58 protein-coding genes and 1 pseudogene are annotated in these 52,231 nt (G+C 69.2%); 31 read left to right on the forward strand and 28 right to left on the reverse strand.

What is annotated here, in order from left to right:
* Window positions 1–97 precede the first annotated feature (97 nt).
* The 4 genes from F6X51_RS24135 to F6X51_RS24150 all read right to left on the reverse strand — a co-directional run bounded on the left by F6X51_RS24135 (window position 98) and on the right by F6X51_RS24150 (window position 3,310).
* Entirely contained in the window at window positions 98–865 is a 768-nt protein-coding gene (locus tag F6X51_RS24135) for a ParB/RepB/Spo0J family partition protein (protein ID WP_150966282.1), read from the reverse strand.
* A complete protein-coding gene (locus tag F6X51_RS24140) occupies window positions 865–1,455 on the reverse strand; it encodes a ribonuclease H family protein (RefSeq protein ID WP_150966284.1) in 591 nt (196 codons plus the stop codon). Before F6X51_RS24140 ends, F6X51_RS24135 begins: the two co-directional genes overlap by 1 nt.
* Before the next feature lie 322 nt (window positions 1,456–1,777).
* Window positions 1,778–2,656, reverse strand: coding sequence for a DUF3800 domain-containing protein (locus tag F6X51_RS24145; RefSeq protein WP_191970244.1), 879 nt, complete (start codon window positions 2,654–2,656; stop codon window positions 1,778–1,780).
* 18 nt (window positions 2,657–2,674) lie between these two features.
* A complete protein-coding gene (locus F6X51_RS24150) occupies window positions 2,675–3,310 on the reverse strand; it encodes a recombinase family protein (protein ID WP_150966287.1) in 636 nt (211 codons plus the stop codon).
* 480 nt (window positions 3,311–3,790) lie between these two features.
* On the opposite strand from F6X51_RS24150, the gene F6X51_RS24155 reads away from it, so the two are divergent.
* The 8 genes from F6X51_RS24155 (at window position 3,791) to F6X51_RS24190 (ending at window position 12,183) form a co-directional block, all read left to right on the forward strand.
* Window positions 3,791–5,008, forward strand: a complete 1,218-nt coding sequence (locus F6X51_RS24155) for a hypothetical protein (protein ID WP_150966289.1) — start codon at window positions 3,791–3,793, stop codon at window positions 5,006–5,008.
* 267 nt (window positions 5,009–5,275) lie between these two features.
* Entirely contained in the window at window positions 5,276–6,364 is a 1,089-nt protein-coding gene (locus tag F6X51_RS24160) for a DNA cytosine methyltransferase (RefSeq protein WP_246696987.1), read from the forward strand.
* A 4-nt stretch (window positions 6,365–6,368) separates the two neighbouring features.
* The gene (locus tag F6X51_RS24165; protein WP_150966291.1) at window positions 6,369–8,522 is read left to right on the forward strand and encodes an ATP-binding protein; all 2,154 of its coding nucleotides are present in this window, start codon (window positions 6,369–6,371) and stop codon (window positions 8,520–8,522) included.
* Window positions 8,507–9,715 carry a hypothetical protein gene (locus F6X51_RS24170; RefSeq protein WP_150966293.1) on the forward strand — a complete coding sequence of 403 codons (1,209 nt, stop codon included), beginning with the start codon at window positions 8,507–8,509 and terminating at the stop codon, window positions 9,713–9,715. The genes F6X51_RS24165 and F6X51_RS24170 overlap by 16 nt, the downstream gene beginning before the upstream one ends.
* Window positions 9,715–10,371, forward strand: a complete 657-nt coding sequence (locus F6X51_RS24175) for a hypothetical protein (protein WP_150966295.1) — start codon at window positions 9,715–9,717, stop codon at window positions 10,369–10,371. The genes F6X51_RS24170 and F6X51_RS24175 overlap by 1 nt, the downstream gene beginning before the upstream one ends.
* Window positions 10,353–10,844: a very short patch repair endonuclease gene (locus F6X51_RS24180; protein ID WP_407658674.1), complete on the forward strand. Its 492-nt coding sequence runs from the start codon at window positions 10,353–10,355 to the stop codon at window positions 10,842–10,844. The genes F6X51_RS24175 and F6X51_RS24180 overlap by 19 nt, the downstream gene beginning before the upstream one ends.
* A 793-nt stretch (window positions 10,845–11,637) precedes the next feature.
* Window positions 11,638–11,871 (forward strand): helix-turn-helix domain-containing protein, encoded by a 234-nt coding sequence (locus F6X51_RS24185; RefSeq protein ID WP_150966297.1) that lies wholly within the window; start codon window positions 11,638–11,640, stop codon window positions 11,869–11,871.
* A gap of 120 nt (window positions 11,872–11,991) precedes the next feature.
* Window positions 11,992–12,183 carry a hypothetical protein gene (locus tag F6X51_RS24190; RefSeq protein ID WP_150966299.1) on the forward strand — a complete coding sequence of 64 codons (192 nt, stop codon included), beginning with the start codon at window positions 11,992–11,994 and terminating at the stop codon, window positions 12,181–12,183.
* A gap of 182 nt (window positions 12,184–12,365) precedes the next feature.
* On the opposite strand, the gene F6X51_RS24195 is transcribed toward F6X51_RS24190, so the two are convergent.
* Window positions 12,366–12,548 (reverse strand): hypothetical protein, encoded by a 183-nt coding sequence (locus F6X51_RS24195; protein WP_150966301.1) that lies wholly within the window; start codon window positions 12,546–12,548, stop codon window positions 12,366–12,368.
* Window positions 12,549–12,793: 245 nt separating this feature from the next.
* Window positions 12,794–13,456, reverse strand: coding sequence for a PAS domain-containing protein (locus tag F6X51_RS24200; protein WP_246696988.1), 663 nt, complete (start codon window positions 13,454–13,456; stop codon window positions 12,794–12,796).
* Between the two features lie 191 nt (window positions 13,457–13,647).
* Between F6X51_RS24200 and F6X51_RS24205 the strand changes: the two genes are divergently transcribed.
* The 3 genes from F6X51_RS24205 to F6X51_RS24215 all read left to right on the forward strand — a co-directional run bounded on the left by F6X51_RS24205 (window position 13,648) and on the right by F6X51_RS24215 (window position 15,665).
* On the forward strand, window positions 13,648–13,884 hold the full coding sequence (locus F6X51_RS24205; protein WP_150966303.1) for a hypothetical protein: 237 nt from the start codon (window positions 13,648–13,650) through the stop codon (window positions 13,882–13,884).
* Window positions 13,885–13,965: 81 nt separating this feature from the next.
* Window positions 13,966–14,400, forward strand: coding sequence for a CHRD domain-containing protein (locus tag F6X51_RS24210; protein WP_150966305.1), 435 nt, complete (start codon window positions 13,966–13,968; stop codon window positions 14,398–14,400).
* Window positions 14,401–14,762: 362 nt separating this feature from the next.
* Entirely contained in the window at window positions 14,763–15,665 is a 903-nt protein-coding gene (locus F6X51_RS24215) for a helix-turn-helix transcriptional regulator (RefSeq protein ID WP_150966307.1), read from the forward strand.
* Between the two features lie 178 nt (window positions 15,666–15,843).
* Here the strand turns inward: F6X51_RS24215 and F6X51_RS24220 are convergent, their stop codons facing one another.
* Window positions 15,844–16,314: a response regulator gene (locus tag F6X51_RS24220; RefSeq protein ID WP_150966310.1), complete on the reverse strand. Its 471-nt coding sequence runs from the start codon at window positions 16,312–16,314 to the stop codon at window positions 15,844–15,846.
* Window positions 16,315–16,579: 265 nt separating this feature from the next.
* Between F6X51_RS24220 and F6X51_RS24225 the strand changes: the two genes are divergently transcribed.
* Window positions 16,580–16,786 (forward strand): hypothetical protein, encoded by a 207-nt coding sequence (locus tag F6X51_RS24225; protein WP_150966312.1) that lies wholly within the window; start codon window positions 16,580–16,582, stop codon window positions 16,784–16,786.
* An 811-nt stretch (window positions 16,787–17,597) separates the two neighbouring features.
* Here the strand turns inward: F6X51_RS24225 and paoC are convergent.
* From paoC to paoA, 3 genes are read right to left on the reverse strand one after another with little or no spacing between them, the layout of a single operon-like run.
* Window positions 17,598–19,817, reverse strand: coding sequence for an aldehyde oxidoreductase molybdenum-binding subunit PaoC (gene paoC / locus F6X51_RS24235; RefSeq protein ID WP_150966314.1), 2,220 nt, complete (start codon window positions 19,815–19,817; stop codon window positions 17,598–17,600).
* Window positions 19,818–19,820: 3 nt separating this feature from the next.
* Window positions 19,821–20,771 carry an FAD binding domain-containing protein gene (locus F6X51_RS24240; RefSeq protein WP_150966316.1) on the reverse strand — a complete coding sequence of 317 codons (951 nt, stop codon included), beginning with the start codon at window positions 20,769–20,771 and terminating at the stop codon, window positions 19,821–19,823.
* Window positions 20,768–21,379, reverse strand: a complete 612-nt coding sequence (gene paoA / locus F6X51_RS24245; protein WP_407658675.1) for an aldehyde dehydrogenase iron-sulfur subunit PaoA — start codon at window positions 21,377–21,379, stop codon at window positions 20,768–20,770. Before paoA ends, F6X51_RS24240 begins: the two co-directional genes overlap by 4 nt.
* A 626-nt stretch (window positions 21,380–22,005) precedes the next feature.
* Between paoA and F6X51_RS24250 the strand changes: the two genes are divergently transcribed.
* The 3 genes from F6X51_RS24250 (at window position 22,006) to F6X51_RS24260 (ending at window position 23,765) form a co-directional block, all read left to right on the forward strand.
* Entirely contained in the window at window positions 22,006–23,070 is a 1,065-nt protein-coding gene (locus F6X51_RS24250) for a ketopantoate reductase family protein (protein WP_150966320.1), read from the forward strand.
* Between the two features lie 154 nt (window positions 23,071–23,224).
* Complete coding sequence (locus F6X51_RS24255; RefSeq protein ID WP_150966322.1) at window positions 23,225–23,473, forward strand: hypothetical protein; 249 nt, start codon at window positions 23,225–23,227, stop codon at window positions 23,471–23,473.
* 109 nt (window positions 23,474–23,582) lie between these two features.
* The gene (locus F6X51_RS24260) at window positions 23,583–23,765 is read left to right on the forward strand and encodes a hypothetical protein (RefSeq protein ID WP_150966324.1); all 183 of its coding nucleotides are present in this window, start codon (window positions 23,583–23,585) and stop codon (window positions 23,763–23,765) included.
* Window positions 23,766–23,817: 52 nt separating this feature from the next.
* On the opposite strand, the gene F6X51_RS24265 is transcribed toward F6X51_RS24260, so the two are convergent.
* On the reverse strand, window positions 23,818–24,195 hold the full coding sequence (locus F6X51_RS24265; protein WP_150966326.1) for a DUF4440 domain-containing protein: 378 nt from the start codon (window positions 24,193–24,195) through the stop codon (window positions 23,818–23,820).
* Between the two features lie 1,182 nt (window positions 24,196–25,377).
* Here F6X51_RS24265 and F6X51_RS24270 point away from each other — a divergent pair.
* Together F6X51_RS24270 and F6X51_RS24275 are read left to right on the forward strand one after the other, a co-directional pair.
* Window positions 25,378–25,857, forward strand: a pseudogene (locus tag F6X51_RS24270) (DUF3280 domain-containing protein); the annotation flags it as partial.
* 626 nt (window positions 25,858–26,483) lie between these two features.
* On the forward strand, window positions 26,484–26,759 hold the full coding sequence (locus F6X51_RS24275) for a hypothetical protein (RefSeq protein WP_150966328.1): 276 nt from the start codon (window positions 26,484–26,486) through the stop codon (window positions 26,757–26,759).
* Window positions 26,760–26,817: 58 nt separating this feature from the next.
* Here F6X51_RS24275 and F6X51_RS24280 read toward each other — a convergent pair whose 3' ends face one another.
* Window positions 26,818–27,810, reverse strand: a complete 993-nt coding sequence (locus F6X51_RS24280) for a catalase family peroxidase (RefSeq protein WP_150966330.1) — start codon at window positions 27,808–27,810, stop codon at window positions 26,818–26,820.
* 349 nt (window positions 27,811–28,159) lie between these two features.
* Window positions 28,160–28,429, reverse strand: a complete 270-nt coding sequence (locus tag F6X51_RS24285; RefSeq protein ID WP_150966332.1) for a hypothetical protein — start codon at window positions 28,427–28,429, stop codon at window positions 28,160–28,162.
* 568 nt (window positions 28,430–28,997) lie between these two features.
* Here F6X51_RS24285 and F6X51_RS24290 point away from each other — a divergent pair.
* Window positions 28,998–29,249, forward strand: coding sequence for a hypothetical protein (locus F6X51_RS24290; RefSeq protein WP_150966334.1), 252 nt, complete (start codon window positions 28,998–29,000; stop codon window positions 29,247–29,249).
* Window positions 29,250–29,394: 145 nt separating this feature from the next.
* On the opposite strand, the gene F6X51_RS24295 is transcribed toward F6X51_RS24290, so the two are convergent.
* From F6X51_RS24295 to F6X51_RS24315, 5 genes are all read right to left on the reverse strand, one after another.
* On the reverse strand, window positions 29,395–30,342 hold the full coding sequence (locus F6X51_RS24295) for an efflux RND transporter periplasmic adaptor subunit (protein ID WP_150966336.1): 948 nt from the start codon (window positions 30,340–30,342) through the stop codon (window positions 29,395–29,397).
* A gap of 124 nt (window positions 30,343–30,466) precedes the next feature.
* Window positions 30,467–30,676 carry a DUF1656 domain-containing protein gene (locus F6X51_RS24300; protein WP_150966338.1) on the reverse strand — a complete coding sequence of 70 codons (210 nt, stop codon included), beginning with the start codon at window positions 30,674–30,676 and terminating at the stop codon, window positions 30,467–30,469.
* A gap of 10 nt (window positions 30,677–30,686) precedes the next feature.
* Window positions 30,687–32,729, reverse strand: coding sequence for an FUSC family protein (locus F6X51_RS24305; protein ID WP_150966339.1), 2,043 nt, complete (start codon window positions 32,727–32,729; stop codon window positions 30,687–30,689).
* Window positions 32,726–33,220 (reverse strand): MarR family winged helix-turn-helix transcriptional regulator, encoded by a 495-nt coding sequence (locus F6X51_RS24310; protein ID WP_150966341.1) that lies wholly within the window; start codon window positions 33,218–33,220, stop codon window positions 32,726–32,728. Before F6X51_RS24310 ends, F6X51_RS24305 begins: the two co-directional genes overlap by 4 nt.
* A 265-nt stretch (window positions 33,221–33,485) precedes the next feature.
* Window positions 33,486–33,719 carry a response regulator gene (locus F6X51_RS24315; RefSeq protein ID WP_191970245.1) on the reverse strand — a complete coding sequence of 78 codons (234 nt, stop codon included), beginning with the start codon at window positions 33,717–33,719 and terminating at the stop codon, window positions 33,486–33,488.
* A gap of 136 nt (window positions 33,720–33,855) precedes the next feature.
* Between F6X51_RS24315 and F6X51_RS24320 the strand changes: the two genes are divergently transcribed.
* Window positions 33,856–34,155: a hypothetical protein gene (locus F6X51_RS24320; protein WP_150966343.1), complete on the forward strand. Its 300-nt coding sequence runs from the start codon at window positions 33,856–33,858 to the stop codon at window positions 34,153–34,155.
* Between the two features lie 48 nt (window positions 34,156–34,203).
* Here the strand turns inward: F6X51_RS24320 and F6X51_RS24325 are convergent, their stop codons facing one another.
* The 3 genes from F6X51_RS24325 to F6X51_RS24335 all read right to left on the reverse strand — a co-directional run bounded on the left by F6X51_RS24325 (window position 34,204) and on the right by F6X51_RS24335 (window position 35,115).
* Window positions 34,204–34,461 (reverse strand): hypothetical protein, encoded by a 258-nt coding sequence (locus F6X51_RS24325; protein ID WP_150966345.1) that lies wholly within the window; start codon window positions 34,459–34,461, stop codon window positions 34,204–34,206.
* A 103-nt stretch (window positions 34,462–34,564) separates the two neighbouring features.
* Window positions 34,565–34,852, reverse strand: a complete 288-nt coding sequence (locus F6X51_RS24330; RefSeq protein ID WP_191970246.1) for a hypothetical protein — start codon at window positions 34,850–34,852, stop codon at window positions 34,565–34,567.
* A complete protein-coding gene (locus F6X51_RS24335; protein ID WP_150966349.1) occupies window positions 34,846–35,115 on the reverse strand; it encodes a hypothetical protein in 270 nt (89 codons plus the stop codon). The genes F6X51_RS24330 and F6X51_RS24335 overlap by 7 nt, the downstream gene beginning before the upstream one ends.
* Window positions 35,116–35,416: 301 nt before the next feature.
* On the opposite strand from F6X51_RS24335, the gene F6X51_RS24340 reads away from it, so the two are divergent.
* From F6X51_RS24340 to groL, 4 genes are all read left to right on the forward strand, one after another.
* The gene (locus F6X51_RS24340) at window positions 35,417–35,839 is read left to right on the forward strand and encodes a hypothetical protein (protein ID WP_150966351.1); all 423 of its coding nucleotides are present in this window, start codon (window positions 35,417–35,419) and stop codon (window positions 35,837–35,839) included.
* A 338-nt stretch (window positions 35,840–36,177) separates the two neighbouring features.
* A complete protein-coding gene (locus tag F6X51_RS24345) occupies window positions 36,178–36,525 on the forward strand; it encodes a 4-fold beta flower protein (protein ID WP_150966353.1) in 348 nt (115 codons plus the stop codon).
* A 302-nt stretch (window positions 36,526–36,827) separates the two neighbouring features.
* Window positions 36,828–37,115: a co-chaperone GroES gene (groES, locus tag F6X51_RS24350; RefSeq protein ID WP_150966355.1), complete on the forward strand. Its 288-nt coding sequence runs from the start codon at window positions 36,828–36,830 to the stop codon at window positions 37,113–37,115.
* Between the two features lie 96 nt (window positions 37,116–37,211).
* Window positions 37,212–38,855 (forward strand): chaperonin GroEL, encoded by a 1,644-nt coding sequence (gene groL, locus F6X51_RS24355; RefSeq protein ID WP_150966357.1) that lies wholly within the window; start codon window positions 37,212–37,214, stop codon window positions 38,853–38,855.
* 101 nt (window positions 38,856–38,956) lie between these two features.
* Here the strand turns inward: groL and F6X51_RS24360 are convergent, their stop codons facing one another.
* The 7 genes from F6X51_RS24360 to F6X51_RS24390 all read right to left on the reverse strand — a co-directional run bounded on the left by F6X51_RS24360 (window position 38,957) and on the right by F6X51_RS24390 (window position 44,815).
* Entirely contained in the window at window positions 38,957–40,225 is a 1,269-nt protein-coding gene (locus F6X51_RS24360; protein ID WP_150966359.1) for an MSMEG_0569 family flavin-dependent oxidoreductase, read from the reverse strand.
* 38 nt (window positions 40,226–40,263) lie between these two features.
* Window positions 40,264–40,545: an MSMEG_0570 family nitrogen starvation response protein gene (locus F6X51_RS24365; protein ID WP_150966361.1), complete on the reverse strand. Its 282-nt coding sequence runs from the start codon at window positions 40,543–40,545 to the stop codon at window positions 40,264–40,266.
* Window positions 40,538–41,560: a sll0787 family AIR synthase-like protein gene (locus tag F6X51_RS24370; RefSeq protein ID WP_246696989.1), complete on the reverse strand. Its 1,023-nt coding sequence runs from the start codon at window positions 41,558–41,560 to the stop codon at window positions 40,538–40,540. Before F6X51_RS24370 ends, F6X51_RS24365 begins: the two co-directional genes overlap by 8 nt.
* Window positions 41,560–42,105, reverse strand: a complete 546-nt coding sequence (locus F6X51_RS24375; protein WP_150966363.1) for an MSMEG_0567/Sll0786 family nitrogen starvation N-acetyltransferase — start codon at window positions 42,103–42,105, stop codon at window positions 41,560–41,562. The genes F6X51_RS24370 and F6X51_RS24375 overlap by 1 nt, the downstream gene beginning before the upstream one ends.
* Window positions 42,102–43,205: an MSMEG_0568 family radical SAM protein gene (locus tag F6X51_RS24380; protein WP_150966364.1), complete on the reverse strand. Its 1,104-nt coding sequence runs from the start codon at window positions 43,203–43,205 to the stop codon at window positions 42,102–42,104. The genes F6X51_RS24375 and F6X51_RS24380 overlap by 4 nt, the downstream gene beginning before the upstream one ends.
* On the reverse strand, window positions 43,159–44,235 hold the full coding sequence (locus F6X51_RS24385) for a Nit6803 family nitrilase (RefSeq protein WP_150966388.1): 1,077 nt from the start codon (window positions 44,233–44,235) through the stop codon (window positions 43,159–43,161). The genes F6X51_RS24380 and F6X51_RS24385 overlap by 47 nt, the downstream gene beginning before the upstream one ends.
* Before the next feature lie 97 nt (window positions 44,236–44,332).
* Window positions 44,333–44,815, reverse strand: a complete 483-nt coding sequence (locus F6X51_RS24390; protein WP_012317268.1) for an MSMEG_0572/Sll0783 family nitrogen starvation response protein — start codon at window positions 44,813–44,815, stop codon at window positions 44,333–44,335.
* Between the two features lie 360 nt (window positions 44,816–45,175).
* Here F6X51_RS24390 and F6X51_RS24395 point away from each other — a divergent pair, with 360 nt between their 5' ends.
* From F6X51_RS24395 to F6X51_RS24430, 8 genes are all read left to right on the forward strand, one after another.
* Window positions 45,176–46,615, forward strand: coding sequence for an aminotransferase-like domain-containing protein (locus tag F6X51_RS24395; RefSeq protein ID WP_150966390.1), 1,440 nt, complete (start codon window positions 45,176–45,178; stop codon window positions 46,613–46,615).
* A gap of 154 nt (window positions 46,616–46,769) precedes the next feature.
* A complete protein-coding gene (gene metB / locus F6X51_RS24400) occupies window positions 46,770–47,933 on the forward strand; it encodes a cystathionine gamma-synthase (RefSeq protein WP_150966366.1) in 1,164 nt (387 codons plus the stop codon).
* A gap of 116 nt (window positions 47,934–48,049) precedes the next feature.
* On the forward strand, window positions 48,050–48,451 hold the full coding sequence (locus F6X51_RS24405) for a DUF983 domain-containing protein (protein WP_150966368.1): 402 nt from the start codon (window positions 48,050–48,052) through the stop codon (window positions 48,449–48,451).
* 81 nt (window positions 48,452–48,532) lie between these two features.
* Window positions 48,533–48,772: a hypothetical protein gene (locus F6X51_RS24410; protein ID WP_150966370.1), complete on the forward strand. Its 240-nt coding sequence runs from the start codon at window positions 48,533–48,535 to the stop codon at window positions 48,770–48,772.
* A gap of 335 nt (window positions 48,773–49,107) precedes the next feature.
* Complete coding sequence (gene hemP, locus F6X51_RS28185; RefSeq protein ID WP_191970247.1) at window positions 49,108–49,221, forward strand: hemin uptake protein HemP; 114 nt, start codon at window positions 49,108–49,110, stop codon at window positions 49,219–49,221.
* Window positions 49,218–50,108, forward strand: coding sequence for a heme/hemin ABC transporter substrate-binding protein (locus tag F6X51_RS24420; protein WP_150966374.1), 891 nt, complete (start codon window positions 49,218–49,220; stop codon window positions 50,106–50,108). Before hemP ends, F6X51_RS24420 begins: the two co-directional genes overlap by 4 nt.
* Entirely contained in the window at window positions 50,101–51,177 is a 1,077-nt protein-coding gene (locus tag F6X51_RS24425) for a FecCD family ABC transporter permease (protein WP_150966376.1), read from the forward strand. Before F6X51_RS24420 ends, F6X51_RS24425 begins: the two co-directional genes overlap by 8 nt.
* Window positions 51,170–52,048 carry a heme ABC transporter ATP-binding protein gene (locus F6X51_RS24430; protein ID WP_150966378.1) on the forward strand — a complete coding sequence of 293 codons (879 nt, stop codon included), beginning with the start codon at window positions 51,170–51,172 and terminating at the stop codon, window positions 52,046–52,048. Before F6X51_RS24425 ends, F6X51_RS24430 begins: the two co-directional genes overlap by 8 nt.
* Window positions 52,049–52,231: the final 183 nt, after the last annotated feature.

The raw sequence follows: 52,231 nt of genomic DNA on the forward strand, positions 1-52,231 counted from the left end.
CGAGCGTCAGGCCAATCGGGAATTCTAAGGTCCTACCAAGCTCTTAGGCAAAATCGTCGTGTACTGTGCGCCTGGGGGTGTAAAATTTTACAGGCGACTAGAAGTCGTCGTCCTCTCCTAGGCCAAGGCCGGAGGCTGGCACCCACTCGCCAGCCCCCTCCAACTCCCGAGCCTTCGCTTGCAGGCCCGCGATGATGGCTCCTCGCCGGGCTGGATCACGAACCCCGCGAGCGTTCGCGCGGATGACCTCTAGGGCTCGCTCGATCGTTCCGAGACGGGCATCCTCAGGGTCCTCCGGAGGCAGGCCACCGTCACCGTGGCCCGCGTCGTCCTTGCCCTGCATCCGCCGGTACACCGCAGGGAAGTCCGAACGCATCCACGCCAAGACCCCGGCGTGAGACACCAGCCCGTGCAGCTCCTTCGCGATCTCTCGCGAGCCCTTCACCCGGCTGCCCCGCTTCAGGTGCTGCCCGGCCTTCACGTAGGCGCGGAACGCAGCCCGAACCTCCCGCGGCTTCAGGCGTACGCCATGCTTGGCGTTGGCCTCCGCGGCGGCCCATCGCAGCTCCGCAGGGGCGCGGTCGATGAGGATGGCGGGGAAGGTGACCATCCCGATGCGCCGGGCCGCTTCCACGCGGTGCCAGCCGTCCAGCAAGATGGGCGCACCAGCGAGCCGCGCGACGAGGATGGGAGGGAACTCGGCCCCCGCCATCATCGCCTTAGCGTAGCGAATGACTGCGCCTCCATCCATTCTCACACGGATTTGGTACGCCTCGTCCTTCACGAGGTCTGCCAGCACCGCGGTGAAGGGCTCCCCCGTTGGCAACTGCACGGGCGCTGCGGTGGCCTGCACGGTGTCACCCATCACGCCGCTGCCCGCCCTGCGGCCAACTCGGCATCCTCCAAGGCGCACTCTTCGAGGAACAGCCCGCAAGCGCCTACCGGGTCACACCCGGCCTGCACCTTCTCCGCCTCCGTCCGCGCAAGGCGGTCCGCTGGGTCGTTGCCGGCGTTCCCGTTGTGACCGCGGAGCCATTCCACGCGGATGCCCGGCCTCGCGTCAGCGGCTTTGCCCAGAAGCTTCCAGAGCGTCGTGTTGACGACCCGCTGTCCGTTGGACTTGCGCCAGCCCCGTCTAGCCCAGTCCTCCCGCAGCATGGTCAGGCCGTCCACGACGTAACGGCTGTCCGCGTAGAGCACGCCCGTGGCATCGAGAGGGAGCGCTGAGAAGGCTTCGAAGGCCGCCCACAGCTCCATTTGATTGTTCGTGGCTTTCGGTGCCGATCCGACGAGGACGAGTTTGTCCCGATCCGGGGCGAAGATGACTGCGGCCCACCTGGCCGGGCCAGGGTTGCGAAGCGACGAGCCGTCCACGTGGACCGTGAAGGTTTCAGTCTGCGGCCTCTCTTCGGTGGTCGCCAGGGGCGCCGAGGGTAGTGTGATGGTGGTGCTCATGTTGCTGTTCCTTCTGATGATTGCGAGCGGGATCGCGGCCCCAACCGGGGACCGTCCGTTCTCGCGCTGATGGTGATGGTGTTTTCCCGGCAACTGATCGCACCCGGGAGCGGGCGGAAGCCGCGACGGTGAACGAGGCTTGTCGCTGTATGGGGGGCAGCAAGGTGTGGCGCCTTGCTGGCCCAGAGCGGGTGCAATCACTGCACCGGCAGGCCCGATGTCGCCGACCAGCGCCGGCCGTCATTGGGTTAGAGGTGGAACTTAAATCTCCCTACCCGATCCCAACGGTGTGCTTGGCGAGCCGCGTGGGCACGGCCACGGATCAAAGGAAGATGCCGACCGCCTGCAGCCCGCGCCGCTGATCCGCCGATGCTGGTCCCTTAAAACCGTCCGGCAGGAGCTTGAAGCCGTATGCCTCCGGGGACATCGTAAGAGCTGGTCGAAGAAGGCGCGGGGCCATTATCTCCAGCAACTCCGGGCGCACGGTCCCGAAACGGTCCTCGTCCAGGGCGCGATAAACGGCGCTGGCCACGCAATCGGCAATCTGAAGCGCCGGCTCGGCCTTCGCCCGCGTCATCTCAAGGTCGCTTGGGCTGAGCGTCGCCCATGTGATCTGCCGCTTGCTGTTGAAGTAGCCGGGCCCGTGCCGGGCAACTTTAAGCTTGTGGAGGTACGCCTTCGTCTGCGAGATGTTGAAGCCCTTGCGGTATGACACCGTCGTGTAGACCCCGAGGTTGGGTGTCCCCGCAGCCTTGTTCCACCGATTTGCCTCGGCGCTTACGGTCTCAAGCATGTACCGAAGCAGGCCGTTGTAGAAGTAGTTGTAGCTCTGCGGCCTTGAGCGCCCCTGGCTGTTCACCTCCATGTTCTTCGCCTCGACGCGGCGGTTCCGATAGCGGCGCATGTTGCGCTTGTTGGAGGCGACAACGACGAGGCCAGCGCGGAAGGCTGCCAACTCCGCGATCGCAGCCCTCTGGGCCTCGAGGCCAAGATCGCGGAAGTGAAGCATCTCGTGGGGCGCTAGGCCGGTCGCCGCCTTCATCCGCTGGAGGCAGCCCTGAAGCTCTCCGCGGCGGTGAGAGCGTACCAGCACCCCCGCGAGGACAAACCATTCCGAGCTGCCGTCCGGGTCCAGTGGGCGCACACGATCAACCCCGTCGTCCCCCGCCTCATCGACATAGAGGTGGTAGCCGATGGCCACGGCCAGCCTCCCTCAACCTTACGCTGCCCAGCGCCCCAACGCTGCTTCTGCCTCAGCCGGCTGATCCTTGATGCGGTAGACGGTCTGGCGGCTCAAGCCTGTCGCGGTAGCGACGGCACTGACCCCCGCACCCTGCGCCAGCATGTCGGCGACGGCTGCGAGCTGAGCACGGGTGAAGCTAGGCTTGCGGCCCCGGTAGCCATCGCCCTCCTCCTTGGCCATGTCGATGCCGGCCCGCTGCGCCGCCTTCGTGGCCTCGGCCTGGGCCTCTGCTGTGGCCGCCATGAAGCCGATGAGGGCGTCACGCACGGCCTGCTGGATAGGGTCCTTCGTGGCCCCATCGAAGGTCATGGCGTTGATGACGGTACGGACGATCACGCCCCGGCGCATCAGCTCGCGGATGGTCTCGGTCACGTCGGCGTAGTTGCGACCGAGGCGATCGACCCAGCGCACCACGAGGGTGTCCCCGCGGCGGAGCATGTCGAAGAGACGCCGGCCCTGCGGCCTGTCGGCGAGGCGGGTGCTGACCCCAGATACTCCCTCATCGGTGACGACGTGGTCGATGTGGAAGCCCGCAGTCTCGGCCTGTGTGCGCTGGTGAGCAGCGGTCTGGTCAGCGGTTGAAACACGGGCGTAGAGGACGGTCTGGGACACTGGATCACCTGTCCGAAAAGCTGATGTCCGCAAGCTCTACCGTCCGTTGATCTAAGTCAACCCTTTCGGACGGCCCAAAGCAGTGTCCGTGCGGTGTCCGATACGGTATACCCCAACGGACTTGCGGTCAGATGCAGACCGACATGCTGGGGGAGCGGGCTGGGGCGAGAGTCGTCTTGGGGCGCTATTAATGTCCTCGCCCGCTGGCAGCGCTGGTAAGCTTTGCAGGGAGGTCCGTCCTCCGGTGCGTGGCTTAGCGAGCCCCGCACTGCCGCAAATGGCACCCTTGGGGGAACTTTCGTCTACTTCTGGAGATAAGGGCTTCTCGAATTTTTGCTCCAGGATAGTCCCGGGTAGGTTGGCGTCTCAGAGCCAATCCAGCAACACACCGAGGCTTGACGTGAACAAGCGCCAGGTCAAGCCTGGCGGCTCGTACATGAGACATGCGATGGTGTACGCGACGCATCATTTTGGGTTGTCATGCCGCTCCTCTCGCTTTGGGCCTCTAACCAGGAGGCCGTTGGTCAGCTCAATGTCGAACAGGTGGTTGGAACTGCGGGCGACGGGAACTTGCGGGACGGTTCCGTTTGCTCAAGCGAGTTCCGCGAGTACCTGTCACAGATTCCAACCTCGAAAATTGCCACGTACGTAGACCAGTGCCTGAGCGCCAGCCTGAACCGTGGCGGCATGATCCTTCAGGATTTAGTTAACGAAATTGGTCGCCGCTTGGACTACGGGGTTAGGAACGGGCGGTACCAGGGAGTTGCAGGTGAAATCGGGTACGATGGTATCTGGCTCTCACCCGATGGGCACTCTGTCGTCGCGGAGGTTAAGACGACAGACGCCTATCGCATCTCGCTTGATACCTTGGCCGGATACCGCAACAAGCTGATAGAGGCGGGTCACTTCGCCGGTACCTCGTCGGTGCTGATCATCGTTGGGCGGCAGGATACGGGGGATCTCGAAGCGCAAATCCGCGGATCGCGTCACGCCTGGGATGTCAGGCTGATCAGTGCGGAGGCGCTTCTCAAGCTTGTGCAACTGAAGGAGAACTCTGAGACCCCAGAGACTGGACGCAAGATCCGTAGCCTGCTTGCCCCGATGGAGTACACACGTCTCGACGGCATGGTAGACGTGATGTTCACGACCACTGTGGATGTCGGGAAGGCTGTTGCGATTGAGGAGGACGTGCCGGACGAACAGCCGGTGGTCGATCGTCCGGCAAAGGTGCACACCTTTGAGTTCACTGACGGCACCCTCCTGCAGCAGAAGCGGGAAGGCATCATCGCCGCCCTTGGGCGGCGCGAGGGCGCTCCGTTGATCCGCAGGAGTCGGGCCCTTTACTGGACCGCCGATCACGGAGTTAGGGCGGTGTGTTCGATCTCAAAGCGCTATGCGCAGCGGCATTCGTACTGGTATGCCTATCACCCGCCATGGGACGATTTCCTCTGTGAGGAGCAGCGAGCTTACTTCCTGTTGGGATGCATGGACCTGGACACGGCGTTCGTGCTTCCTCGAGATACTCTTGCGGGCCTTCTAGGTCACCTCAACAGAACGACTAAGGAAGATGGCTCATTCTACTGGCACGTCCACATTGCCGACAGGGGGGATGGCCGATATGCAATCCTGCTACCGAAAATTTCGGACCAGTTTTTGTTAACTGATTACCGTTTGGAGATCACTGGTCCAACCGAATGAGCGCCGCCGAGCGCGATTGGCTGTCAACCAATCGTTGAAGTCGGGTCCGCGTACCTAAGGACGTCGCGCCAAGCATTGGCCGGGTTGCCCCTCCCCCACGGCGACTGTGGGTTAACGGTTCCTGTGGTTCATTGCATCTCGGCACTCCGCAGCGCCGTGGGGCCGTACTAGCTTGCGGTCATCCCGCTGGCTCGCGGGGTTGGGCAAGCTGCCCTAGAAGGCGTAACGGTGGCGCCCTCAATGGGCGGCGGGGGGTGTATCGGTCGTATGAGTATCGTTGGCGTGGATCTTTTCTGCGGTGCTGGTGGCCTCACCCGCGGGCTTGAGCTTGAGGGCATCGAGGTGCGTGGCGGCTATGACGTTGACCCCGCCTGCCGCTATCCGTACGAGGCCAACAATTGGGGGCAGTTCGTTGAAGCCGATGTGGCGCAGCTCACCCCGGCGGACATTGCGCGTTTTTGGGATGGCTCAAGGGTACGTCTCCTGGCAGGATGCGCTCCCTGCCAGCCCTTCTCGACTTACACGCAGGCGAGATCGGATGAACTGGATCCCCGTTGGCAGTTGCTCGGCGCCTTCAGCAGGCTGGTGCTCGCTACTCGTCCCGAACTCATTACTATGGAAAACGTAGCCGACTTACGTCGGCATACCATCTATGAACGCTTCGTCCGGGATCTCTCGGCAGCGGGGTACGCGGTCGACGCTGCAATCCTCGACTGCGAAGCCTACGGCGTGCCGCAGCGGCGTCGGCGGCTTGTGCTCCTCGCCTCGCTCCTCGGCGAGGTGAAAATTCTGACTCCTGATGAGTTTGGTGCCTCCAGAAAAACGGTCCGCGACGCTATCCAAGACCTACCGCCTGTAGGACACGGTCGCAGCCACCCCAATGATCCACTCCATAAGTCGAGTGCGCTCTCGCCGACGAACCTCCGCCGAATCCAATCTTCGAGGCCGGGAGGCTCATGGCACGATTGGGACGAGGCGCTAGTTGCTCCGTGTCATGCTCGCGATCAAGGCAAGGGCTACCGCGGCGTCTATGGCCGGATGGAATGGGATAAGGCCGCTCCCACCATAACCACGCAGGCGTTTGGCTTCGGCAGTGGTAGGTTCGGTCATCCCGAGCAGGATCGGGCGCTCTCTCTGAGAGAGGCCGCGATGCTGCAGACCTTCCCGCGCGATTATGCATTCACGCCTCCGGGCATTGATCCGCCGATGAAGACAATTGGCAGATTGATAGGGAATGCGGTCCCCGTGCGCCTAGGACGCGTTGTTGGTCGAAGCCTTGTGAACCACGTTCGCTCTTTCGACCATCAATCGAAAGGCGACATGGTCGGCGCAGGCGCGGCGACTTCAGGGGTCTAGGCGGGTGCCGAGCTTCGAGTTCACCGTCGACGCCGCGTTGCTCAAGGAACTCGGCGAGCGTCTTGTCGGGCAGCCACACATCGCATTGGCGGAGCTAATCAAAAACTCGTACGATGCAGACGCGAACACCGTTGTTGTTCGGATCGACGAGGATAGCCTCACTATTACGGACGACGGCGACGGCATGTCTCCGGACCGTTTCAAGAACTTCTGGATGCGTGTCGGTTCCCCGCATAAGCAGGCGATCGAACGGACAGCCAAGAATCGCCGCCCTACTGGTAGCAAGGGTATCGGCCGCCTCGCGGTACAGTTCCTAGGCACAACGCTCGCGCTGAGAACGTCCCCACGCGAGGAGCCGGCGCGGCAGTTGTTAGCGACCGTGGACTGGTCAACAGCCGCCAAAGCGCGTGAGTTGACGAGTGCCCGGGTTGATTATGCCGTTGGCCCACGGAAGAAGGCGTACGCGAACGGCCGCCCACATGGCGTGGAGATTGTCATTGGAGGGCTCAATCAGCATTGGGACGTAGAGCAGCTAAAGAGCCTTGCCCAACAGGTTTGGCAGCTGCAGCCACCGTTTCAACGCGGGATAGAGAGCGATTTCGAGGTTCAGCTCGAACATTGGAGTCCTGATTTTGCGAAGGTGTTCGATGTCCAAATGCATCGGAATCTTGATATCTGGGGCGCCCGCGTTCGTGGCCGCATCATTCCAAGCAAATCACGAATTGACATTCGTGAAAGGACTGTTCGGTATACGTTGGAATTTGCCGGAGAAGACCCGGAGGTCCTTGAGCGGACGTTTGTGGGGTGTGACCTGCATGCTCTTGACTTTGAAATTCGCATTTTCAGTCTCTATAATAGGCAGAAATTCGGGATTGTCGTTGAGACCGCACGCGAGTACCTGAAGGAGTACGGAGGCGTTCACATCTACGATGGTGGTTTTCATCTGCCGTACTATGGTCCCGAGACTGACTGGCTGCGGACTGAGATCGACCACTCGCACCGTCTATCGCGCTCGAAGCTCCTTCCCGAAGAATTGCAGATCGAATCTGGTCTGAACAATCTTCCAACAAATTCCCGCATATATGGTGTTGCACGAGTTGACACTTCTCTTGAGCGAGAGGAGGCCAGGAAAGAGCGGCGTGTCCGACTGAACGAGTTTCTCCAGATCCAGGCTTCGCGTGACCGCCTCGTCGACAATCCCGCTTACCGAAGCATGCGGGACATCGTTCGTTTTGCCCTGGACTTCTATGCAGTCCGTCAAACGGCCCGAATGAACGACATCCCCAAGCCAGGCCGCATCGGTCAAGTGGCTTCGGCCAAGGTGAGGCGTGTCGAGGAGGTGCTTAAATCGTTTGAACATCAGATCCCGAAGCCGGTCTTCCGAGCGATCTCAAGCGAGGTGCAGGAGGCCGTGAAGGCAAGTGAAACAGAGGCGGAGAACGCGCTCAAACAGCTTGGGCTAATGGGCGCACTTGCAACCGCAGGTATCGCAGCGCTAGCCTACGAGCATGAAGCGGCCAAGCAGCTAACACAATTGGAGGAGATCGCTCGGAGGTTCCGCAGGCATGATCCGTCCCCGGTCGGTCGCGAGCTTGTCTCCTCCCTGAGCGAATGGATCTCCGCGGCGCGACGTACCCGAGCCATATTCGCACCGCTTAACGCGCAGGAGAATCGCGAGACGCGCGTCAGGCTCAAAGCAGCGCCACTTATTGAAGAGATTATTTCAAATATACGCTCTCTGATACGGGGCATATCGATCGATCTCGATCAATTAGACCTCGCCATAAAGCTCCCTGAAGGCACAGTCGCTGAATGGTCGGCGGTATTTCAAAACGTGTTTATCAACGCCGCCAATGCTCTTGTTGATGCGGATCATCGTGAGATATTCGTCTGGTCTAAAGATTCATACGGGCGCACTCGGATCATAATTGAGGATACCGGCTCAGGCGTTGAGTTGCGCACCGCTGAAGACCTCTTTAAGCCTTTTGTTCGCAAGCTTGAGATCTCCAGTGACCGCCGAGAACTAGGACTCGGCGGTATGGGCATGGGTCTCTCAATCGTCAGGATGGTCGCTAACAACCTCGATTGTCGGGTCCGCTTTGTTGAGCCGAGCGAGGGCTACGCCACAGCGTTTGAGCTTTCATGGGCAGAAAAATGAGACCTCTAAAAATCGTCATCTGCGATGACACGAATCGGCCGCTGAGTGATCTCGTCAACGACTTGCAAGCGCTTGCGCCTGAGGGGTCGCCCGAGATCAAGGTCATCTCGGGAGCCGCCATCAACCCGATTGCACGCGAACTTGAAGCTCGGCGACGTTGGGCTGCGCATGTATCAAATCCACCTCAACCCGGAGCTCAAGCGCCGATTGCATGGGGTACGCACGCCTTTGATGAAGTGGATATTCTGATCCTGGACTATAACTTCATCGAACTTGAGGACGTTTGGGGGCTGACCGGTCAGAGGCTGGCATATCTGGCTCGCTGTTACTCAAATTGCAAATACATCGTCGTGCTAAATCAATTCGGCACGAACAGGTTTGATTTGACTCTGCGCGGTCACCCGGAAACACATGCCGATCTACACATTGGGAGCGAGCAGCTCACGAACCCAGGACTTTGGCGCTCGGACGGTTGGAGCGAGTTTCGACCCTGGTCATGGCCGGTGTTACCCGATGCCGTTGCACGACTCGAGTGTCGGATTGCGCAGGTGACCGACGCTTTAGATGCGCCGGTGATGGAGTGGCTGGGCCTCGAACATGCTAGGGCTGGCCTCCCGCGGACTGTGTTGCAGTTCCTCAAGGACGACCGAACCACGTTCAAGCGCTTCATCTACGAGTCCGGTCACGGGTTCGAGTCGACGGACAGAGAGTTCGATCAAGCTTCCCTGCCAAGGATTGCAGCGTCACGTATCGCAAAATGGCTTGAGTACCTCGTCTTCGCCGGACAGGATCTACTTATTGATGTCCCCCGGCTAATTTCCAGGTTTCCATCCCTGATCGGTACGGAGAGTTTCACACGTCTACAGGGTCGACAGCTCACGCCTGCCGTCACGACGGGTCTCGGCCTGCGGGAAGAGCTCATCGCCGACCACGCGTATCCGCGCCGAGACTGGTTGAGTCGAGCGGCGTGGTTTCGGACCCGGGTGATGGACGAGCAGAGGCTCCCGGAGAATGCTGAGGACCGGCCCAGCGAGACCGACCTCCGTTTCTGCGAAGACACCTCAAGCTTCCTTGAGAGGAATAGCACCCGTGGTTTTGTGGCCGACCTAGCCTCGCCGTATGTCCAACGCTTTGTTCGTCGCCCCGGCTTTGACGGGGTGGAATATCAACCCAGCATCCGCTTTTCACTCTGATGGCCGAGTTCGACGATCTCCGATCCCTTCTCGTTCTCCTGCCGTCCTTTCAGAAGGCTCGAGCGGATTACACGGTCGATGAAGGAGAGCTGGCCGATAAAATCGCGGAAACACATGGCAGGGCCGAGCGCGATCAGCTGGAGGCGTTGATTGATGTTTCTAGCCCCATATTCGACATGGCGGCGAGAAATCTCTACGTTTATTTGACGCCTTATTCTGCTCATGGCAATACCTACTTGCCTTTGCTGGCTGTTGCGGCGAATTATCCCTCTGCGGCTCGGCCAAGTGTGAACGTTTGGATCATTCTATACTCGAAAGGGGCGCACGGAACCGAATGCCTGTGCTATCGATTCGATACGCCTAATCGTACAATCGGAGACCACAATTATTTTCACATGCAATTTACTACGAATGCTCCTGAGAGTCGTAGAAACAGACATGCAGTTGCTTGGATATCCAAAAAGGATCCGAGCATCCCTCTTGATGCTACAACGCCGCTTGAGATGTTCCTCGGTTCGATCATATCGTTCCGGAGCAGCGGTACTGGGCTGGCGCACGTTCACGATCAGTGGCGGCAGTCGGGAGTTCGATTGGCAGCGATGGTGAATGACATGGCGGCAGAGAGGTGGAAGCGGCCTTGGATGCCGCCGCTTTGACGAAGATGCCTGCAGGGATGGTGGATCCCGCCCGTAGCGCTCTGATGCAGCGTATTCGTGGGAAAAACACCAAGCCGGAGCTTCTTGTACGGCGCCTGATCCACAGTATGGGCTATCGCTTTCGCCTCCATAGGCGCGACCTTCCGGGGCGCCCCGACCTAGTCTTCCCCTCCCGCCGAAAAGTGATCTTTGTCCATGGTTGTTTTTGGCACCGGCATCTTGGCTGCAAGAAGGCTTCGACCCCGACAACACGCCGCGACTTCTGGCAAACCAAATTCGCTCAGAATGTTGAGCGCGACGCTCGCAAGGAGCGAGAGCTGCAACAGGCTGGCTGGGACGTCTTCGTCGTTTGGGAATGTGAAACCGGGGATCTGAAGCGGCTGAGCGGGCGACTTAGTGAGTTCCTCGGCCCGCCGGCCGTTACCGGCAAACAAGCGTCCGCGGAACCGACCACAAGCTTTGCTTCTGAGTGAGCTCAGCAGCCTGGAATTGGTGTGCGCGTAATTCAATAGGGTGAACGCTGACCGCCGTAGATTTGGTGCCTTGGTCGCAGTAGGGCTGAAATTCGTGAGACTGGGTGAGGGATTGCGCGACCAGAGGGACAGAGAGCTGCACCTTCGTGCCGTCCTCTGTATCGCTTGGGCTTGAAGCTGCTACGCCAGAGTGCTACACCATGGTCGTCGAGCCGGCCTGAGAAACGCAACGATATCAAGGTTGTGACGGGCGACGGACCTTGTCCCACCCCTTCCGCCAGATCGTCGACGTGACCTGCTGACAAGCGACGTCCTTCGGGCTGGTCATCGGCCCCACCCCGCCATCGACCCCAACGCGCGGCGCGGGTCCGGCGGCTCGGAAAGCCTCGTAGCATGCTCAACCCTGCACGATCGCCCTGCAGGATCGCGCCTCGACTAGTCGCAGGAGCGGCGCGCGGCGGCGTCGCAGCTCGGGCCCTCGAGAATGCGGGCGTCGCGTTCATCGCCCAGAACGGGGCGCGGCCCAGGCGTCAGGCTCCGCGACCCGGTGGCATGACGAAGCGCAGGCTCAGGGCCGAGGCCGTGCGCCGACGGTGGGCCTCCGGTCGGCCGTGTCGAGGGCACCGAGACGGGGAGGCTGAAGCGCAAGCTGGAGACGGCCGCGGGGAAGCGCCAAGCGGCGGCGCCGGTTCGTGACGGGCTCGCCGACCGCGGCGTTCCCGGCCCCCGAGCTTGCCTGCGCCACGCGTGGCGCTAGCCTCGCCGAAGCCCAGCCGCCGGCGGAGACGATACCATGATCACGGGTGCTCAGATCATCGCTGCTCGTGAACTGCTCGGGTGGGCGCTGTCCGATCTTGCCAGGAAGGCGAAGCTACGCCCGAGCGTCGTCCTGCGGGCCGAGACGAGCCCGGGTGAGCCGGTCATCACGATCACCCAGATGGACGCGCTGCTGCGGACGCTGAAGGCGGCCGGGATCGAGTTCACCGCAGGGGATCCGGGTGTGAGGCTGGCCGGAAAGGCCGAGTGAACGCTACGCGTCGATACCGCACCGTTCGACGGATGGCCACGGCCACGCTGGTTGATTGACTTGAATTAGTATCCGAGCACGCGGTACCCTGAAGCCTTCAAGCAGCTTCGGGACAGCGTCATGGATGCTCAATACCGTTGCCTCAGCCTAGTGCTCATTCATGAAAGCCAGTACGCGCGCATCGAGCTGGAAACTGCGATCCGGCACTCGCGCAACCTGATTATACAGGTACGGGAGCTTCTTCTCGACATTCGCGAGCCTCCGCAGCGTCGAGCAAAGCGGCTGAAGGCGTCGGCATACAGGGTCGGCTGAACCTGCCCCGTGGCTCAATCGACGGAAATCCGGCAATCCGCTCCAGTGCTCGACGGCGTTCGGGAGGCTGGCGTCGTCGGATCTCGCCATGCCGGTCGGCCTCAAACCCTTCGAGGGGTGCCGCCGCGGCTCGACGGCTCAAAGCAGCGCGCCGCGATGGCGCGCTCGCCCGATGTTCGCGCTCAGACGAGCAGGTGGATCACCAGGATCGCCACCGCACCACCGACAATCGCAAGTCCCATGAGAACGACGCTGCTGAGCTGGTCGACGCTGTCGACGTCCTGCCCCTGTCGGTGGACGGGCTTGTTGGCCGGGTTGTTGCTGGCTTCGCTCGTATTCACATCGGGGTAGCTGCGTGCGCTCATGACGGCCTCCTGTGGATCACCGGATCATAACGTGCCTGAAACGCGAAACGGTCATTCGGGCCCGTGAGGTCGTGCCGCGTCCAGCCATGAGGCGTACCGGCTCACCGGTGAGAGGGACGAGCCTCCCCGCGAGCCCGTGATGAGATCGGGCGGCGGGGCAGCGGCGGGCTACGATCCGGCCGCCCTGCAGGCCGCTTCAAGCACCGCCAAGCGCAAGGTCGCGAACCGTCGCGACGCCGATTGCCCTAAGCACCTCGCCTCCGCGCAAGCGCTCGTCCGAGCTCCAGGAGCAGCATGTCGATCATCAGCCGCAGGAACGGCTTGTCACCCTGCTCGATCGCATTCCGCGCGGCGATGCAATGATCGATCGCAATGTCCAGCGGATCGAGAGAAGGGGCGGCGAGCTCCAGCGCCGATAGGGCCGGCGAAGCGGTGCCCTGATGGATGTCCGTCGTGTCGATATAGGCCCCTTGACCCTGCATGGCGCCGGTTGCGTCGGGAAAGATCCGGCCGCGATTGAGGACCCAGCGCACCTCGCCATTGTGATCGCGGATCCGAAACTCGGCTGAAAACGACCCGCCCGTGTGACGCACGCGAGCAATCCGCTCGAAGACCCAGTCGCGATCATCCGGATGCAGGCGCGAGAGCGCGTCGTCGAGCGTCAGGGGGCGTCCTGCAAGTCTGGCGTCACCGGCCATGAAGGCCGCTGCGCCTTCATCGAGAACCGAGCGCCCGGCGGAAACATCGGTCCGCCACGTTCCAATGAAGCCGGCAGCCTTCAGCGCTGGAGATACGGAGCGCCCTGGTCGATCGTCTCCTGCCAGGCCATCCATGAGCGCCGCGCCTTCCACCGAATCCGTGACCTGCCTGTCCAATTCGGATACGAACTCAAAGTTGCTTGCGCGCAAGATATTGCTCCTTGCGCGTGTCCTGCCGCGTCGCGCCAGGGGGCCGGGCACGAGAATCTGCAGGGTGATGCTGCGGATTCAAGCGGTCACGCGCCACGATGCGCGATGGCGAGCCACGCTGTGAAGGAACGATTTCTCCTTTCGAGGCGTCATCTATGATAAAATAGTTTGAATGTGTAGGATTAGACAGTATGGCCAAACGTGCGCCGACATCGATGATGGCGCGCCTGGCCCAGGCATTGGACGTGTCGGAAGCCGTGCTGCGCGGGGCGCAACCTCAAGAGGCTGAAGGCGCGAGATTGGCGGAAGCGCATGAAAGCACGGAGCTTCTCCGTGCCTTCGCGGAGGTCGAAGATCTACGGGCGCGCCAGGCTTGCCTTGTCTTTGTTCGTGAAATGGCCAGCCAAACCCTCAAGGAAGGTCAGTAGATCCGCTATGGTTTCAGCGCGATCGGCACCCATCTGCCAGTCCGAGCAGCTCGCCGTCGAGCCGCTGTCAGGGAGACTCACATGACCCACGCATTCCGCTCTGGTTTGACCGCGCTCGCTCTCGCGGCCTCGCTCGGCACCGCGCAGGCCGCCGGCGAGACGGTGACCTACAAGGCCACCCTGAATGGCTCGAGCGAGGTTCCGGCCACCACGACGAAGGGCTTCGGCGAGGTCACCGCGACCTTCGATGCCGCCAGCAAGAAACTGACCTGGAAGGGCAGCTACAGCGGGCTCACCGGTCCGGTCACGGCCGCACACTTCCATGGGCCCGCCAAGGCGGGGGAGAATGCCGGCGTCCTGATTCCCGTGACCGTCACGGAAAGCCCGTTCAGTGGATCCGCGACCCTCGACGACGCCAAGGCCGCGGATCTGACGGCGGGCAAGCTCTACTTCAACGTTCACACGAGCGAGAACCCGAAGGGCGAGATCCGAGGTCAGGTCGAGAAGGCTCCGTAGGAGCTGAGACCCCGCGCATCCCGGGCGAGGCTCACGGCCGATGGGCCGGGACGGCGGCGGAGCCGGCGGGGACGGATGGCGGCGGGCCAAGTCACTGGGTTCGTGATGCGCTCGACCCGCCGGCGGCGTCGGACCGCCAGGGAGGCGGCCGATGCAGCCCAAGATTGTATGCACGTCGCGTGCCCCGCGGCGAACACGGCTGACGCCGCAGCGCCGCGGGCTCCTGGTCGGCTGCCCGCGATCGGTCCGGGACCCGCCGGGCTCCCCCGCCTGACGATGCGCCTCCCGATGTCGATCAGACAAGCGGACTGAGCCTTCCTCGAAGCTTTACTCGGTCCTCGCACCACCTCACGGGAGCAGGGATGGTTTCGAGGCTGTTGCAGTGCGGCGTGGCCGACATGCACGTGATTTGCAAATCCCTACGCAGGCGAATTCAATTGAGCGTAGGTGTGCCAATGTCTTACAACTTCGCATCATTGGAGGAATCCGACAGGCTGATCGAGGCACACTTGACCTCGGGCACGCAGGCGCAAGACATCGAGAACGGGTCGTCAGGCGCTCGGGCCGATGGACCGGTCCCTGCGGCGATGATTGTGGCGAACGGCTTCGTCCAGCAGGGTTTGCTGTCCTATCTCGAGGGAACGCGATTTCAGATCGTGGCCACGATCGCCTCTTCGAGTGAGGTGGATGCCCTCTCGAATGGGCACCAGAGCGTCGAGCTCATCATTGCCGCGCCGGAAGATGCAGTCAGGATGAATGCGATCTGCGCGCTGCATGCGATCTACCCGGAGGCAAAGCTCTTGGTCTTTGGAAGTCGTGAAAGTTTGAGGCTCCTGCCAAAGCACCTGCGCTTGTCTGCTCATGCTGTGCTCGGCAATGAGATCGATCGAGCAACGCTGATCACAACGCTTGATGTCGTCATGGCTGGAGCGAGCGTTCAGTCCGCGGGTCTGCTCGCTTGGCTCGCGGACCCGCCGCGGCTCACCGTCGAACCCTCCGTGAACCGGTGGCCGAACATCGCCGTCCAGGATGCTGCAGATCTGCTCCCCGAAATGGACCTCACGCCGTCCCGTCGCCTGACAAGTCGTGAGCTGACCGTGCTGCAGAGCCTCGCAACGGGCGCCTCCAACAAGATGATCGCCCGGCAATTCGATCTGTCTGAGTGCACGGTGAAAATTCACGTCAAGAACATCCTCCGCAAATTGCAAATGCAAAACCGCACTCAGGCGGCCTTGTGGGCGCAGGAGAACGGCGTCCCAGGATGAGCGGGAAGCGCGATGCCATCGAGGCGTCGGTCGAGACGGTCGGACCGGCTGGCCCTGCGACGGCGGACGCGCGCCGGCTTGGATCAGCCGATCGCGGAATCCGAGGCGCACGCGGAGGCTCGGGCCATCCGCGGCGCAGGCGTCGCCGAGCGGATTCGGTTCGTCGGAACCTGCCCTCCTAGGCGGCCATCGCGCCCAGACGCGCACGCGGTTGCGGCTGAAGCATGTTCTTGACCATCGTGTAGGACCGTGGCCGGTTGATCACTTCGTCCAGCCGCGACCACATCGTCTTGGGCGAGAACGGCTTGGCGATGATCTCGTTCACGCCAAGCCGGATCGCCCGCTCCACCCGATCCTTGCGCGGCTGAGCCAGCATCAGGATCATCGGCACGGAGGGCGCCGGGGATGTGTTGTAGTCCCGCGTGAGCCGGATCACCTCCTCGCCCGAGAGGATCGCCAGATCCCAATCCAGGATCATCAGATCGGGCTTGCTCTCGGCCAGCACGCCTAACGCCTCGGCTCCGTCCGGCGCTTCCATGATGCGCCGGATGCCGGTGCGCACCAGCATGTCCCGGACGATGCGCCGGACGTAGAGGCTTTCGTCCACCACGAGTGCGCCGAGATCGGGAAAGGTCGGTGTGCCGATCATCGGAGTTGAACCATCCCGGCCGTGAAGGAAGCCGGCAGCATCCTTAGCGCAGAGAGATTAACCAGTGCCGCACCCTCGCCGGCGGACCGGTTGCCGCCCCTGTATCGGACCATACGCATCGCCGCCGGGAATCCCGGACCGGCGTCCCTGCCAGGGTGCCGGGCATGTGCCGGGCATGTGCCGATCGTATGGGTCCGTACCCTAACAATCCAGCAAATTCAATACTCGCTGTTTCTATACTGGGGGATTTGCCTAAAAATTTGGCTTGCAGGCGTTCAGTGAACAGTTAAGCTGCTACGTACGTAGTTCGCAGCTTGCAGAGATGGTGGTGATTCGCATGATCCGAGTGAAGGCCACCGACGACGGCACGTATACGGTTTACCGTGGCAACTTTGTCCTGGTTTCTGGCCTGACTCGCCATCAGGCCGACCTGTTTTCTCAGCAATTGTCTGCGAAAAAAGACGATAAATAGTTATAGATCCTGCTGCAGACTGACCATGATCGGGCGCTGGGCGCGGCTTCGGTGCTTCGATCGTCACGAGCCGACCGCTGATCGGGTCGAGGACGATGATCGTCAGCCGGGTCACCGTCGAGGATGGGTCGATCCCGGGCATCGGACGTCACCAGCCTGTTTTCGCCTAAGCCGTGCGCGATCCTGAGAGCGCCGTTGGACTGAGCATTCCGCCACGGATTTCGAGCGTCGTGCGATGGCCACGACGTGGTCGCGGCCCTTCCGGTCGGCGACGTGGGTCCCGCGCAGGTCGTCCGCGACGGCGGCAGGGACCGGGCTTCCCCCTGGGCGATCCCGGACATGGTCGTGCGGCCCACGATCCGGCCCACGATCCGGCCCACGATCCGGCCCTCGCCGCCGAGCCCCTCCGCGACGGCGATCCGGCTCATCCCGGCAGGGGCCGAGGTCCCGTGCCAGTGCGTCACGCCGGGCGGGATGCGCACCCCGTCGCCCGGCCGGATCGCTGGACCGGACCGCCCCCGTGCTGCACCCGGCCCGCCCCGAACGGGACGAGCCCGCCCGGCGACCGGGACGGGGCGCCTCCTCCGCCAGCGGATCGACCCGCACCGCGCCGGCGAAGGTCTCGGGAAGGTCTTGGGACGGTCTCGGGCAATCCCTTGCGGGAGGGCGCCGCGCCGCTGCGCCGGACCGTCGCCGCCTCATTCGCGGCGCCGGCGACGCAGGGGGCAGCCCGCGCCGCCGGCCGGGATGGCGGCGAGGACCGGCGAGGCGGCGCCGGCGGGGCTCGCGCGTGCCCTTGCCCCCGGTTCGCTCAGGCCGCGTCGGGCATGCGGCCGAGGAGCTTGTCGAGGGTGATCGGGTAGTCGCGCACCCGCACGCCGGTGGCGTTGTAGACCGCGTTCGCCACCGCCGCGCCGACGCCGCAGATGCCGAGCTCGCCCACGCCCTTGGCCTTCATCGGCGACGATTGCGGGTCGACCTCGTCGAGGAAGATCACCTCCTGGTGCGGGATGTCGGCGTGGACCGGCACCTCGTAGCCGGCGAGGTCGTGGTTGGCGAAGAAGCCGCGCTTGGTATCGACCGCGAGCTCCTCCATCAGCGCCGCGCCGACCCCCATGGTCATGCCGCCGATGACCTGGCTGCGGGCCGATTTGGGGTTGAGGATGCGGCCCGCCGCACAGACCGCCAGCATCCGCCTGACCCGGACCTCGGCGGTGTCGGCGTCGACGCCGACCTCCACGAAATGGCCCGCGAAGGTCGATTGCTGCTGCTTCTTCGAGAGGTCGCCGTACTCGATGGCGTCCTCGGCGGTCAGCTCGCCCGCATTCGCGGCCTGGCCGAGGGGCACGGCGCGGTTGCCCGACCGCACCTCGCCATCCGCGAACACCGCGTCGGCCGAGTTGATGCCGAGGCGCTGCGCCACGGCCTCGCGCAGCTTCACGCAGGCCGCGTAGACGCCGGCCGTGGCGTTGTTGGCGCCGAACTGCCCGCCCGAACCCGCCGAGACCGGGAAGGCCGAGTCCCCGAGGCGCACCACGACCTTGTCGAGGGGCACGCCCATCATCTCGGCGGCGGTCTGGGCGATGATGGTGTAGCTGCCGGTGCCGATGTCGGTCATGTCGGTCTCCACCGTGACCGTGCCGGCCGGGTCGAGCCGGACCCGCGCACCCGACTTCATCAGCAGGTTGTTGCGGAAGCCCGCGGCCATGCCGATGCCGACGAGCCAGTGCCCGTCCCGGACCTGTCCGGGCGTCGGGTTGCGCCTGTTCCAGCCGAACGTCTCGGCCCCGCGCTTGAGGCAGCCGACGAGGTCGCGGTGCGAGAACGGGCGCTCCGGCTTGCCGGGATCGACCTGGGTGTCGTTGCGGATGCGGAACTCGACCGGGTCGAGCCCGAGCGTCTCGGCCATCTCGTCCATGGCCATCTCCAGCGCCATCAGGCCGGGCGCCTCGCCCGGGGCCCGCATGGCGTTGCCCTCGGGCAGGTCGAGATGGGCGAGCCGCATCGCAGTGAGGCGGTTCGCGCCGGCATAGAGGAGCTTGGTCTGGTCCACCGCCGTCTCGGGCCTGCCGTTCTGCAGGTTGCCCGAGATGCTCTCGTGCGCGATGGCGGTGATGTGCCCGTCCCGGGTCGCGCCGATGCGGATGTGCTGGATCGTGGCCGGCCGGTGCGTGGTGTTGTTGATGATCAGCGGGCGGGTCAACGCGAGCTTCACCGGGCGCCCGGCCGCCTTCGCCCCGAGGGCGGCCAGCACCGCGTCGGCGCGCACGAACAGCTTGCCGCCGAAACCGCCGCCGATATAGGGCGAGTCGATCCGGACGTTCTCCTTCGGGATGCCGAGAATCTTGGCGACGCTGCCGTGGCCCCAGGCGATCATCTGGTTCGAGGTCCAGAGGGTCAGCGTGTCGCCCTGCCAGGCCGCGATGGTCGCGTGCGGCTCCATCATGGCGTGGCTCTCGTCCGGCGTGGTGTAGGTCTGGTCGAGCTTGACCGGCGCCTGCCCGAAGGCGCCCTCGAAATCCCCGTGCCTGTCCTCGCCACCGCCGCCGCTGCCCTCGCCGCTGCCCCCCTCGACGGGCTTGGCGGCCTTGGCCTCGACGGCGAGGTCGAACTTGCCGGCCCCGGGGGCATGATCGACCTTGACCAGGAAGGCCGCGGCCCGGGCCTGCTCGAAGGTCTCGGCCACCACGACGGCGATGGCCTGGTGGTAGTGCTGGATCTCGTCGCCGCCGAAGAGGTTCGCGACGTTCATCACGCCCAGGCCCTGCTTGGGGACGTCGAGGGTGGTGACGATGGCCAGGACGCCGGGCGCCCGCTTGGCGGCCGCGGTGTCGATGGCGCGCACGCGGCCCTTGGCTATGCCGGCGCCGAGCACGTAGCCGTAGGCCTGGTTCGGCACGACGTCGTGACGCTCGTAGGCGTAGGAGGCGGTGCCGGTGGTCTTGAACTTGCCGTCGATCCGGTCGGTCGCCTTGCCCACGACCTTGAGCTGGTCGATCGGATTCTGGCCGGCGGGGGTGTCGAACTTCATGGCTCAGGCCCTCGCCTGGTTGAGCGCCGCGGTCAGGGTCCGCTCGGCGAGTTTCAGCTTGTAGGCGTTGTGCTCGGTCGGCTTGGCCCCGGCGAAGACCCGGTCGGTCACCGCCTTGGCGCCCTTTCGCAGATCGGCCTCCGCCGCCTCGACCCGCCAGGGACGCGGCGCCACCCCCCCGAAGGCGACGTGCCCGGTGCCGTCCTTGGCGAGGATGGCGGCCACCGAGACCAGCGCGTAGGCGTAGGAGGCGCGGTCGCGGACCTTGCGGTAGATATGCGTGCCGGCTTTCGGCGCGGGCAGCGTCACCGCGGTGATGAGCTCACCGGGCTTCAGATGGGTGTCGACCTCGGGCCTGTCGCCGGGCAGGCGATGGAACTCGGCCACCGGAATTTTCCGCTCCGTGCCCTTGGCGTCGACCGTCTCGACGGTGGCGTCGAGCACCCGCATGGCCACCGCCATGTCGCCCGGATGCGTGGCGATGCAGGCCTCGCTCGCGCCGATGACCGCGAGCTGGCGGCTGACCCCGTCGAGCGCCGAGCAGCCGCTGCCGGGCTGGCGCTTGTTGCAGGGTTGCGCCGTGTCGTAGAAGTACGGGCAGCGCGTGCGCTGGAGCAGGTTGCCGGCGGTCGTCGCCTTGTTGCGCAGCTGACCCGAGGCGCCGGCGAGGAGCGCCCGGCTCAGCACGCCATAATCCGTCCGGACCCGCGGGTCGGCGGCGAGGTCGGTGTTGCGCACGAGGGCGCCGATGCGCAGGCCGCCCTCCGGCGTCGGCTCAATCCTGTCGAGGCTCAGGCCGTTCACGTCGACGAGGTGGGAAGGGGTCTCGATCTGCAGCTTCATCAGGTCGAGCAGGTTGGTGCCGCCCGCGATGAACTTCGCCTCGGGGTTCCGCGCGACGGACGCCGCCGCCTCGGCCGGGGTGCTGGGGCGCTCGTAGGTGAAGGACCTCATGACTGCCTCCCGGCGACCTCGGTCATCGCCTCGACGATGTTGGAATAGGCGCCGCAGCGGCAGATGTTGCCGCTCATGCGCTCGCGGATCTCGGCCTCGCTCGCCGTGACGGCGGCGTTGAGGTCGGCGGTGACGTGGCTCGGGATGCCGGCCTTGATCTCGGCGAGCACCGCGACGCCCGAGCAGATCTGGCCCGGCGTGCAGTAGCCGCACTGGTAGCCGTCATGCTTGATGAAGGCGGCCTGCATCGGGTGCAGGTTCTCGGGCTGTCCGAGCCCCTCGATGGTGGTGATCTCGGCGCCCTGGTGCATCACCGCGAGGGTCAGGCAGGCGTTGATGCGCCGCCCGTCGACGATCATCGTGCAGGCGCCGCACTGGCCGTGGTCGCAGCCCTTCTTCGAGCCGGTCAGGTGCAGGTGCTCGCGCGCCGCGTCGAGCAGGCTGGTGCGGGTGTCGAGTTCGAGCTCGCGCCGCTGCCCGTTCACGGTCAGGTTGACCGTCGCCATCACCGGCTTGTCGGTGGCGGCGGTTCCGGCGCGGACTCCCGCCGGGAGCGTGGTCAGCGCCGCGGCGGCCGTCGCGCCGGCGACAAGGTCACGTCGGCTCATGTCGCGTTCTCCAGGTCGTCCCATCTCGGTCTCCGAACCTGTTGGGGAAGGGCCGGCACGGAGCCGACCGGACAGTGGGGTGCCGAGGACAACGCCGACACCTTGGATTGTGTCCAAGGTATCGCGCAGGTCCCCGGGGATGAGTGGGTCAAAATGGCATAGGGCCACGAGGGTGGCTCATGCGTGGCTCATGGGTGGCCCATGGGTGGATCATGGGTGGCGCCGGCCTGAGCGGCGCCGGCGCCGCCGCGGGCCCGCCAAGGCGAGGAGCCCGCCGCAGCAGGCGAAGGCGCGGACCAGCCCCCGCCCCCTCTCCGGATCGGCGCGGGCGGAGCGCCCGGAATCCGCACCGGCGGAGCCGCGCCTTATCCCCCGCGCGGCGAGGCCGGCGGCCGCTTCGTCGGCGCCGTCCGGGCGCGAGAGGCCGGACCGATCGTGCGCAGGGGCCGGCGCGCGAGAAGATGGACGTGCGCGGCGGGCCCGCGGCAGGTATGACCAACTCCGTTCGAGCCGTTATCACCGCTCCGGAAACCGCGGGCCTCGCGTTCGTCCCCGAGACCGGGGGCGGCGCCGGCATCCGGTTCCGTGATCGGACGTCGGCATCAAGAGAAGTCCTGGGAGGAAACATGCCACGCAATATTTTGATCTTGGGGGCCTCGTACGGTTCTCTGCTCGGCACGAAGCTGCTGATGGCAGGTCACAACGTAACGCTGGTCTGCCGGCGGAAGACCGCGGACCTGATCAATCGCGAGGGGACCGAAGTCCGCATCAAGCTGCGGGACGAGGCGGAGCACCGGGCCATCCGGTCGCGCGACCTGCCGGGCACCCTCGACGCGATGCCGCCCGAGGATGTCGACGTGTCCCGCTACGACCTCGTCGGCCTCGCCATGCAGGAGCCGCAATACACCAACCACACGATCCGCGTCCTGATGATCAAGGTCGCGGCGGCGAAGCTGCCCTGCCTCTCGCTCATGAACATGCCGCCCCTGCCCTATCTCAAGCGGATCCCGGCCCTGGCGGAGCTGGAGCTGGAGGAGGCCTACACCAATGCGGGGGTCTGGGAGCGGTTCGAGCCGGGGCTGATGTCGCTCTGCTCGCCCGATCCGCAGGCCTTCCGCCCGCCGGACGAGGGGGCGAACGTCCTGCATGTCGGGCTGCCGACGAACTTCAAGGCGGCCCGGTTCGCCGACGCGGCGCACAACCAGCTGCTCCGGGAGCTCGAGGCGGATATCGACGCGGTGCGGCTCGACGGCCAGGACGTGCCGGTGAAGCTGAAGGTGTTCGAATCGCTGTTCGTCCCCCTGGCGAAGTGGTCGATGCTGCTGACCGGCAATTACCGCTGCATCACGCCCCAGGAGCCCCAGTCGATCCGCGACGCGGTGCACGGCGACCTGGCGCGCTCGCGCGCGATCTACGAGCACGTGGACGCGATCGCCCGGCGCCTGGGCGCCGACCCGGAGGATCAGGTGCCCTTCGAGAAATACGCCAAGGCCGCCGAGAGCCTGCTCAAGCCCTCGTCGGCGGCCCGGGCGGTGGCGAACGGGACCCCCTTCATCGAGCGGGTCGACCTCCTGGTGAAGCTGATCTCGCATCAGCTCGGTGCGCCCGACCCCGAGATCGACCGGACGGTCGAGACCGTCGATCGGAAGCTCGACGAGCGGGTCATCGCCGGGGGATACGGCTCGGACTGAGGCGAGCACGCGGCCCCGCCCCGATCGGTGCCGCGGCCCCCGCTCCGGCGGCCGGCCGCGGCACGCCTCGCCGGCCCGCGGTCGGGTCCAAGGGATCGCCGCATCGGTCCGCGACGTTGATGCTCCGCTGCGCCGTCGCAGCCTGGAGCTCCCGATGTCCAATCCCGTCTTCGCCGCCCTGATGCTCGCTCTGGAGGCGCAGACCGTGATCGAGCTGCGGCTGGTTCGCCTGGCCTGGGGCGGCCGCGAGGGCCGGGCCGAGATGCACGCGATGGTCTCCGAGAAGATGTGGGCCGCCTTCGAGGCGACCGGCACCCTGATGCTCGGCGGCACCCCCGACCAGGTCATCGCCCGCTATCGCGAGCACGTGGCCGAGAACACGAGGCGCCTGAAGGCCGCCTGATCCCGTCCAGGCGCGGCCGACGCAACAGGCTGCGAAATCCGCGCGCAACGCCAAGCTTCTACACGCTGCCCCACATGACGGCCGCCCACGGCCGCAGAGGGGAAGCACCATGTTCGACACGCTCGTCCGCATCGTCGTTGCCGCCGGCCTGATGCTGGGCGCCGCGCACCTGCCGTCCGTGACGGCGGCGGCGCAGGCGGCCCCGGCCGGCACGACGCGCTCCGCCGCCGCGAAGGTGACGCGCGCCGGCCCGCCGCAAGGGGCGGCGGTCGTCCGCACCTGCGTGGCGTGACGAGACGGCGTGCCCGGCGCGGGCCCCGACACGCCGCCCGGTCGGATGCGGATCAGGCGCCGGTCTTCTCGGCGGCCGCGTTCACCAGCGGCGGCGTCTGCTGGTGCTGCACGACGCGCCACACCTCGTGCTCGAGGCGCCGGTAGGTCGAGGTGCAATGGGCCGCGTACGTCTCGTCGTCGCGCGAGGCCTTGGCCTGGTAGGCGATGACGATCAGGCCCTCCTGCGGCCGTGAGACCTGCCCCTCGGAGAGCGTCACATCGGACCAGCGCGGGGTGTTCGCGACCGCCTCGATGGCCTCGGCGCCGCTCAGGACGAAGGGCGGTCGCGGCAGCACCATCAGGCAGGCGTCGTCGACCAGTTCGCGGTAATGGTCCGCATCACCGGTCCAGAGGCTCTTCTCAAAGGACCAAACGCGATCATCGTCCATCGTTCTCTCCCGGGATCCTGCGTGTGTCGGAGACGTTCGCCGGGAGCGGTTCGTTCCAGGGGCGGCAATCCGCTCGAAACCTCGGGCGACGATGCCGATCGGACCGCCGCCGGACGGGCGCGGAGAGGCCGGCACCGGCATCCGACAGGCCTTCGAGGCCCGCCAGGACGCGATCGGCGCCTGGCGCCCTGAGCGCCGGCCGCGGGCCTGAAGGCCGAGCCGCGCCGCGGGGGGGCGGCCTGCCGGCTCAATCCGCGTGATCCGACGGGGATGACGGGCCCGCGCCGGCCTCGAGATCCGCCGCGCGCCGCTCCCAGATCCCTGCCCGGCGCCGGCAATCCGCGCTGGCCTTCTGGTTGCCCGCGCTCGCCCAGCTCTGCGCCAGGCGCCTCCAGTGCTCGGCCCTGATGCGATGATCGTGTGCGAGGCTCTGCGTCCGCATACGAGACCGAACGCCGTCGCGCGCCCGTGGTTTCGCGCGCCCGTGGTTTCCAGAGGCCGCCGATTCCGGGCGCCGGTGTTGCCGGACGATTTCCGGCGCGGCGTCGGTGCGGTGGCGGGCCAGCGCGCGACGTGGCTGGCTCGACGCCTTGTGCCGGCGTCCGATCGCGCGGGGCGTTCGGCCGAGGCCGCCCCCTCTCGGACGGCTGCGGCGATGATCGCGGGCGCGGCGCGCGGCTGCATCCCCCAAACGGGTCACCGACAAGAAAAACCCGCGCCGACAAAGGAGCCGGGCGGGTGAAGTTGCTTGGAGTGACCCTTCGATGGGGCTGATCGGGTCATAGGGTAGACGGCCGGGCATCGGGAATTAGTCCGGCCGAGGAACGCCTCTGGCGGGGCGCGCGGCGCGTGCCGCGCGGGGATCGGCGTGTTCGGGACGGCGGCGACGCGGGCGACCATCACGACGCCGGGCACGAGGCCCGCGAGCGGGGTCGCGGAGATTCGGCTGCCGGCCGCCGTGCCGGAGAGACGAAGGAAGGCCCGCCACGGCTGAGCCGGGCGGGCTGGAGGTGGCCTCCGGAGGCATCCCGCCTGGGACCAACCGGGCGAACGCGATCCCGTTCACGCCGACCCGCCCCGGCTCATCCGGGGGAACGCGCGGCCGTGCGGGCTGATGCCTGGACCGCGCACGAACCGGTCGGTCGCGCGTTCCACCTCCAGACCGAACGGGAAGGAACGGACATGACAGCTCGCCACGCCCTCGCGCTCACCGCGACGTTGCTCGGTGCCACGGCGGCCTACGCCGACCCGCCGAAGGCCGCCGTGTTCGAGTTCCAGCTCGCCAATCTCGGCGCCCAGGCGCCGACCGAGGCCGACAAGGCGCGCCTCGGCCCGCTGACCGATCTCCTGCGCCGGCAGCTGCAGGACAGCGGGCGCTATCGCCTCGTGTCGACCGAGCCCGTTCGGGAGGCGGTGGCCAGGAGCGCGGACCTGCGCAAGTGCGGGGGCTGCGCCGACGACTTCGCCCGGACGCTCGGCGCCGATGTGGCGGTCACGGGCGAGATCCAGAAGGTCTCGAACCTGATCCTGAACATCAACGTCTACGTGAAGGACCTGACGGCGGGCACCCCGGAGCAGGCCTACAGCGTCGACATCCGCGGCGACAACGACCTCTCGTTCGAGCACGGGGTGAAGTACCTCGTGAAGAACCGGATGCCGCCGCGCGTCGCGGACGCCGCCGCGACGACGCAGGGCGTCGGCGCGGGCGAACCCGACGCGGGCGGGATGGTCGTCCTTCCCGATCCCGCGGCGGCCGTCTACCAGCCCGGTCCGCCGAACCTGCCGAAGGGCACCGAGATCAGCATGGTTGCGGGCGATCCCGCCAAGCCGGGGGCCTTCGTGCTGCGCGTGAAGGTCCCGGCGAACACCCTCATCGCGCCCCACACGCACGCGAAGCCGGAGACGCTGACGATCCTGTCGGGCTCGATCTTCCACCAGCACGGCGAGACGGTCGACAAGGCGGCGGGCCGGGAATTGCGGACCGGCGGCTTCGTCTACCTGCCGCAGGACATGCCGCATTCGCTCTGGACCACGGGTGAGCCGGTCGCGCTGCAGGTCAACGGCTTCGGCCCGTTCGGGCTGAACTACATCAACCCGGCCGACGACCCGAGCCGCCAGGCCGGGCGGTAGCCCGTGGCCTCGCGGGCGTGAGCGGCGATCGTCCGCCGGGGCCAGGGCCGCAGGGAGCGAGGCGGCCCGGCGCTTCCGGCCGGGAACGTCCCCGGGCGGCCTCCGTTGGTCCGCCGAGCGGGCATCGCCGCGCCGGCGTGACCGATATCGGAGGCACCGTGAGACCACAGATCCGCACCCCCCTCCTCGCAGCCCTGCTCCTCGCGGGCAGCGCAGGGATCGCCCTGGCCGCCGGCGACGGCGACAAGGCCGCGGGCACCGGGAAGCCGGGCGCCCGCGGCGATGCCGGTGCGTCCACCGGCAGCATGGGAGCCGGCGGAATGACCGGCACCGGCGCCACGAAGGATGGGGCGCGCACCGGGACCGGCCCGGGCGCCCCCGGCGCCGCGCGTGCCGGCAGCCCGGCAACGCCCGCCCCCGGCACGACCCGCTGAGCGACGGGCAGGCTCGCAGGCGCCGGCGCGCCCGGGCCTGCCCGGGGCGCGCCTCAGCTCATTGCGAGCGGCGCCCGAACGAGACCGCGTAGGCCTGCACCCGGGCGTCGATCAGGGGATCGTCCGAGACCTCGATCCCGTCCGTGAGCGCGTTCGGCATGAAGAGCAGCGCCTTCTCGGCCTCGGCGCTGTCCGGCACGGCCCTGCTCACCGTCAGGGTACCGAGATCGACGGTCTTCCGGTCGTCCGGCCAGGGCTTCGTCGCGTCGTTCGTGGGGTCGCCCGGCTCGGCGAGCTGCGCCAGGACCCGGAAGCTCGCGGGCTCCTTCGCGAGGCGCGGGCCGATCTCCTCCATCAGGAAGTTCGGCCCGCGCTTGGCCGCCTCCTCGGCCGGCAGGATGTCCTCGCCCTGCACCGGCACGAAGCGGTACCGGAACGCCTGCCGCTTGCCGTCCTTGTCGACGAAGACGAAGGCGTTCACCCCGTTATAGGTCTGGCGGGCGAAGCTCGAGGGCGGCTTGGCGGTCTTGCCGGCCGTGGCGGCGGCCGGGTGGGCGGCGGCGAACCTGTCGAGCGCCGTCGGGTGCGCCGCGTCCGGACCGCTCTCGGAGGCCGCTCTGAGGAGGTCGCGGAACTCCTCGCCGGTGGCGGCGGGGAAGAACTTGAGGGCGTTGACGACGACATCCATCTCCGAGCCGTCGCCGAGCTTGAACTTCATCGCCATGCCGTGCGGGTTGGCGTTGGCCGCGCCGTCCGGGATGGTGGGCACGCCGGTCGCGTCCGAGAAGCGGACCGTCACGGGCACGGCCGGCCCCTGGAACAGGGAGGCCTTGCTGATCTTGGCCGCCTCGGGCGAGGGCGTGAAGCTGCCCTCGGCCACCACGCCCTTGGCGTGGTTGGCCCGGAAGCCCGCGTGCTTGCCGAAGAGCTTGTTCATGACGTCGATCGTCTGCTCGGCCGTCGAGGGCTCCTCGGCGAAGGCCGGCATCCCCGTCGTGAGCGCGAGGGCGACGCTCATCATGAAGGCGCGCCCGACTCGTGAATGAAGCATCAGAATCCTCTCGGTGGTGTCGACGCTCGGTTGCAAGGCCTCGGGGCGCCGCAGCGTCCCGCCGGCCAACGGGACGTCCGCCCGGTCCCGGACCATACCCCGCACCACCGGAAATCCCAGACCGGAATGCCCGCGCTTCCGGTAACGGGTGGCCGGCCCGAACTCAATCCGGCCGGCCGGGGGCGCCGGAGCCCCGCGCCCACCAGACGGGGGCCGATCGACGGCCGGGCGCTCAGCCCCGCGGGACGTCGACGGAGCCGATCGCCGTCATCACGAGACCGCAGACGAATGCGCCGATCATGCCGGAGGGAAACACCCTCAACGCCACGCCGCCGGCGTCCCTGCGCAATCAGCAGCGATTGCCGCCCGCGGTCTGGCCGTACTGCTTGACCGGGAAGTTCTGCTGGTTCGCATTGCCCTCGGCGGCGGAACTCATCGGGCAAGTCGCGGGGTTGCGACCGTAGGTCCCGGTGAAGGGCGCTTCGAACGAGCCAGTGGTTTCGACGTCGTAGGGCGCAAAGCCGGTCCAGACGGAAGATCGAGGGGCGGCCATAGCAGACGAGATCGAGGCCATGCCAAGGACGAGAGCGGCGGCGACGGCGGTGATACGGGTCTTCATGGTCTTTCAGTCTCCTCAAGACGGCGGTCCGGGGGATCCGGTGCCTGCTAAATCTTGTGTGATACTGATATAGGGTGCTGATCACCGACGCGACGTGCCGGCTCGCACGCCGTGTCCAGGATTATAGACTGTCGAGAATCGGATGATCTCGATCCGCGACACGCCGGGCAGCGCGTGCCTGCCAGAGGCCCCGACCCCGTTCGGATCCCCGTCCTGCCGCGTCCGGTCGAGGGCGGGCAATCCTGGCTTCCGGGCCCGTCCGGATGCCGGCCGCGGGATCGTCGGTGCTGATCGGGCGGAACGCTCGTCGCCGCGGCCATGATCCGGCCCGAACCGGAAGGCTCTCGCGCCCCTCCGGACGTCCGGGTCGCCACCGGGAGGGCGTCGACGCTGCGGTCGCCGGCGCCCTTCGTCGAAACCGGAGCGGCACCCTCCGCACGAGCGCGTCCCGGCGGAGGCCGGACCGCGACAGGGTCCCGTCGGAGGCCCGGCCGCAGGGATCCGCGGAACCGGGACCGCCGTCGCGGCTGTTGAGGTTGCGAGGGCCGGCGGATCAGGGAGCGGCAGGGTGGCGCAGGACGAGCGTGAGCGCGGGGCGGCGGATGGCCGGGCCTGCGTGGCGGAGATCGCGGCGAGCGGGCAGGCCGCGATCCTCGAGGAAGGGCGCGCCGATGTCGTCTTCGGCGAGACGCTCGTCAAAGCCCTGGCCCGGTCCGTCGCGACCTTCGACGGGCGGGGGTCGAGCGAGGCCGCCGAGCGCTACGCCGAAGGGTTCCTGCAGGGCGCGAACGCGGCCGTGACGGCCCTGCGGGCCAAGTAGACGGCCCTGCGGGCCAAGTGGACGGCCCGGGCCGCTGGCCGCGGCGCGTTCCGACGGATTCCCGAGACGAGGCGCGCGGCGGCCGGCACCTGGCTGGCACTCGCGGCACCGAGCCCGCCCGCGCGCGGACGGGGCGGACGGGCGCTCAGGGCCCGCTGCCCCGGGGGGCGGTCGCGGCCGGCGCCGCGCGCCAGAACCCGAGCAGGTCGAACCGCGGCGCCTCGCCCCCCGCCTCGACCGCGACGGTCGCGGTGCGGCCGGAGACCAGCCGGACGCCCGCCGGGGCGGGATCGAGGGCGATCCGGACGGGCACCCGCTGGGCGAGCCGGACCCAGGCGAAGGTCGGGTTGACGCTGGCGAGGAGGTTGGAGCCGGCCGTGCGCTCGCGGTCCTCGATGCCGCCCGCGAAGCTCTCGACCCGGCCCGTCAGGGTGGCCGTCTCGCCCATCAGCCGGACGCTGGCCCTGTCGCCGACATGGATGCGCGGCAGCTTCGTCTCCTCGAAGTAGCCCTCGACCCGGAGCGTGTCGCTGTCGATGAGCGCCATCACGCCGCGGCCGGTGGTGACGTAGGTGCCGGGCCGAAGCTCCATGTTGGTGATGCGCCCGTTGACCGAGGCCTTCACGGCGGAGCGCTCGAGGTTGAGCCGGGCGAGGTCCCGGTCGGCCGTCGCCTGGTCGTAGGCCGCCTTGGCCTCGAGGTCGGTCGCCCGGGCGAGCTCCACCTTCTGCTGCGACACGGCGGCGTCGCTGAGCTTGCTGTAGCGGACGTAATCGGCGGCGGCCTGCTCGGCGCTCGCCTTCTTGCCCTCTACCATCGCCTCGGCCTGGCGCAGCGCCAGGGTGAAGCGCTCCGGGTCGATCCGGAACAGCACGTCGCCCCGCTTCACCACCCGGTTGTCCTCGACGAGGACCTGGGTGACGAGCCCCGAGACGTCCGGCGCCACCGCCACCACGTCCGCGCGCACCCGCCCGTCCCGGGTCCAGGGGGCGTTCATGTAGTAGTCCCAGAGCGCCAGCCCGACGACGATGGCGAGGGCCACCATCGCCAGGGTGAGGGCGAGGCGAAGCGAGAGGGCGAGAAGCCGCGTCATGGGGTGGGCCCGGGGATCAGGACGGCGATGCGGCAGGGCACGGGACGCCGCGCGATGCCGGGGCGGGGAACGGGGATCGTCCGAGCCCGGACACGGGCGCGGAGCGGGAGGCGGTGCGGGAGGCTCATGAGGCGAACGGCACCGCGACCGAGACGACGATGCCGAGGAGGACCACGTAGAGGGCGAGGTCGAAGAGCGGCCGATGCCAGACCAGGCGATAGAACCCGGCCCGGGCGAGGATCCGCCGCAGCGGCACGCTGACCGCGAAGGCGATGAGCATCCAGGCCGCGAGGCCCGGGATGAAGACCCCGTAGAGGTCGAGCTCGCCCGTCATCGCAGGCTCATCATGCTGCGAGACCCGGTTGCGTGCGCGCCGGCGGCCCCGCGCGGTACGGGGGTGCCTCCGGGAACAGGCCGCGGCGGATCCCCACGAGGCCCATGAGCGCGGCGCGGCCGGCGGCCTGCCGGGCGTCGGCGGAGACCGCCTCGAGCGCCTCGTCGATGATCGCCAGAAGGTCGGCCGGGGGGGATGCGGCCGCGCGCCGGAAGTGGCGCGACAGGGCCGCGAGCAGGCGCTCGACCGCCGCCCGCGCCGGCGCCGGGAGCTGCCGGCGGTCGCGCCGGAGCTCGACCAGGTTGATGCCGACCCGGACCTCGGCGAGGAGGTCGGCGGTCCATTCCGCGTCGTCCGGCGGCAGGGCGGCGAGGCGCGGCGCGATCAGGCCGACGCGGTCGAGCATGAGCGCGGCGAGTTCGAGGCCGTTCTGGGCGCCGCGCCGCTCCGCGGCCCGGGCGAGGCTGCGGCGGTTGACGACCCGCAGGCGCCGCGCCGTCCAGGCGGCCCCGACGGAGCGCACGAGGCGCGTGACCAGCGCCGCCGACCACATCCCCAGGATGACGGCGACGGAGGAATTGGTGAAGGCCGCGAAGTCGGCGCTGAAGCTGCTCTGGAGCGCGATCATGGTCGAGCCGTTGACCGCCGCGCCCATCGCCATGGGGGCCGTCCGCGGCTGCGTCATGAACAGCCCGCAGAGCAGCAGGCCCGGCGCCAGGGCGAGGGCCAGCATCTCGAAGGAGGTGGCGAGCGGCAGGACCGCGAACAGGTAGGTGCCCGCGCCGAGGGCGCCGACGATGGCCGAGTTGGCGAAGCCGACGATGGAGGGCGCGGGGTCGTCCTGCGCGGCGAAGAAGCAGCACCCGACCGCCGCCATCATCGGGGCGCCGGCCCCATCGGGCCAGCCGGTCGCGATCCAGATCGCGCTCGCGAGGCAGACGGAGAGGAAGACGCCGACGCCGGACAGCAGGGCCATGCCGTGATCGCGGTGGCGGATCGTGCGCGCCTCGGCCGTGTACCGGAACGCCAGGGCCTCGGTGACCGGGGTGCCGTCCACGATGTGGCGCTGCAGGAGACGGGCGTCCTGGCGCAGGTCGATGAAGTCGAGGAGGCGCGCCAGGAGGCTCGCCCGCACCATTGCCTCCCAGGAGGGCCGCTCGTCGAGGCTCGGGGCGATCGCCTCCGCGGCCGCCCGCAGGCGCGCGGCCTCGGCCGGGTCGGTGGTTCCGGAGGCGAGCCAGCCGGCCATGTCGTCGAGGAGGCCGCGCAGGCGCTGCGGCAGCGCGCCGGCCCGCTCCAGGGTCTCGATGCGGTCGGCGATCGCCGAGACGATGGGCAGGAACATCAGCATGTGCTGGCGCAGCGTCGCCAGGGCGGCGGCCGACCGCTCCGCCCCGGTCATGTCGTAGCGCAGCGGCGTCACCAGGGCGTCGAAGGCCACGGCGTCCGAGGCGAGCCGCAGGCGCTTGGCCTGCGTGTCCCTCGCCGGGCGGGCGCGGCCGAGGACGTCGACGACCCAGCCCCGGGCGTCGCGCAGCCAGAGGTCGAGCCGGCCTGCGATCACGGGGGCCACCGATTGCGGCAGCACCACCGAGGACATCAGGCTGGCACAGAGGATCCCGAGGGTGATCTCCTCGGCCCTGGCCACCGCGGCGTCGAAGATCGCCCCGGGGTCGCCGACCGCCGGGAAGCCGATCAGGGCGGCCGTGTAGCCGCCGAGCATCATCAGGTAGCTGCGCGGGGTGCGGTCGAGCAGGGAGAAGGACAGGCAGACCGCGACCCAGAGCGCGATGGCCAGGGTCAGGAGCTCGGGCGCGTCGACGAGGTTCGGCACCAGGATGACGGTGACGACGGCGCCGATCACCGTGCCGCAGACCCGGTAGACGGCCTTCGAGCGGGTGGCGCCGGCCAGCACCTGGCTGGTGATGTAGACCGTGCCGACGGCCCAGTAGGGCTTGGGCAGGTCGATCCAGAGCGCCAGGAACAGGGCCAGCATCGCCGCCCCGAAGGTCTTGATCGAGAAGGCCCAGTCGCGCCAGCCCGGAAGACTCATTCCGCCGCCTCCCCGGCGACCCCGGCCCCGGCCGCCTCGGCGCCGGGGTGCGCGCGGACATGGTCCTGCACGGCCTGGAACACCCGCAGGCCGGCCTCCAGGTCCGCGGCGCCCACCGTCGCGAACACCGCGTCCCGCAACCGGTCGAGATCGGCCTCGATCCCCGCCACGACGGCCTGCCCGGCCGGCGTGAGGCTGAGCACCTTGGCGCGCCGGTCGGTCGCATCCTCCCTGCGCTGGACGAGCCCCGCCGCGCAGAGCTGGTCGAGCAGGCGCACCAGAGACGGGCCCTCGATGCCCACCGCCTCGGCCAGGGCGTTCTGGCGCGGCGCCCCCCCCAGGCGGCCGATCAGCACCAGCGGCAGCGCCCGCGCCTCCGAGATGCCGTGCGCCTCCGCGGCGGCGTCGGCCAGGCGCCGCCACTGGCGCCCGGCCAGCAACAGGGTGTGGGTGTAGGCCTGCCGGAGCGGGCGCAGATCCTTCGCGGCCACCGCATGCCTCCCCGCGTCGAGACTGACGGAGCACCGACCGGGGGTCGGGCCAGAACGTTAGGATACTATCTATTAGTGTGTGATCGGACAAGGGCAGGCCGCGGATCCCCGCGGGGGCAGGCCGCGGATCCCCGCGGGGGCAGGCCGCGGATCCCCGCGGGGGCAGGCCGCGGATCCCCGCGGGGCGGGCCGCGCCGGGGCTGGCGGCGACGGAGGCCTCGCCGCAATCCGGCGCGATCAGTCCGGCACGATCAGTCCGGCACGATCAGTCCGGCCTGGGCTGCGCCGTGTCCGCGACCTTGCGCAGGATGCCGGAGAGCTGCTCGGCCGAGCAGGGCTCGTGCAGCAGCGCGAAGCCGTGGTCGTCCTCGCGGGCCAGCACGTGGCTGCATCCCGAGGCGAGGACCACCGGCAGGTCCGGCAAGCGGCTCCGGAGCCGCTTCGCCGGCGCGGCCCCGCCCATGCCCGGCATGACCGCGTCGAAGATCTGGGCGATCACGTCCGGGGCGGGCCCGCGCCCGGGATCGGCTGCGTCCTGACCCGTACCCGAGGGCGGGGCGCACCGTTCCCCGCCTTGTCTCCGGCCGCGCCCGGTCCCACCTGCGGGGGCAGGACAGGCTCCGACAAGGATGGGCATGGCGCGTTTCATCGTGATCGAGAGAGGCACAGGCCGCGTCTACGGCGACACGGCCCGGTTGAGTTCCGCGGAGAAGGTGGTCTCGCCGGCGGATGCCGTGTGCCTGTTCGACCGGCACCTCGGCCGCGCCACCCGCGGCTTCGGCTACGTCAAGCCCGACAGCGATGCGGCGAGCTACGACGTCTACGAGATCCCGCGCTCGCGCTCCGACGCCGCCACCGCGAGCGACCCGGAGGCGCGCGCCCTGGTCCGCGAGCACGGCTCCCTGGTGACCGCCCTCGTCAGCTACAATTCCTGAATCCAGGCCCCGCACCGCGGACCCGCGGCGTCCGGTGCGCGTGGCGGGTCACGCGAGGGCGTCCGGGTGGGGCGAGGGCGTGCCCGAGAACTTCTTCGGCATCAGCGGGCAGCCGCTATGCCCCTTGCGGTGGGCGAGGCTGAGGCGCCGGTCGCTGGCATAGGCCCCGTGGACCATCACCAGCCCGTGGCAGGCCGGACACCGCTTCGGCGCCGAGCGGTAGACCCCGTGCGCCTCGGAGAGATTCGCGGTTCGCCACGCACCATCGATCTTGACCTCGCACTGGTCCGGCTTGCTGCTTCTCATGCCCCCCACATGGGGCGCCGACCCGCAATGGCCATGTCCGTCCGGCGGATCAGATCGCGGCCGATCTCCACCCCGGATCACGGCCCGCGCGCGGGCCTCCCGGTCAGGGCGTGTCCGGCGCCTGCGCCGCAGCGGAGGTCGCCCGGGCCTTGATCTGCGCCTCCCGCATCCTGTGGTGGAGCGCGAGGTAGCGCGCGCGCCGGGCGTTGAGCGCCAGGGAGGTCTCCCCCTCCCTTCGGTCCGAGCCGTTCTCCCGCGTCAGGGCGAAATATTCCTCGGATTCCGGTTGCGTCAGGCCGGCATAGACGAGGTGTCCGAGCGCGTCGGTGGTGAGGCAGTGCAGGTCGCGCAGGTGCGCCATCTCGGCCGGATCGAACTTCACGCTCAGCATCCCCGGCAGACGCCGCTCATCGTTCGCTTCATCCGGCCGTCCCAGGCCTTGTCGCGGGTCTCGCTGGCGAGCTGGTTCCGCTTCATCTCGGCCTCGCGCTTCTCGGTGTCGCGCTTCTCCCGGATCGTGGCCTCGGCCTTGGCGTGCTCGGTTCTGGCGTGCTCGGTTCTGGCGTGTTCGGCCGCGGGTCGGGGCTGCGGCGGCAGGGGGGCTGCGGCGGCGAGCATCGTCAAGGCCCCGGTGACGGCGAGCGCGCGCAGCATGTCAGACTCTCGAAAATTCGGCGTGAGCGGGAGACTAGCACAACGCGGTTTGAAAAACCTTTGGCCGCGCCCATAAATATTGGTCGAAAATTTATCCCGACCAGCGATTTATTTTTGCGATCGTGGGAGGCCGGGCTCTCGTGCATCGGACGCCGGTACCGTCGGGCCCGGCGGACCTCCGCGGTGCCGGGCTTTACCGCCCGGCCGGCGGCGCCGGAGCGTATCAACGCCACGACACGTCTTATTTTCGCGGCAGGCCGTGATCATATGGACGTTTCCCAGTCTTCGGAGTGCGCCAGCCATGAAACGACTTGCGGTCGTGGCTCTCTTGTTTCTCGCGGGATCGGGCTGGGCCCGCGCGCAATCCGCCGACCCCTACCTCCAGGCCTGCACGCAATCCGATCTCGTCTGCCAGGGGACGCAGCGGGGCTTCAAGGCGTCGTTTCCGAAGGCGCTCGCCGGCGATCATTCCGCCCAGCGCGACGTCTCCGCCTGCCTGACGAACGGGTGCGACGAGGCGGTGACGAGAGACCGGGTCCTGGGCTGCGCCTGGCGGCTGATGATCACCAAGTCCATCCTCCAGCCGGCGGACCTGACGGACGCCAATTTCCTGAATGCGAATTGTTCGGGCAGCCTCACCGACCTGGAGGTCGTGCGGATGAAGGAGCAGGCGGGCGACCTGTTCCGCACGATCTACCGGAAGCCGATGCCGAAGGCCGATTGACGGGGCGCGGCCTCGACGGGGGCCGGGCCCCTCCCCGGCGCGGCGCATACAGCGGCACCCCGATGTGATAGGGTCGGCCCCGCACCCGCCGCCGAGCTGATGGAGGGCCGCCCCGTGCATTGCGACCTCGACGAGCGCGGCGATGGGATCGACGGATTCGCCGGCACGGCCGGCCCCGCGACGGGGGATCTGCGGCCCCCGATCACAGTCCGGGCCGGCACTCTGGCCCGGCGCGGCCCCTTCGACCGCGCCGGATTCCTGATCGGCGAAGGCCCGGTGCCGAACGCGGCCTCGCGGGGCTCCCCGCCCCGCCGCCCCCGTGCGGAGCTGAAGCGACCATGATCGACCTGTTCGACCACCAGGGCCGGGCCGCCGCCTTCTGCGACGGCCGGACCATCTACTTCTGGGATGGCCGCGCGGCCGCGTATCTCGTCGGCGAGGAGGTCTTCTCGTTCTCCGGCCGGTTCATCGGCTGGCTCACGGATGGCTGGGTCGTCGACCCGGCGGGACATTGCCTCCTGTTCGAGTTCAACGCCGTTCGGGGACCGGGAAAGCCGGCGCGCGACGGCACGTCCCCGAAGGCCGCGCCGCGCGCCCCGCCGCCGAGGCACTCGCGCCAAGCCGCCCCGCCCCGTCCGGCCGGGTTGGCGGAATGGTCGGATTCGACCTTCGCCGACAGGGTGTGAGGGCGGCGCCCGGCTGGGCTCGGCGCTCTCGGGCCGATGCCACGCGATGCGCCGCGGCACCCGCAGGTCGCCGGTCACGCGCGGCGACCCGCCCGATCCGCAGGATTTCGCACCCTGCACGCGCGCGCCGGCGTGGAAACCACCCGGAGCCCGGGCCTCGACGGGCAAATCATCGTTAGCAGTCCGATGCCAGGAGTGCTAAGCCACCCGGAGCAGGGCGGCGGCCGGCGATCGGGCGACCCGGTCACCGATGGCGCGCAGCGCCCTGGTGCTTGCTGTTGAGCAGAGTTTTGGAGGCCTTCATGACATTTCGTCCGCTGCACGACCGTGTCGTCGTCCGCCGTATCGAGGGCGAGGAGAAGACCAAGGGCGGCATCATCATCCCGGACACCGCCAAGGAGAAGCCGCAGGAGGGCGAGGTCGTCGCCGTCGGCCCCGGCGCCCGCGACGAGGCCGGCCGCGTGAACGCGCTCGACGTCAAGGCCGGCGACCGCGTCCTGTTCGGCAAGTGGTCCGGCACCGAGGTCAAGATCGACGGTCAGGACCTCCTGATCATGAAGGAATCCGACCTTCTCGGCGTCGTCGCCTAGACCGTCTCGGACGTCTCCCCGAATTTCCAGCAGGCCCTTCGAGGCCGCCCATCCCGGGCAGCCTCGGGCTGCAATTCCAGAAAGTGGACCCATCCCATGGCTGCCAAGGACGTACGTTTCTCGTCGGACGCGCGCGAGAGAATGCTGCACGGTGTCGAGCTTCTCGCCAACGCCGTGAAGGTGACGCTCGGCCCGAAGGGCCGCAACGTCGTGATCGAGAAGAGCTTCGGCGCCCCCCGCATCACCAAGGACGGCGTCACCGTCGCCAAGGAGATCGAGCTCGCCGACAAGTTCGAGAACATGGGCGCCCAGATGGTGCGCGAAGTGGCCTCGAAGTCGAGTGACCTGGCCGGCGACGGCACCACCACCGCCACGGTGCTGGCCGCCGCGATCGTGCGCGAGGGCGCCAAGTATGTCGCCGCCGGCATGAACCCGATGGACCTCAAGCGCGGCATCGACCAGGCCGTCGCCGCCGCCGTGAAGGACATCACCCAGCGGGCCCGGAAGGTCGCCTCCTCGGAGGAGATCGCCCAGGTCGGCACCATCTCGGCCAACGGCGACACCGAGATCGGCGAGATGATCGCCCACGCCATGCAGAAGGTCGGCAACGAGGGCGTGATCACGGCCGAGGAGGCCAAGACCGCCGTGACCGAGCTCGACGTCGTCGAGGGCATGCAGTTCGACCGCGGCTACCTCTCGCCGTACTTCATCACCAACGCCGAGAAGATGATCGCCGATCTCGACGATCCCTACATCCTCATCCACGAGAAGAAGCTCTCCTCGCTGCAGGCGCTGCTGCCCATCCTCGAGGCCGTGGTCCAGACCGGCAAGCCGCTCCTGATCATCGCCGAGGACATCGAGGGCGAGGCGCTGGCCACCCTCGTGGTGAACAAGCTGCGCGGCGGCCTCAAGGTCGCGGCCGTCAAGGCCCCGGGCTTCGGCGATCGCCGCAAGGCGATGCTCGAGGACATCGCGGTCCTGACCAAGGGGCAGACCATCTCGGAAGACCTCGGCATCAAGCTCGAGAACGTGACCATCGAGATGCTCGGCCGCGCCAAGCGCGTCCGCATCGAGAAGGAGAACACCACGATCATCGACGGTTCGGGCGAGAAGTCCGACATCGAGGCCCGGGTCGGCCAGATCAAGGCGCAGATCGAGGAGACCACCTCGGACTACGACCGCGAGAAGCTGCAGGAGCGTCTGGCCAAGCTCGCGGGCGGCGTCGCCATCATCCGCGTCGGCGGCTCCACCGAGATCGAGGTCAAGGAGAAGAAGGACCGGGTCGAGGACGCCCTGCACGCCACCCGCGCGGCGGTGGAGGAGGGCATCGTCCCCGGCGGCGGCACCGCGCTCCTGCGCGCCCGGTCCGCGGTCGCCGCGCTCAAGAGCGACAACCCGGACGTGCAGGCCGGCATCAAGATCGTGCTGCGGGCGCTCGAGGCCCCGATCCGTCAGATCGCGCACAATTCCGGCGTCGAGGGCTCGATCGTGGTCGGCAAGATCACCGACAACACGGGCTCCGAGACCTACGGCTTCAACGCCCAGACCGAGGAGTACGTGGACATGCTCCAGGCCGGCATCGTCGACCCCGCCAAGGTCGTCCGGGCGGCGCTGCAGGGCGCGGCCTCGGTCGCCGGCCTCCTCGTCACCACGGAAGCCATGATCGCCGACGCTCCGAAGAAGGACAACGGCGCCCCCGCGATGCCGGGCGGCGGCGGCATGGGCGGCATGGACTTCTAGGGCGTCCGGCCAGCCCCTCGACCCACGGGACGGACCGCCGCGCGGCGGCCCGTCCCCGCTGGCGGAATGGCCGGCGAGACCGTTCCCCGAGGGGACCGGGCTCAGACCGCGAAGCGCAGGGCGAACCGGTCCGCGCCGAGGCGCTTCTGGATCACCCGGGCGATGTGCTCCGCGTCGCGGCCGACCGCCCCGAACCGGCCGGAGCCCCAGGTGTGCAGCCAGGGCAGCCCGATGAAGGAGAGGCCCGGCTGAACCGTGACGCCGCGGCTGTGCTTCGGCCGGCCGGCCCCGTTGAACACGGACGCGTCGAGCCAGGAGAAATCCGGCCTGAAGCCGATGCACCAGACGATGGCGGCGATGCCGGAGCCCGCGAGGGCGAGGCTGGTGACGGGCGCCTCCGGCTCCCAGACGGGGGCGTAATGCGCCTGCGCCGGGGCCTCGATCCCCCGGCTGGCGATGTGCTTGTCGATGGCCGCGTTGATGCCGTTATAGGTCCGGTCGGCCTGGTCGAGCGAGGACCGGAGATTGTCGCGGAACCGCAGGCAGCCGTCCTCGAACCCGTCCAGCACGCCGTAGAGCCGCATGCCCTCCGTCGCGAAGCGGCGCAGGTCGATGTCGCGGCCGCCGTCGCGGCCGGTGACGTAGTGGTTGGTGTTGTCCCGGACGCCGTCGCGCAGCGGATGGTCGTCGACGGACATCTCGTAATAGCCCATGTCGGCGAGCCAGGTGACGACGTCGCGGCCGCGGTAGAACCGGGCGCAGCGGGGCGCGTCGCCGACCGCGAGGTGCACCCTGCGCCCGGCGAGGTGCAGGTCCTCGGCGATCTGCGCGCCGGATTGGCCCGAGCCGACGACGAGCACGTCGCCCTCGGGCAACTGCCCCGGGTTGCGGTACTGGTTCGAGTGGATCTGCATGACGGAGGACGGCAGCCGCTCGGCCATGCGGGGGATGATGGGCGTGTGGTAGCCGCCCGAGGCCACGACGATCTCGTCGGCGGTGTAGTCCCCGTCCGAGGTCCGGACCGAGAAGCCGCCCGCCGCCAGGGGCTCCGCCCGCCGGACCGTGACGCCCTCGCGGATCGGCGGATTCACCTTGGCGGCGAAGGCCGCCAGATAGGCGACGATCTCCTCCTTCCGCATGAAGCCGTCGGGGTCGGGGCCGTCGTAGGGGTGGCCCGGCAGGTCGCATTGCCAGTTGGGGGTGACGAGGCAGAACGTGTCCCAGCGCTGCGTCGCCCAGGTGTGGGCGGCGGTCCGCGCCTCGAAGACGAGGTGCTCGATGCCGGCCTGCGTGAGGTGGTAGCTGACCGAGAGGCCGGCCTGTCCGCCGCCCACGATGGCGACCGGGACGTGGCGAGGAGTGGGTGTCATGGCTCTGCCTCCAGGAGGTCGGGCGGGGATCGGGGGCTTCAGGTGTCGAAGGTCTCGACCGTGACGCGCCCCGCCGGATCCTGCCCCCGGGCGACGGCCTCGATCCGGGCGAGCTGGTCCAGGGCTGCCGAGCAGGCGAAGCCGTACTTCGCCCGGACCCGCTCGCTGGCGATTGTGAGGGCGATCCGGGTCTTCTCGACGAACTCGGCGACCGGGTAGCTCGCGCCGGGGGCGAGGTAGTCCGTGACCACGAGCGAGGGCGAGTAGCAGGCCTCGCGCCGGCCATCCGGCCAGCGGACGTGAAAGCGCATCTCAGGCATCGTTCGTCTCCCGACGGCCGCAGCCGGTCAGCGGCCCGGCGCGGAGGTCCCAGACCACCGCCTCGCCGCCGGAGGCGTCCCGCACCCGGACGACCCGGCTCGCGTCGAGGCGACCGATGGCGGCGGCCGCGAGGCCGCGCTCGGCGAAGCGCGCGCGCACGGCCGGCGTGCGGTCCGGCCGCACGCCGAGGACGTAGCCGAAGCTCGGGAAGGCGGTGAGCCAGCGGTCGAGCGGGACCGCGTCGGGCCGCGGGATCGCCGCGAGGTCGATCGACCCGCCGACGCCCGAGCATTCGAGCAGCATCAGGGCCGTGCCGACGACGCCCGCCATGCTGATGTCCTTGGCGGCGCAGGCCAGCCCGTCCTCGGCGAGGCCCGGCAGCAGCGCGAGGTCGCCCCGCAGGCGCGCGCCCGGGCTGCCGGTCGAGGCGTCCCAGTACGGGTGCGGATCGCGGAAGCGCCCGCGCAGGTCGATGACGGCGATCAGGTCGTCGCCGGGCGCCGCGTCGAAGCTCGTCAGGAGGCGCGGCCCCGCCCGGCCGAGCACGGCGACCGCGAGGTTGCCGGAGGCGGCCCGGGTGTTGGTGTGGCCGCCCACCACCGGCACGCCGTAGAGCGCCGCGGCATCGGACAGGCCGGCCAGGATCGGGTCGGCCGCGTCGGCGCCCCGGCTCCAGAGGGCGTCGACGACCGCGAGCGGACGCCCGCCCATGGCGGCGACGTCGCTGAGGTTGACCATGATGCCGCAATAGCCGGCGAAGTAGGGATCCTCCGCCACGAACCCGTCGAGGAAGCCCTCGATCGCCAGGAGCAGGTGCCCGTCGCCGTCGGGAATCGCGGCGCAATCGTCGCCGACCGGCACCGCCGCGTCGCCCCGCCCCAGCCCGAGGCGCGCCACGACGGCGTCGATGTCGCGCTTGTGCGCGACGCCCCGGGCGTCGCGGATGCGCCGCGCCAGGGTCGGGAGGTCGAGGGCCGGGAGGTCGAGGGTCGGGAGGTCGAGGGTCATCGTCATCACGCGGCCTTGCGCAGGGTGATGAGGCCGCGCTCGGGATCGTGCATCGGCGGATAGGCCGAAAGATCCGCCCGCATCAGGCGGTGCGGCCGCCCATGCAGGCCGGTCTCGCCCAGGCTCTCCCAGTGCAGGGCCTCGAACAGGGCGGCGTTGCTGCTCTGCACGTGGGCGAGGAAGCGGGTGCAGCCCCGGGCATGGGCCGAGGAGACCGCGACCCGGATCAGCCCCGCCCCGAGGGCCGCCGTGCCGCGGAAGCGCCGGGCGACGGCGAGGCGCGAGCCCCACCACTCGCCGGGCCGCTCCGCGGCCTCGTGGATGCGCACGGTGCCCACCACGGCATCGAGGTCGCCGCCGAGGGTCGAGAGCGCGCAGATCGGGATGGCGTGCGCGTCGACCGCATCCCGGTCGTCCTCCCGGAAGATCCCCTGCTCCGTGCAGAAGACCTGCCGGCGCAGGGCCGCGCAGGCGCGCTGCTCCCAGGGGCTCGTGGCGAACTTCACCCGGAAATGGCTCGGCCAGAAGGGGGGGACGGGCTCCAGCATCATGCCGCCGCTCCCGTGCGCTCGTAGGCCGAGAGGGCCGAGCAGGCGCCGCAGCGGCCGCAGCCCGCCTTGATCTCGCCGGAGCGCAGGCCGGCCCCGGCCAGCAGCGCGGCGAGCGGCTGCAGGATCGCGTGCATGAGGTCGGGCGAGGGGCCCGGATGGCTCTCCAGCGGTGTGCCGGAGATCGGCACGAAGGGCACCACGAACGGGTAGACGCCGAGGCCGACCAGGCGCTCGGCCGTCGCCAGGATGGCCTCCGGCGTGTCGCCGAGCCCCGCCAGGATGTAGGTCGAGACCTGGCCCCGCCCGAAGACCGGGACCGCGGCCGCGAAGGCGTCGTAGTAGCGCTCCAGCGGCACGCTCGCCTTGCCGGGCATGATCCGGGCCCGCACCTCCGGCGTCACCGCCTCGAGATGCAGCCCGAGGGCGTCGACGCCGGAGGCCTTGAGGCGGGCGAACCAGCGGTCGTCGTCGGGCGGCTCGCACTGGGCCTGGATCGGCAGGTCGACCGCGGCCTTCACCGCGAAGGCGCTCTCGCAGAGGATCGCCGCGCCCCGGTCGGTGGCGTTCGGGGTGCCCGTCGTCATCACCATGTGCCTGACGCCGTCGAGGAGCACCGCCGCGCGGGCGACCTCGGCGAGCTGCTCGGGGCTCTTGCGCGCCACGGTGCGGCCGGCGGCCAGCGACTGGCCGATCGAGCAGAACCGGCAGGTCTTGGTGCGGCTCGCGTAGCGGATGCAGGTCTGCAGCACGGTGGTGGCGAGGACGTCGCGCCCGTGCAGCACGGCGATCTGGGAATAGGGCACCCCGTCGAAGGTCGAGAGGGCGTAGAAGCGCGGCTTGCCCGGGAAGGTCGCCCGCCCGATCACCACGCCGTCATGCTCGATCTCGGAGACGCCGTCCGGGTCGGGGCGGCGCACCAGGAAGGGCGAGTCGAACGCGGCCGCGGTGTGGACCGGCACCATCACGGTCCGGCCCGCGATCGTCATCGCCTTGTGGTCGGAGGGGCCGGCGCCGCCCCGGCGGCTGGCGACCCCCGGGCGGGCGTCGGCGAGCCTAACCCCGAAGGATTGCAACGCGTTGATCAGGCGCTCGGTCGGCATCCCGACGAGGCCCGGGGCGACCGGCGGACGGGGGGGCGGGCTCGTCGGTCGCGGGCGGCTCATCATGGTCGAGGCTCCGGGGATCGGTCTGCGAACGCTGCGGCCGGTGCACGAATGAGGCCGGCCGGTCGTCGTGGAGGAGGCTGAGGAGCTCGGGCCGCGCGTAGTGCCCGACCGAGTCCATCATCCGCTTGCGCTTCGTCACCAGCGCGAGGTCCATGTCGGCGATCAGGATGCCCTCCCCGGCCCCGAGCGGCTCGGCGAGGTGCCGGCCCTCCGGCGACACGATCGCGGTGCCGTTGCCGCCGCGGCAGGCACCGCGCAGGCGCTCGTCCGGGCAGACCCGCGCGACCTGCTCCTCGGTGAGCCAGCCCGTGGCGTTGACCACGAAGCAGGCCGCCTCGAGGGCGTGGTGGCGGATCGTCACCTCCATCTGGTCGGCGAAGACCTGGCCGACGAGCGATCCCGGGAACTGCGCCGCGTGGATCTCCTCGTGGCGCGCCATCAGGGCGTAGCGGGCGAGCGGGTTGTAGTGCTCCCAGCAGGCGAGCGCCCCGACGCGGCCGATCGCGGTCTCCACCACCGTGAGCCCGGCGCCGTCGCCCTGCCCCCAGACCATGCGCTCGTGATAGGTCGGGGTGATCTTGCGGCGCTTCAGCTTCAGCGCGCCGTCGGCGTCGAAGATCAGCTGCGCATTGTAGAGCGAGCCGTGGTCGCGCTCGTTGACGCCGAGCACGATGACGGCGCCGTGGCGGCGCGCGGCGGCGGAGACGGCCTGCGTCACCGGCCCCGGCACCGTCACGGCCCGCTCGTAGAGGCGCAGGTGCTCAGGCCCCTGCAGGGCGGGGGGCAGGACGAAGGAGAAGTAGGGGTAGTAGGGCACGAAGGTCTCGGGGAAGACCAGGAAGCGCGCGCCCTTGCCCGCCGCCTCGTCGATCGCGTTCAGCACGCGCTCCAGGGTGCCCTCCGGCCGGTCGAGGTCCGGGGCGATCTGGACGGCGGCGGCGCGCACGATCCGGTTCTCTGACACGATCCGGTTCTCAGACATGGATGATCCTCCGGCTGTGACGGCGGCCGCGCCGGGCGCGGCCGCCGGATGCGCGGTCCCGGTTGCGCCCCGGGGCCGGTCAGACGGTCCAGGTGTCGATGATCACCGCGTTGTCGCGCTTGTGCAGCAGGATGCAGTCGAGGACGTCGAGGGGGTTGATCATGCGGATGCCCTCGATGAAGGCGGCCTCGCCATGGCCGTAGAGGGCCTGGGTCGAGAACCGGCAGGCATAGACCTTGCCGCCTTCGGCCATGAACTTCTCGAGCTGGTTGTTGAAGTTGAGATGCCCCGGGAAGGCCTCGTCGCCGAGCCTCGGGAAGCCGCGCTGCACCCCGAGGGTGATGCCGGGGCCGTAGAGCAGGATGGAGGTCTCGAAGCCCTTGCGCTGCAGGCGGGTGGCCTGGAGCAGGTTCACGAGGCCGATCGAGCCCTCGAACGCGACGGTGTGGAAGGTCACCAGCGCCTTCTGGCCCGGCTCGGCCTTCACGTCCTCGAAGACCTTCTCCTCGTAATCGACCAGGACGTCGCCCTTCTTGTGGGGTTCGCGATTGACGGCAGGCATGGCTCTCGCTCCTTGGGGGGACTGGATCGCGGCAGCCGGCGCTGCGCGCAGTCGCCTCCCCTCCACGGCAAGCGGCGTGCCAGAACCGGGCGATCAATCAGTCGATCAATGCGGCGCCCGGAGATGAGTACAATGATCCGATCAATATCGGCGTTGCTGATCCCCGTGTCGTCGGGACGTCGCCCAGTTGCCGGGCATCCCCTGCCCAGTATACGACCAGGGGCTGCACATTCCGGTGCTTCCGATTGATCGGATTGTATGGAGAGTTCATCGGGCCGCTGCCGGGTCCGCACGCGGTACGGCGATTGCTAGCCATACAATCGACGATTGATCGCATGGCGGTGGCAGGGCGTGGAACGGATGACTTCGCCGGAGCGGGATGGCCGACCGGGGGCCCAGGGTGGCGTGGCCGGGCGCTGGACGCCGGACCTGAAGCGGTGGGGCAAGCCGCACTACCTCGCCATCGTGGAGGCCTTGGCGGAGGACATCCGGACGGGGCGCCTCACGGCCGGCACGCGCCTGCCGACCCAGCGCGCCCTCGCGGGGGCCCTCGACCTGAACTTCACCACGGTCTCCCGCGGCTACGTCGAGGCCCACAGGCGCGGCCTGATCGAGGGGCGCGTCGGCCAGGGGACCTTCGTGGTCGACCCCGCCCGCGCGCCGCGGCCGGCGGCGGTCGCCGGCGCCCCCCGGACCGGGCCGGTCGACTTCACCATGAACCTGCCCCCCGAGCCCGACGCGCCGGCCCTGCGGGCGCGGATGCAGGCCTCCTTCGCGGAGCTGTCCGGCAACCTGACCAACCTGCTGCGCTACCAGGGCTTCGGCGGCACGGACGAGGACAAGGAGGCGGCGTTGCGCTGGCTCGGGGGCCGCGGGATCGTCGCCACGCGGGAGCGCCTCCTGATCTGCCCGGGGGCGCACAGCGCCCTGTTCAGCGTGCTCGGCCAGGTCGCACGGCCGGGCGACGCCATCTGCGCCGAGCGGATCACCTATCCGGGCATCCGCGCCTTGACGGCCCATCTCGGGCTGCGCCTCGTCGACCTGCCCATGGACCGGCACGGGGTCGATCCCGACGCCTTCGCGGCCGCCTGCACCCGGGTCGCCCCGAAGGCGATCTACCTGAACCCGCTCCTGCAGAACCCCACCACCGCGACCCTGCCCCGGGGCCGGCGCGAGGCCATCATCGCGGTGGCGCGGCGCTACGCCGTCAGCATCATCGAGGACGACGCCTACGCGCGCATCTGCCCGACGCCGCCGCCGAGCTTCGCGGAGCTCGCGCCGGAGATCACCCACTACGTGGCGGGCCTCGCCAAGTGCCTCGGCGCCGGGCTCCGCCTCGCCTTCCTGGTCGCCCCGAGCGCCCGGACGGCCCTGCCCCTCGGCGCCGCCCTGCGGGCCGCCACCGTCATGGCCTCGCCGATCTCGACGGCGCTGGCGACGCGCTGGATCACGGACGGCACCGCGGAGGCCATCCTGCAATTCGTCCGCGAGGAATCGGCCGCGCGCCAGCGCATCGCGGCCGCGCTGCTTCCGCCCGAGACCTACACCGCCGACCCGCACGGCTTCCACGTCTGGATCACCCTGCCGGAGGGCTGGACGCGCTCGGCCTTCGCCAGCCAGGGCCGGTCGGCCGGGCTCGGCGTCGTCGGCAGCGATCCCTTCTGCGTGGCGGGGACGCCGCCGGAGGCGGTGCGCCTCTGCCTCGGCGGTCCCTCGACCCGGCAGCAGATCGCGCACGGGCTGGACATGCTGGCCCACGCCCTCGAGGGCTCGCCGGCCCTCGCCTCGACCTATATCTGACGGCCCCGCCGGAGGGTCGGGGATCGGGCGGCCGCCGCGCGGGCGCCTCGCTCGGCCCTCGGCTCGTCCTGTTGAATGGCCGTAACGTTCGTTATAGAGAACACGCGACCGGGCTGCCCGCGGCGGGCGGGTTCGTGGCGGCGGAGTGTTCGAGATGGCGGATCGGAAGGCGGCCCAGACGATTGCGGCGGCGCACGGCGTGGCACAGGACGCGGCGTTCGGAGCCGTCATTCCGCCCATCCACCTGTCGACGACCTTCCAGTTCCCGGGCTTCGAGAGGGCCGGACCTTACGATTATTCCCGGCTCGGCAACCCGACCCGCGACCAGGTCGCGGACACGATCGCGAAGCTCGAGGGCGGCGCCCGCGCCGTCATGCTGGCGAGCGGCATGGCGGCCCTCGACCTCGCCCTGTCGAGCCTGCTTCCGGGCGACCTCCTGCTCGCCCCCCACGATTGCTACGGCGGCACGCACCGCCTGCTCAGCCTGCGCAGCGCGCGGGGCCATTACCGCGTCGCCTTCGTCGACCAGACCGACCGGGAGGCGCTTTCCGCCGCCTTCGCCGGGAAGCCGAAGCTGGTCCTCACCGAGACGCCCAGCAACCCGCTGATGCGGGTCGTGGACATCCGCGACATGGCGGAGCGCGCCCGGGCCGTGGGGGCGCGGCTCGTCGTCGACAACACCTTCCTGTCGCCGGCGCTGCAGCAGCCGATCGCCCTCGGGGCCGATCTCGTCGTGCACTCGACGACGAAGTATCTCAACGGCCATTCCGACGTGATCGGCGGCGCCGTGGTGGCGGCCGAGGCCGCCCTGGGCGAGGAGCTCGCGGCCTGGGCCAACACGATCGGCGTCACCGGATCGCCCTTCGACGCCTACCTGACCCTGCGCGGCATCCGCACGCTCTTCGTCCGGATCGAGCGCCAGGAACGGAATGCCGCGGCGGTCGCCGCCTGCCTCGCCGCCCATCCCCGCGTGGGGCGCGTGTACTATCCGGGGCTGGCGACGCATCCGGGACACGAGACCGCCAAGGCCCAGCAGAGCGGTTTCGGCGCGATGCTGAGCTTCGAGCTCACCGGGGGCCGCGAGGCGGTGCGCGCCCTCGTCGAGGCGCTGCAGGTCTTCACGCTGGCCGAGTCGCTCGGCGGGGTCGAGAGCCTGATCGCGCACCCGGCGACGATGACCCACGCCGCCATGGACCCGGCGGCCCGCGCGACGGCCGGGATCACGGACGGGCTCCTGCGCCTGTCCATCGGGCTGGAGGCCGAGGACGACCTCCTGCGCGACCTCGGGCGGGGCCTCGACGCGGTCGCGCGCCGATGATCGCGGTCGCGCGCCGATGATCGCGGTACCGCGCCGATGATCGCGGAGCCGGGTCTGCCTGCGGCGCATCGCTGACCGCCATCGCGCGTTAGCCCTGACGAAGAAGAGGAGCCCGCATGTCCGAGCCGTCCTACGCCGCGCAGTCGCCCATCGGCGTGGCCATGAGAAGCCGGTGCCCGCGCTGCGGGCGCGGCCACCTGTTCAGCGGCTTCCTCAAGCTCGCGCCGCGCTGCGACGTCTGCGGCCTCGACTTCGCGTTCGCCGACCCGGCGGACGGCCCGGCCTTCTTCGTGATGATGACGGCCGCCGTGCCGGCCACCGCCTTCGGGATCTGGCTCGAGCTGACCTACGAGCCGTCCCTGTGGGTGCACGCGGTCACGACCCTGCCGATCGTGCTGATCGCCTGCACGCTGCCCCTGCGGTTCTTCAAGGGCTGGCTCGTCGCGGAGCAGTACGTCCGCAAGGCCGAGGAAGGGAAGATCGCCCGGCCGCAGGCATCGGCGCGCGACCGGACCTAGGCGGGCGCGGCGCCTCCGGGCGCGGCACCGTCCGGCGTTTTCGTGCTAGGCTCCTCGGCGTGTTGCTCAGGAGGCAGGCCGATGCTTCGCGTCACCACGATCGCCCTCGCCCTGACGGGCCTGACGGCCGCCGGCCCCGCGCACCGCCAGCCCACCCCCGCCACCCTGCCGCCGCAGCCCGGATCCGCGGATCCGGCGGCCGCGGGCGCGCGGACGGGCGGGGACGCGCAGGATCGGACCCGGAAGGCCACGGACGCGCGCACCAAGGCTTGGGACGCGAAGATGAAGAAGACGATGGGCGGCGTCTGCGGGGGCTGCTGAGCCCCGGCCGGCGCCCTCCCCCGCCCCGGCACCCGCCCGCGCCGCCCTGCGGCATCCGGAGCCGGCTCCTCGCGATCGAACATCCGGGTCCGGCCGCCGGCGCCGGCTGCCATGGACGGGCGCTGATCTGTCTTGCCTCAGAACAAGGGCCCTCGTAGGAGAGATGGCCGATAGTATCCGCGCTTTAGAATTGAGTAATTCAAAAGTGCGGTCTTTCCAAAGTCTGCACTCTGTCGAAGATGGAATCCGAGGCTGAAGTTGCATGCGCGGACCCACATGCTATCCCAGGTGACCCACATGCTATCCCAGGTGATCAAAGTGCCGAGCCGGGCGTCGTGATCAGCGCGACAGCTCTGACGAAGGGCCAGCGCGCGGCGATCCGTCTCCACGCGGGGGAGCGCGACCGGCTTCGGGTCACCGCCAACGACAAGCCGGTCCTCACGAAATGACGCACGATCCCGTCCCTGCCCGCTGGACCCGCCGGGCGCTCCTGGCCGGCGCCCTCGGCCTCGCGGCCCTCCCCGGCTCCCCGCGGGCGGCCGCCCAGGCCTCGCGCATCGCCGCGCTCGGGGGCGCCGTCACCGAGATCCTCTACCGGCTCGGGGCCGCCGACCGGATCGTGGCGGTCGATACGACGAGCGTCTACCCGGCCGAGGTCCTGCGCGAGAAGCCGAATGTCGGGTATCTGCGGGCCCTGTCGGCCGAGGGGCTGCTCTCGGCCGGGCCGGACCTGGTGATCGCCGCCGAGGGCGCGGGGCCGTCGGACGTGCTGAGCCTGGTGCGCGAGGCCGGCGTGCCGGTCTCCATCGTGAAGGAGCCGCCGACCCCCGAGGGCGTCCTCGACAAGATCCTGGCGGTCGGGCGCCTCGCCGGCCTCAAGGGGCAGGCCGAGGCGCTCGCCCGGGAGGTCGGGGCGCAGTTCGCCGGGCTGAGCCGGCAGCGCGCCCGCATCACCCGCCCGGCCAGGGCCCTGGTGGTGCTGTCCCTGGCGAACGGGCGCGTCATGGTGGGCGGCCGCGGCAGCACGGCGGACGGCATCCTGGCGCTGGCGGGGATCGACAACGCCGCGGCCGGCATCGAGGGGTTCAAGCCGATCACCGACGAGGCGATCCTCGCCGCCGCCCCGGACGCCGTGGTGCTGATGCGCAACGGCGCCGAGGCCCCGACCCCGGAGACGACCTTTACGCCCGGCACCGCCCTCGGCCAGACGCCGGCCGCCGCGAAGCGCGCCCTCGTGACGATGGACGGCCTCTACCTCCTGGGCTTCGGCCCGCGCACCCCCGACGCCGCGAGGGACCTGATGCGGGCGGTCTATCCCGACCTCATCCGTGGGTGAGGCGCCGGGGCGGGTCCGGCCGGCGGCCGCGCGGCGCCGGGGCGCCCTGGTCCTGGCCGGCCTCGCGGCCCTGGTCATCGCCGTCGCCCTCCTCTCCGTCGGGGTCGGGGCCATCCGCATCGCCCCGTCCCGGATCCTCGACTTGCTGGTGCGGGGCGGGAGCGACCCCGCCCTCGCGCGCGACGCCCTCGTCATCCTCAACATCCGCCTGCCGCGGACCCTGCTCGGTTTCCTGGTCGGGGCCGGGCTCGCGGTCTCGGGGGCGCTGATGCAGGGGCTCTTCCGCAACCCCCTGGCAGATCCGGCGCTGGTCGGCGTCTCCGCCGGGGCCGGGCTCGCGGCGGCCGTCGTCATCGTGCTGGGAGACCGGCTCCTCCAGGCGCTCGGCCTGCCCGGCCCGCTCCCCTACGCGGTGCTGCCCGCGGCGGCCTTCCTCGGCGGGCTCGCGGCGACGCTCGGCCTCTCCCTCGTGGCGACCCGCGCGGGCCGGACCTCGGTCGCCACGATGCTGCTCGCCGGCATCGCCCTCGGGGCGTTGACGGGCGCCATGACGGGGCTCCTCGTCTACGCCAGCGACGACCGGCAATTGCGCGACCTCACCTTCTGGTCGCTGGGGAGCCTCGGCGGCGCGAGCTGGGCCAAGGTGGCAGCCACCGCCCCGGCGATCCTCCCGGTCCTCGTCGCCGTCCCGTTCCTCGGCCGCGGCCTCAACGCCCTGGTGCTCGGGGAGGCGGAGGCCTTCCACCTCGGCATCCCGGTGGAGCGCCTCAAGCGCACGGCCATCCTGCTCGTCGCCGTCGCCGTCGGGGCGAGCGTCGCGGCGGCGGGCGTCATCGGCTTCATCGGCCTCGTGGTGCCGCACGCCCTGCGCCTGCTCATCGGCCCGGAGCATCGCCGGCTCCTGCCGGCGAGCGCCCTCCTGGGCGGCGCGCTCCTGGTCCTGGCGGATGTCGCGGCCCGCCTCGTCGTGGCGCCGGCCGAGCTCCCGATCGGGATCGTCACCGCCCTCGTCGGCGCCCCGGTCTTCCTCTGGCTGCTGCTCGCCGGGACCCGGGGCATCGATGTCTGAGAGGGCGCCGCTCCTCGCGGGGTCGGACCTCGCCTTCGCGGCCGGCGGCCGCAACCTCGTCGAGGGGGTCTCGCTGACGGTGGAGCCCGGCACCCTGCAGGTCGTCATCGGGCCGAACGGCGCGGGCAAGTCCACGCTCATGCGCCTCCTCTGCGGGGAACTGCGCCCGAGCCGGGGCGTCGTCGCCTACGGGGGCGTCCCGGTCGCGGCGATCCCGCCCTGGCGGCTCGCGGCCCTGCGGGCGGTGCTTCCCCAGAGCGCCCGGCTCGCCTTCCCGTTCGCCGTCGCGGAGGTGGCCCGGATCGGCCTCGACGGCATCGGCCGCGGCCTCGGCCGCCGGGACCGGGAGGCGATCCTGGCGGACGCCCTGCGCAGGGCCGACATCCTGCATCTCGCCGAGCGGGCCTATCAGAGCCTGTCGGGCGGGGAGCAGGCGAGGGTCCAGTTCGCGCGGGTGCTGTGCCAGCTCGCCGCCGGCCGCACCCTCGCCGCCGGGCAGGTCCTGTTCCTCGACGAGCCCACCGCGAGCCTCGACCTGCGCCATCAGAGCGCGATCCTCGAGGCCGTGGACGCCTTGCGGCGGGCGGGCGTCGGCGTGGTGGCGATCCTGCACGACCTCAACCTGGCGGCGGCCTATGCCGAGACCCTGCTGGTGCTCGCCGACGGGCGCCTCGTGGCGCGGGGCGCCCCGGGGGCGATCCTGCGCGACGACCTGATCGCGCGGGTGTTCGGGGTGCGCTGGCCCGTGGGCCGGGTCCCGGCGGCCGGCCAGCCGTTCATCCTGCCGCGCCGCATGTTGCCGGAGGGCAATGCCGCGCAGGATCGCGCGGACGGGCCGGATCCATTTCAGCCGCCGCCAGGGACGCCTTAGAGCCGCGCCAATCTGCCGGCGGGTCCGGGGCGTTGACCCGGCCGCGCCGGCGGCCGCATCGGGCTGGTCAGCCAGCCCCTCGCCAGCCAGACGACCCCCCGAGCGCTGTCTTCCTTGTGATTAGGCGTGGAATAAGGACCCCGTTTTCGGGGTGATCGGCGTCCAAACGGGCCCCCCAGGACA

The sequence above is a fragment of the Methylobacterium planeticum genome (assembly GCF_008806345.1).
Lineage (GTDB): Bacteria > Pseudomonadota > Alphaproteobacteria > Rhizobiales > Beijerinckiaceae > Methylobacterium > Methylobacterium planeticum.

What these genes read in the sequence shown, in the direction of transcription:
- F6X51_RS24300 (WP_150966338.1), bottom strand. Translation starts at nt 30,676, where the DNA reads ATGACGGGCGAGCTCGACCTCTACGGGGTCTTCATCCCGGGCCTCGCG.
- F6X51_RS24360 (WP_150966359.1), bottom strand. Translation starts at nt 40,225, where the DNA reads ATGACACCCACTCCTCGCCACGTCCCGGTCGCCATCGTGGGCGGCGGA.
- F6X51_RS24375 (WP_150966363.1), bottom strand. Translation starts at nt 42,105, where the DNA reads ATGATGCTGGAGCCCGTCCCCCCCTTCTGGCCGAGCCATTTCCGGGTG.
- F6X51_RS24410 (WP_150966370.1), top strand. Translation starts at nt 48,533, where the DNA reads ATGCTTCGCGTCACCACGATCGCCCTCGCCCTGACGGGCCTGACGGCC.
- F6X51_RS24365 (WP_150966361.1), bottom strand. Translation starts at nt 40,545, where the DNA reads ATGCCTGAGATGCGCTTTCACGTCCGCTGGCCGGATGGCCGGCGCGAG.
- F6X51_RS24160 (WP_246696987.1), top strand. Translation starts at nt 5,276, where the DNA reads ATGAGTATCGTTGGCGTGGATCTTTTCTGCGGTGCTGGTGGCCTCACC.
- F6X51_RS24305 (WP_150966339.1), bottom strand. Translation starts at nt 32,729, where the DNA reads ATGAGTCTTCCGGGCTGGCGCGACTGGGCCTTCTCGATCAAGACCTTC.
- F6X51_RS24250 (WP_150966320.1), top strand. Translation starts at nt 22,006, where the DNA reads ATGCCACGCAATATTTTGATCTTGGGGGCCTCGTACGGTTCTCTGCTC.
- F6X51_RS24210 (WP_150966305.1), top strand. Translation starts at nt 13,966, where the DNA reads ATGACCCACGCATTCCGCTCTGGTTTGACCGCGCTCGCTCTCGCGGCC.
- F6X51_RS24420 (WP_150966374.1), top strand. Translation starts at nt 49,218, where the DNA reads ATGACGCACGATCCCGTCCCTGCCCGCTGGACCCGCCGGGCGCTCCTG.
- F6X51_RS24295 (WP_150966336.1), bottom strand. Translation starts at nt 30,342, where the DNA reads ATGACGCGGCTTCTCGCCCTCTCGCTTCGCCTCGCCCTCACCCTGGCG.
- F6X51_RS24390 (WP_012317268.1), bottom strand. Translation starts at nt 44,815, where the DNA reads ATGCCTGCCGTCAATCGCGAACCCCACAAGAAGGGCGACGTCCTGGTC.
- F6X51_RS24335 (WP_150966349.1), bottom strand. Translation starts at nt 35,115, where the DNA reads ATGCTGCGCGCGCTCGCCGTCACCGGGGCCTTGACGATGCTCGCCGCC.
- F6X51_RS24430 (WP_150966378.1), top strand. Translation starts at nt 51,170, where the DNA reads ATGTCTGAGAGGGCGCCGCTCCTCGCGGGGTCGGACCTCGCCTTCGCG.
- F6X51_RS24405 (WP_150966368.1), top strand. Translation starts at nt 48,050, where the DNA reads ATGTCCGAGCCGTCCTACGCCGCGCAGTCGCCCATCGGCGTGGCCATG.
- groL (WP_150966357.1), top strand. Translation starts at nt 37,212, where the DNA reads ATGGCTGCCAAGGACGTACGTTTCTCGTCGGACGCGCGCGAGAGAATG.
- F6X51_RS24320 (WP_150966343.1), top strand. Translation starts at nt 33,856, where the DNA reads ATGGCGCGTTTCATCGTGATCGAGAGAGGCACAGGCCGCGTCTACGGC.
- F6X51_RS24345 (WP_150966353.1), top strand. Translation starts at nt 36,178, where the DNA reads ATGATCGACCTGTTCGACCACCAGGGCCGGGCCGCCGCCTTCTGCGAC.
- paoC (WP_150966314.1), bottom strand. Translation starts at nt 19,817, where the DNA reads ATGAAGTTCGACACCCCCGCCGGCCAGAATCCGATCGACCAGCTCAAG.
- F6X51_RS24170 (WP_150966293.1), top strand. Translation starts at nt 8,507, where the DNA reads ATGGGCAGAAAAATGAGACCTCTAAAAATCGTCATCTGCGATGACACG.
- F6X51_RS24155 (WP_150966289.1), top strand. Translation starts at nt 3,791, where the DNA reads ATGCCGCTCCTCTCGCTTTGGGCCTCTAACCAGGAGGCCGTTGGTCAG.
- F6X51_RS24135 (WP_150966282.1), bottom strand. Translation starts at nt 865, where the DNA reads ATGGGTGACACCGTGCAGGCCACCGCAGCGCCCGTGCAGTTGCCAACG.
- F6X51_RS24340 (WP_150966351.1), top strand. Translation starts at nt 35,417, where the DNA reads ATGAAACGACTTGCGGTCGTGGCTCTCTTGTTTCTCGCGGGATCGGGC.
- F6X51_RS24205 (WP_150966303.1), top strand. Translation starts at nt 13,648, where the DNA reads ATGGCCAAACGTGCGCCGACATCGATGATGGCGCGCCTGGCCCAGGCA.
- F6X51_RS24255 (WP_150966322.1), top strand. Translation starts at nt 23,225, where the DNA reads ATGTCCAATCCCGTCTTCGCCGCCCTGATGCTCGCTCTGGAGGCGCAG.
- F6X51_RS24240 (WP_150966316.1), bottom strand. Translation starts at nt 20,771, where the DNA reads ATGAGGTCCTTCACCTACGAGCGCCCCAGCACCCCGGCCGAGGCGGCG.
- F6X51_RS24260 (WP_150966324.1), top strand. Translation starts at nt 23,583, where the DNA reads ATGTTCGACACGCTCGTCCGCATCGTCGTTGCCGCCGGCCTGATGCTG.
- F6X51_RS24140 (WP_150966284.1), bottom strand. Translation starts at nt 1,455, where the DNA reads ATGAGCACCACCATCACACTACCCTCGGCGCCCCTGGCGACCACCGAA.
- F6X51_RS24330 (WP_191970246.1), bottom strand. Translation starts at nt 34,852, where the DNA reads ATGCTGAGCGTGAAGTTCGATCCGGCCGAGATGGCGCACCTGCGCGAC.
- F6X51_RS24380 (WP_150966364.1), bottom strand. Translation starts at nt 43,205, where the DNA reads ATGCCGACCGAGCGCCTGATCAACGCGTTGCAATCCTTCGGGGTTAGG.
- F6X51_RS24195 (WP_150966301.1), bottom strand. Translation starts at nt 12,548, where the DNA reads ATGAGCGCACGCAGCTACCCCGATGTGAATACGAGCGAAGCCAGCAAC.
- groES (WP_150966355.1), top strand. Translation starts at nt 36,828, where the DNA reads ATGACATTTCGTCCGCTGCACGACCGTGTCGTCGTCCGCCGTATCGAG.
- F6X51_RS24265 (WP_150966326.1), bottom strand. Translation starts at nt 24,195, where the DNA reads ATGGACGATGATCGCGTTTGGTCCTTTGAGAAGAGCCTCTGGACCGGT.
- F6X51_RS24190 (WP_150966299.1), top strand. Translation starts at nt 11,992, where the DNA reads ATGGATGCTCAATACCGTTGCCTCAGCCTAGTGCTCATTCATGAAAGC.
- F6X51_RS24175 (WP_150966295.1), top strand. Translation starts at nt 9,715, where the DNA reads ATGGCCGAGTTCGACGATCTCCGATCCCTTCTCGTTCTCCTGCCGTCC.
- F6X51_RS24280 (WP_150966330.1), bottom strand. Translation starts at nt 27,810, where the DNA reads ATGCTTCATTCACGAGTCGGGCGCGCCTTCATGATGAGCGTCGCCCTC.
- F6X51_RS24215 (WP_150966307.1), top strand. Translation starts at nt 14,763, where the DNA reads ATGGTTTCGAGGCTGTTGCAGTGCGGCGTGGCCGACATGCACGTGATT.
- F6X51_RS24220 (WP_150966310.1), bottom strand. Translation starts at nt 16,314, where the DNA reads ATGATCGGCACACCGACCTTTCCCGATCTCGGCGCACTCGTGGTGGAC.
- F6X51_RS24325 (WP_150966345.1), bottom strand. Translation starts at nt 34,461, where the DNA reads ATGAGAAGCAGCAAGCCGGACCAGTGCGAGGTCAAGATCGATGGTGCG.
- F6X51_RS24370 (WP_246696989.1), bottom strand. Translation starts at nt 41,560, where the DNA reads ATGACGATGACCCTCGACCTCCCGACCCTCGACCTCCCGGCCCTCGAC.
- F6X51_RS24395 (WP_150966390.1), top strand. Translation starts at nt 45,176, where the DNA reads ATGACTTCGCCGGAGCGGGATGGCCGACCGGGGGCCCAGGGTGGCGTG.
- F6X51_RS24285 (WP_150966332.1), bottom strand. Translation starts at nt 28,429, where the DNA reads ATGAAGACCCGTATCACCGCCGTCGCCGCCGCTCTCGTCCTTGGCATG.
- metB (WP_150966366.1), top strand. Translation starts at nt 46,770, where the DNA reads ATGGCGGATCGGAAGGCGGCCCAGACGATTGCGGCGGCGCACGGCGTG.
- F6X51_RS24185 (WP_150966297.1), top strand. Translation starts at nt 11,638, where the DNA reads ATGATCACGGGTGCTCAGATCATCGCTGCTCGTGAACTGCTCGGGTGG.
- paoA (WP_407658675.1), bottom strand. Translation starts at nt 21,379, where the DNA reads ATGAGCCGACGTGACCTTGTCGCCGGCGCGACGGCCGCCGCGGCGCTG.